Consider the following 57,259-nt stretch of genomic DNA (forward strand, 5'->3'; position numbering starts at 1 on the left):
ATTAGCGGCAAGCGGCGTCACGGCCATCGGCAAATGCGGCGTGCGGCTTGAAAGCCGGCGACAAGGCGTCGGAGGGCGGCTGGCGCCCCCTATGCACGTTGCTCCTGCCGGCCGCGCAGTCTCCTTGCGGCCCGAACTCGGCCGTTGCCACGTCCGATTCCGACAAAGCCGAAGCCGGAAACATCCGGCTTCGGCGGAGAGGGTCTTCCGACCCTCAGGCTGCCGCCTCGGCGGGAGAGGCCGGCACGGCGGCCGGCTCCAGCGCGTTGGCGATGGCGTCGTCCACCCGCTCCAGCCAGACGAACTCCAGCCGGTCGCGCACGTCCTGAGGAATATCCTCATAGTCGCGGCGGTTGCGGGCCGGCAGCATCACGCGCGTGAGCCCGGCACGCGCGGCGGCCACCACCTTCTCCTTGATGCCGCCGACCGGCAGCACCAGCCCGCGCAGCGAGATCTCGCCGGTCATCGCGGTGTCCTTGCGCACCGTCCGGCCGGACAGCAGCGAGACTAAAGCGGTGAACATGGCGACGCCGGCGCTCGGCCCGTCCTTCGGGGTCGCCCCCGCCGGCACGTGCACATGCACGTCGTTGGAGGCGAGCACCGCCGGATCGAGGCCAAACTCGGCGGCACGGCTCTTGACGAGGCTCATTGCCGCCTGGGCGCTCTCCTTCATCACGTCGCCGAGCTGGCCGGTGAGGATCAGCCCGCCACGGCCGGGGATCTTGGTCGCCTCGATGAACAGGATGTCGCCGCCCACCGGCGTCCAGGCGAGGCCGGTCGCCACGCCGGGCACGCTGACGCGCAGCGCCACCTCGTCCTCGAAGATCGCCGGCCCCAGCAGCTCGGTGAGATCCGCCGCGCCGATATGCGCCTTGGTCACGTTGCCCTCGGCGATGCCGACGGCGACGCGCCGGACGGCGCGTCCGACCTCGCGCTCGAGATTGCGCACCCCGGCCTCCCGCGTATAGGCGCGGATCATGCCGGCGAGCGCGGCGTCGTCGATCTCCACCTGCTCGGGGCTCACCCCGTTCGCCTCCAGCTGGCGGCGGACGAGATAGCGCCGGGCGATCTGCAGCTTCTCCTGATCGGTGTAGCCGGACAGGGTGATGATCTCCATGCGGTCGCGCAGCGGCCCCGGGATGGTGTCGAGCATGTTGGCGGTGGCGATGAACACCACGCGCGACAGGTCGAAGGGCAGCCCGAGATAGTTGTCGCGGAACGTGCCGTTCTGCTCGGGGTCGAGCACTTCCAGCATGGCGGCCGAAGGGTCGCCCTGGATGCCGGAGCCCATCTTGTCGATCTCGTCCAGCATCATCACGCAGTCGCGGGTGCCCGCCTTGCGGATGCCCTGGATGATGTTGCCGGGCAGCGCGCCGACATAGGTGCGCCGGTGGCCGCGAATCTCCGCCTCGTCATGCACGCCGCCGAGCGACACGCGCACGAATTTGCGGCCCATGGCGCGGGCGATCGACTGGCCGAGCGAGGTCTTGCCGACGCCGGGCGGCCCGGCGAAGCACAGGATCGGCGCCTTGCCGTTCGGCGCCAGCTTGCGCACGGCGAGATATTCGACGATGCGGCGCTTGATCTTGTCGAGGCCGAAATGGTCCTCGTCGAGGATCTTGCGCGCCTCGGCGATGTCGATCGCCTTCTCCTCCGGCAGCTTCCAGGGCAGCGCGATCAGCCAGTCGAGATAGGTGCGCACCATGCCGTATTCGGGGCCGGCGTCGGACATGCGGCGCAGCCGGCCCAGCTCCTTGCGGGCCATCTGGTCGACGTCCTCCGGCATGCCGGCCTCGGTGATCGCCTTTTCGAGTTCGGCGATCTCCTGCTGGTTGCCGTTGTCCTCGCCCAGCTGCTTCTGGATCGCCGCCATCTGCTCGCGCAGCAGCACCTCGCGCTGGCGCTCGTCTAGCGACGCCTTGGTCTGGCGGCCGATCTCCTGCGACAGGCGCAGCACCTCGATGCGCTGGGCGAGCAGCCGCACCACCCGGTCGACGCGGGTGGCGACGTCGCTGGTCTCCAGGAGCTCCTGCTTCTCGTCGGGGCCGATGTCGAGATAGGCGGCGATCATGTCGGCGAGCGGGCCGGGCTCGCTGGCGCCGCGCACCGCCGCGACCAGCTCGGTCGGGGTCTGCGGCAGCAGCTCCAGCGCCTCGATGGCCTGGCCCTGCAGGTGGACGAAACGCGCCTCCATCTGCGCGCTGTGATCCGCCGCGTCCTCGATCCGCTGCACGTGCGCGGTGATGAAGGGCTTCTCGCGCACGTAGCGGTCGATGCGGAAGCGCTGCTCGCCCTGCACGACGATATGGTGCGTGCCGTCCGGCGCGGTGACGAAGCGCAGGACGTTGGCGATGACGCCGGTGCGGTGCAGGTCGTGCGGGCCGGGCTCCTCCAGCGCAGGATCGCGCTGCATGACGATGCCGACCGGCCGGCCCTCGCGCACCGCCTGCTGGGCGGCGGCGACCGAGGCCGGACGGGTGACGGCGAGCGGCAGCACCACGCCGGGAAACAGCACGAAGCCGCGCACCGGCAACAGGATCATCGGCTGGTCGCCGGCTTCGGTGCCGGCGGTGCCGTTGGAGCCGCCGGCGTCGGCGGCGTGGACAGGTCGTGCATTCAGGAAAACGGGATGGGTCATGAACAGGTCCCCCCTCAGGCCAGCTTGCGCAGCGCGACGACGAGGCAGCCATTGACCATGCGGGGTCGGGCAACCTCATAGCGGCCGGGCGGCAGCGAGATTTGCCGCTCGAAGCGGCCTTGCGGCAATTCGAGGCGATGGATGGTGGCGGTGCGCAGCTCCGGCGGCAGCAGGCGGTCGCCGGAAAGCACCAGCGTGCCGTTGCTGATCGTCACCTGGATGCGGTCGGGATCGACGCCCGGCAACGCCGCGAAGACGATGAGCTCGTGATCGGTTTCGATGAGGTCGACGGGCGGCTCCCAGTGAACCGCCCGGTTGCGCTGTGGCGCCGGGGCCGGCTGGAACATCTGGCCCCGCAGGCGCTCGGCCCGCGACACCATCGCAAGTGCCTCGGACCACATCCACAGTCGCGGATCGGAATTTCGCATAAATGCCTCCACGCGGCTCCCTGGGGAACCGTCCCACGCGCATATGGGAAGGCGTGCCACGTCTGCCAACAGCGGCTTCATGGGCCGCGCGGCGGACGCAGGGCAAACATGCAAGCCGCGCATTCCAGGCACCGCATTCCTCGCCGCGCATCCCGGCGGGAAGGCGGCCTCCGGCGCCGGGGCGTCAGTGGCCGGTCAGGCGGTCGGCGAAGGCGGCGAGGCGGGAGGTGCGCGGCAGCCCTGCCGCCTCGCGCTGATCGGCGAGGCGGTACAGCTGGTACATGGAGTGGACGCCGAGCCAGCGCAGCGGCTCGGGCTCCCATTGCCGCACCTGCCGGTTCACCCAGGGCAGGCGGGTGAGCTCAGTGTCGCGGCCGAGCAGCAGGTCGCGCAGGGTGCGGCCGGACAGGTTCGAGCTGGAGACGCCGAGGCCGACATAGCCGCCGGCCCAGCCGATGCCGCTCTGCCGGTCGAAGCCGCAGCTGGTGCACCAGTCGCGCGGCACGCCGAGCACGCCGCACCAGGCGTGGTCGAGGCGCAGCCCCCTTGTCTGCGGCAGCAGGGTGACGAGGATCTCGTGCAGCTTGTCGATGGTCGCCTGCTGGGTTTGCCCACGCGTGTCGGTGCGGGAACCGAAGCGGTAGGGCACGCCGCGCCCGCCCATGGCGATGCGGCCCTCGCGGGTGCGCTGGGCGTAGCAATAGGCATGGGCGCCGTCGCCGAGCACTTCGTAGCCGTCCCAGCCGATCTGCTTCCACAGAGCGTCCGGCAGCGGCTCGGTGACCACGATGGCGCTGTTGAGCGGCAGCCACAGCCGCTGCTGGCCGGGCAGGCCGGCGGTGAAGCCCTCGGTGGCGCGGACGATTTTTTCCGCCCGCACGGTGCCGCGGTCGGTGGTGACCCTGCCCTTCTCGATCGAGCGCACCGTGGTCTGCTCGTAGATCGGCACGCCGAGCCGCACCACCGCCGCCGCCAACCCCTGCACCAGCTTGGCCGGCTGGACGCGGGCGACGTCGCGCAGCACGAAGGCGCCCTGCGCGTTGTGGATGGCGATGCGCGCCCGGGCCTCGCCGGCGTTCAGGAGAGCCATCCGCTCCTCCGGCACCTCCCAGCGCCGGGCCTCCTGGTAGTCCGCCTGCGCGCGCTGCCATTGCGCCGGGTTGGTGGCGACGTTGAGATTGTCGACGCGGCGGATGTCGGCGTCGATGCCCTCTTTCGCCGCCACGGCGATGACCTCGTCGACGGTGCCGAGCATCGCCCGCTGCATGTCGATCACCGCGCCGCGCGAGGAGTGCTGCGCGTATCTCTCGCGCGACCAGCCGAAGCCGCCCGACAGCCAGCCGCCATTGCGGCCCGAGGCGCCGAAGCCGGCGAATTCCTTTTCGACGAGGACGATGCGCAGCGAGGGCTCGGCCTGCTTCAGGTAATAGGCCGTCCACAGCCCGGTGTAGCCGGCGCCGACGATGCAGACATCGGCCTCGATATCGCCGGGCAGCGATGGGCGATATCCCGGCAGGCCGCCAATATCGGCATACCAGAACGAGACATTGCCATTGACGCTGACATCCATGCGAGGCTCCTGCGGGGCTGATCCGGCCGCCTGCAATGTAGAAGGGCCGGCGGCCGAGAAGTCGAGCCTTCGGAGCGGGATTCGACAGCAGAGTTTCGGCGGCGCGGGCCGTGAGGAGCGCCGTCCGCCGCTCCTGCATGGGGCACGGGGAGAGGGGGCGGTGTCGGGATCGATCCCTCGTCGAATCGGCACGGTAGGAACAGCATCGGTCAGGTCGCGCTTTGAGCTAGGCCAACGACTTGAAAAACCGCGTGGATATGCTGGCCATGCGTCGCGCCCCGGAACGGCGGTCGCCGTACGGCGCAGGACTGGTAGGCATTGGTCGGTATCGACAGGGAGTCGTTCTGACGGTCTTATGGCCGGGTGGATCAGGGTACCCGCGTTCGGTCCCGGGATCCGGGCACCTTTCGTCTGCGGCGGCCTTTGGCCGGCGGCGTGCTGGATTGGAAGATGATGAAAGCGCGGAAAAGCTGGATCCTGGTCGTCATCGCCGCCCTGGCGATTGGGGCCGCCTATTATGGCTGGCGGTTCTACGCCGGCAGTGGACTGCCCGCCGGCATCGCCAGCGGCAATGGCCGCATCGAGGCGACCGAGATCGACGTGTCGACCAAGGCGGCCGGCCGCATCAAGGAAATCCTCGTCGACGAGGGGGATTTCGTTACCGCCGGCCAGGTCCTGGCCCGCATGGACACCGTCCAGCTGCAGGCGCAGCGCCGTCAGGCGGAGGCCCAGCTGAAGCGCGCCGTGATCGGCGTCGATACCGCCAAGAGCCTGGTGGAACAGCGGGAGGCCGAGCACACCGCCGCCGCCGCCGTCATCACCCAGCGCGAGGCTGAGCTCGACGCGGCGGAGAAGCGGCTGGCGCGTTCCTCGCAGCTGGTGCTGACCAATTCGGTGTCGCAGCAGACGCTCGACGACGACCGCGCCAGCGAGCAGAGCGCCAAGGCGGCCGTCGCGGCGGCCAAGGCCCAGCTCGCCGCCGCCGAGGCGGCGATCAGCTCGGCGAAGGCCGCGGTCGTCGATGCCGAGGCGGCGGTCGATGCGGCCCGCGCGGCGATCGAGAGCATCGAGGCCGATATCGACGACGCCACGCTGACATCGCCGCGCAATGGCCGCGTGCAGTACCGCGTCGCCCAGCCGGGCGAGGTGCTGTCGGCCGGCGGGCGGGTGCTGAACCTCGTCGATCTCGAAGATGTCTACATGACCTTCTTCCTGCCGACGGCGCAGGCCGGACGGGTGGCGATCGGCACGGAGGTGCGGCTGGTGCTGGACGCGGTGCCGCAATATGTGATTCCCGCCAAGGCCACTTTCGTCGCCGATGTCGCCCAGTTCACGCCGAAGACCGTCGAGACCGAGGAGGAGCGTCAGAAGCTGATGTTCCGCGTCAAGGCGAAGATCCCGCAGGAACTGCTGCGCAAATACGTCCAGTACGTGAAGACCGGGCTGCCGGGCATGGCCTATGTCCGCGTCGACCCCAACGTCGCCTGGCCGGCCAGCCTGACCGGGAATCGCGTGCAATGACCCCGTCCGCCGTGCCGTCGGAGCAGCATCCGGCGCCGCCGGTGGTACGCCTCGCGCATGTCGGCCTCTCCTATGGTGCGACGCGCGCCCTCGACGACGTGACGCTCGACATTCCCGCCGGCAGGATGATCGGCCTGATCGGGCCGGACGGAGTCGGCAAGTCGAGCCTGCTGTCGCTGATCGCCGGCGCCCATGTGGTGCAGGGTGGGCGCGTCGAGGTGCTGGGCGGCGATATCGCCGACCAGGAGCACCGGCGCCTGACCTGCCCGCGCATCGCCTACATGCCGCAGGGGCTCGGCAAGAACCTCTACCCGACCCTGTCGGTATTCGAGAATGTCGACTTCTTCGGCCGCCTGTTCGGCCAGGACCAGGAAGAGCGGGAGCGACGGATCGCCGAGCTGCTCAAGGCGACCGGGCTCGATCCGTTCCCGGACCGTCCGGCGGGCAAGCTCTCCGGCGGCATGAAACAGAAGGTCGGCCTGTGCTGCGCGCTGATCCACGATCCCGACCTGCTGATCCTCGATGAGCCGACCACCGGCGTCGATCCGTTGTCGCGCCGGCAGTTCTGGGAGCTGATCGACACCATAAGGCGCGACCGCCCGGGCATGAGCGTGATGGTGGCCACCGCCTATATGGAGGAGGCCCAGGGCTTCGACTGGCTGGTTGCCATGGATGGCGGGCGCGTGCTGGCGACCGGCACGCCGGACGAGCTCATGCAGCGGACCGGCACGCCCAATCTCGATGCCGCCTTCATCGCCCTGCTGCCGGAAGCCAAGCGCCGCGGCCACAAGGACGTGGTGATCCCGCCGCGCGCCGATGGCGCCGACGCGGACATCGCCATCGAGGCCGAGCATCTCACCATGCGTTTCGGCGACTTCGTCGCCGTCGATAATGTCTCGTTCCGCATTCCGCGCGGGGAGATCTTCGGCTTCCTCGGCTCGAATGGCTGCGGCAAGACCACGACGATGAAGATGCTGACCGGTCTGCTGCCGGCCAGCGAGGGCATTGCGCGGCTGTTCGGCCGCGAGGTCGACCCGAACGACATCGAGGTGCGCCGGCGCGTCGGCTATATGAGCCAGGCCTTCTCGCTCTATACCGAGCTGACCGTCCGGCAGAATCTCGATTTGCATGCACGGCTGTTCCGGTTGCCGCCGGACACCATTCCGCCACGCATCGCCGAGATGGCGGAGCGGTTCGGCCTCGACAACATCATGGATGATCTGCCGGATTCGCTGCCGCTCGGCATCCGGCAGCGCCTGTCGCTCGCCGTGGCGATGATCCACGCGCCGGACATACTGATCCTCGACGAGCCGACCTCGGGCGTCGACCCGGTGGCGCGCGATGCCTTCTGGCAGATCCTGTCCGACCTGTCGCGCAAGGACAGCGTCACCATCTTCGTCTCCACCCACTTCATGAACGAGGCCGAGCTCTGCGACCGGATCTCGCTCATGCATGCGGGGCGGGTGCTGGTGAGCGACACGCCGGCCGCCATCGTCGAGAAGCGCGGGGCGCGGTCGCTGGAGGAGGCGTTCATCGCCTATCTCGAGGAGGCGATCAGCGAGCGGGCGGCCGCCGCGCCGGCCGCCACATCTGCGACTTCCGCCCCTGCGGTCGCCCCGGCCTCGGCGGCCGCCGTTCCACCCGTCGCGCTGCCGGCGGCCCCGCCCGCCGCCGTCGAAGCGCATGCCGCGCCGCGCCGCTTCGATGCGCGCCGCATGTTCGCCTATACCAAGCGCGAGGCGCTCGAACTGCGCCGCGATCCGATCCGCGCCACGCTGGCCCTGCTCGGCACGGTCATCCTGATGTTCGTCGTCGGCTACGGCATCAACATGGATGTCGACAACCTGTCCTTCGCGGTGCTCGATCGCGACGACACGACCCTGAGCCAGGACTATGTGCAGCAGATCGCCGGCTCGCGCTATTTCATCGAGAAGGCGCCGATCGTCGACTATGCCGACATGGACCGGCGCATGCGCGACGGTGAACTCGCCCTCGCCATCGAGATCCCGCCGGGTTTCGGCCGCGACGTCGCGCGCGGCAACAAGACGGTGGAGGTCGGCGCCTGGATCGACGGGGCGATGCCTTCCCGCGCGGAGACCGTGCGCGGCTATGTCCAGGGCATGCATTCGGCCTGGCTGACGCAGAAGGCGCGCGAGCTCTACGGCAATACCGCCACGGTCGGCAATTTCCAGATCGCCCTGCGCTACCGCTACAATCCCGGCGTCGAGAGCCTCGTGGCCATCGTGCCGGCCATGCTGCCGCTGCTGCTGATGATGATCCCGGCCATGCTCGCCGTGCTCAGCGTGGTGCGGGAGAAGGAACTCGGCTCGATCACCAATTTCTACGTGACCCCGGTCACCCGCTTCGAGTTCCTGGTCGGAAAGCAGCTGCCCTATGTCGGCCTCGCCATGCTGAACTTCGCGATGCTGGTGGCGTTCGCGGTGTTCATCTTCCGGGTGCCGTTCACCGGCAGCCTGCTCACCCTCAGCCTGGCGGCAGTGCTCTATGTCTTCGCCGCCACCGCGCTGGGGCTGCTGCTGTCGAGCTTCATGAACAGCCAGATCGCCGCGATCTTCGGCACGGCGCTGCTGACCCTCATTCCCGCCGTGAACTATTCCGGCATGATCGATCCGGTCTCCTCGCTCCAGGGCGCCGGCGCCTTTGTCGGCCAGATCTATCCGGCGACCTATTTCATGACCATCGCCCGCGGCACCTTCTCGAAGGGGCTGGGCTTCGCCGACCTCGCGGGATCGTTCTTCCCCCTGCTGATCGCGGGCCCGATCCTGCTCGGCCTCGGCATTGCGCTTCTCAAGAAGCAGGCGAGCTGACGATGCGCGCAGCCAACATCTTCCAGCTGGGCCTCAAGGAGCTGCGCGGGCTGGCGCGCGACCCGATGCTGCTGGTGCTGATCGTCTATTCCTTCACGGTTTCGATCTACACCGCCTCCAGCGCCACGCCCGAGACGCTGAACCGGGCGGCGATCGCCATCGTCGACGAAGACCAGTCTCCGGTTTCCTCGCGGATCATCTCCGCTTTCTATCCGCCCTATTTCACCGTTCCCAAGCTCATCACGGCCTCCGAGATGGACCGCCGGATGGATGCCGGGCTCGACACCTTCGCGCTCAACATCCCGCCGAACTTCCAGCGCGACCTGCTGGCCGGCCGTTCGCCCACCATCCAGCTGAACGTCGATGCCACGCGCGTCTCGCAGGCCTTCTCCGGCGGCGGCTATGTCCAGTCGATCGTCTCCGACGAGGTCAGCGAATTCCTCAACCGCCATCGCGGCAGCAGCGAGGTGCCGGTCGACCTCGCGCTGCGCTCCCGCTTCAACCAACAGCTCAGCAAGGGCTGGTTCGGCTCGATCACCAATGTGATCTCGTCGATCACCATGCTGTCGATCATCCTCACCGGGGCGGCGCTGATCCGTGAGCGCGAGCATGGCACCATCGAGCACCTGCTCGTCATGCCGGTCACGCCGACCGAGATCATGCTGAGCAAGATCTGGTCGATGGGGCTGGTGGTGCTGGTGGCGTCGGCCCTCTCGCTGACCTTCATCGTCCAGTGGGCGCTGAACGTGCCGATCAACGGGTCGGTGGCGCTGTTCCTCGTCGGGACCGCCCTGCAACTGTTCGCCACCACCTCGATGGGGATCTTCCTCGCCACCATGGCCGGGACCATGCCGCAATTCGGGCTGCTGCTGATGCTGGTGCTGCTGCCGCTGCAGGTGCTGTCCGGCGGCTCGACGCCGCGCGAGAGCATGCCGCAGATCATCCAGGACATCATGCTGGCGGCACCGAACACGCATTTCGTCATGCTGGCGCAGTCCATCCTGTTCCGCGGCGCCGGCCTGGAAGTGGTCTGGCCGCAATTCCTGGCGCTGATCGCGATCGGCGGCGCGCTGTTCTTCCTGGCGCTGCGGCGGTTCCGGCGCTTCCTCCGGTAGGAGCGGCTCCCTCGGTCGGCGCCGGGCCCGGCGTGCGGGCGAGCCGCGCGGAACCGAACCGTCTGCCGCGCGTTCTCGCACATGTCACTTCGTCGGCCTCGCGCGGACGGCGCCTCGTCGCGTCCCCGCTCGCGGGGCGTGCATGATCCGGGGAGGGGCGCATGGGTGATCTGGGCGGGCAATCGACCGTTTCCTCGACCTTTCTCGCCAGGGCCGCCAGGGCCGAGCCATTGCTGGCGCGTGAGGAGGAGTTCGAGCTCGCCCGGCGCTGGCGCGAGCAGCGCGACGAGCGGGCGCTGCACCGTCTGGTGCACGCGCATATGCGCCTCGCCATCGCCGTTGCCCGCCGCTTCCGCCATTACGGCCTGCCAATGTCCGATCTGGTGCAAGAAGGCCATGTCGGCCTGATGGAGGCCGCCGCCCGCTTCGAGGCGGAGCGTGACGTGCGCTTCTCCACCTATGCCACCTGGTGGATCCGTGCCGCCATCCAGGACTATGTGCTGCGCAACTGGTCGATCGTGCGCGGTGGCACCTCCTCCGGGCAGAAGGCGCTGTTCTTCAATCTGCGCCGGGTGCGTGCCCGGCTGGAGCGGACGGCGGGGTTCGAGGACGCCACGCGCGACGAGGTGCAGGCCGCGGTGGCCGTGGCGCTCGGCGTGCCCGCCGCCGAGGTGGCGCGCATGGATGCCCGGCTGACCGCGCCGGATCTCTCCCTCAACGCGCCGCTGGCCGCCGGCGAGGAGGACGGGACCGCGCGGCTCGACCAGTTGGTGGCGGAGGACCCGCTGCCCGACGAGCAGGTGGCGGAGAGCATCGACGGCGAACGCCGGCGGCGCTGGCTCTCGATGGCGCTGCACTCGCTGTCGGACCGCGAGAGGCGCATCATCCGCGCCCGGCGTCTGGCTGAGGAAGGCGAGACGCTGGAGATGCTGGGCGCCCGGCTGGGCATTTCCAAGGAACGGGTGCGGCAGATCGAGAATCGCGCGATCGAGAAGCTTCGCGCGACATTGGTTAGGGATTCCGGCCTGCCGGTGGGCGTGTTCGCCTAGGACAGCCCTGCACGAGGGATCGCCACGTCCCGCGCGGCGCTATTCCGCGACGATCTTGACCAGATCGCCATATTTCAGCTTCGCGCCCTTCTCCAGCCCGTTGAGGATGAGAAAGCGCTCCAGCGGGCGGTCCGGCACGTCCATCTTCGCCGCCAGCGTGTCCGGCGTGTCGGTCAGGCCGACCTTGACGGTGCGGATGCGCAGCGGCCTCACCTTTTCCGCCTCCTCGATGGAGACGCGGCGGAAGGTTTCCGCCGCCTCGCGGAACTGGCGGTCGAGATCCGGGGTGAGGTCGCGGGCGGCGAAGATCAGCCGGTAGACATCGCTGCCGAAGCGGATGGCGAACATGCGGAACGACCATTGCTCGCCGCGCGCCACCGCCGTGGCGGCCGGGAAGCCGTTCAGCACCAGGCTTTCCACCGAGGAGATCTCCACCCCCTCGATCCAGCCGGACGACAGATACTGCGCCAGCGACTGGTCGCCGGTGACCCGCACCGCATCGAGGCGCAGCGCCTCGGCGCCGGACGTGTCGGCGCCCAGCACCGCCTGCGAGGTGTTCTCCAGCGTGAAGCCTTCCGGCGCCGTGAAGGTGAAGCCGAGCTTGGGATGGAAGAAGCGGCGCCCGCGGATGAAGCCTTCCTTCGGGTCGTCGCCATAGACCAGCCCGTCAATGGCGGTGAGGTACTGCTTGGAATCGCGCTCGCCCGGCTTGTCCGGCGAGGCGTATTCGCGGGCATTGGCCATGACGATGGAGATGCGCTCCGGCGTCGCCGGATGGGTGGCGAGGAAGTCGGCGGTGTCGGTCGAGCTCTTGGTCATCGGGCTCGACGCCCGCAGCGTCTGCTGGCGGCCCATGGTGGTGAGGAAGCGCTCGGCTCCATAGGGATCGAAGCCGGCGCGGGCGCTGATGCCCACTCCGATGGCGTCGGCCTCCAGTTCCTGCTGCCGCGAGAAGCTCGCCAGCGACATGCGGCTCTTGGCCAGCGCCAGCGCGCCGAGATCGGGATCGTTCACCACGTCGGAGATGACGCGGCTGACCAGCACCGCCTGCTTCACCTGGTCCTCGCGGATGGCGGCATGGTTGGCGATGACATGCGCCATCTCATGCGCCAGCACCGAAGCGAGCTCGGCATCGTCGTCAGCCAGTGCCAACAGGCCGCGGGTGACATAGATCGAGCCGTTCGGTAGCGCGAAGGCGTTGATCGCCGGCGAGTTGAGGATGGTGACGCGGTATTTCTGGTCCGGCCGCTCGGAGGCGGCGACGAGGCGTGTCACCGTGTCCTGGATCATGCCCTGAAGCTTGGGGTCGTTATAGGCGCCGCCATAGGAGGCGACGAGCCGCTCGTGCTCCTTGCGCTGCGTCGGGGTCAGCGTGTCCTCGAAGGAGGGCGCGGCCGGCGTCGCCGCGACCGGCGGTGGCTCCTGCATGTTGGAGCAGGCGGAGACCACGAGGCCGGCGCCGACCAGGAGGGCGAACGCCAGCGCACGCCGCCACGCAGTGGCGGCACCGGGCCTCCGATCCTGTCGCTGCCGACGCACTTGCTGGTTCACCGCCCCCTCATCCCCGTCACGGCCCTGAGGCCTCCGCAACCTCGTCCACCTGCTCGGCCCAGCGCAGATCGATCACCGGTCCGTCGACGAGATCGACGGTACCACGCAACGTGATCTCCCGGCCGGCAAGTCCCGCCGGGGCAAGGCCGCGCGCCGCAAGCGCGGGCCGCACCGAACTGTCCACCTTCACCGTCGTGTCCTGCCGCCAGACTGGGCCGAAATTGAGATAATCAACCCGCCGCGTGCTGCCAACCGTCCGTACGCGGCCGGTAACAACGGAAAAGTGACCGGCCGCCTGCGCCAGCGCCGCCGGCGGCTCGGCCTTCAGCGGCCATTGCGCCCAGACACCGAGGCGGGCGGCGCGGGCCGGCCGTTCGGCGGCGAGCAGCCCCGGCATGCAGCCGAGATAGCCGGCCTCCGGCCGCGCCACGGCAAGGCCTTCTGCCAGCATGGCCTCCTGCACCAGCCTGCCGTCGGGCAGGCGGGCGAGGGCGGCGAGGCGGCCATAGCGGTCCGGCGTCGAATCGGCACTCGCGAGGTCGAGCCGGCGTCCGGCGACCAGCGCCTTCAGCGCCGCGCGACGTGCCGGATCGGCGGCGGTGCCGATGTCGGCGAGCGCGGCGAGGCGCAACGTGCGCCCGTCGGCAAGCGCGATGTCACCATGCCCGTCGAGGCCGCGGGCCGCGACGGTGGTGTCGAAATCCGTCGGGCACTCGCCGGCACGGGCGGAGAGCCCTGTCAGAACCAGGCAAGCCGACACCAGACACACCAAACCGCCGCCGCGACGACGAAAACGCCTGTTCATCGGCCGTTGGCTGACAGAGCCATCGGTCGGCATGTTCGGTTCGTTCGGCGACATAGGGCGTCCCGGCCACCATGGTTACCCTCTCCGAGCATAACCGAAACCGCCGACCCCGCCCAGATGAGTCGTGCGTCAGCTGCCCCGATAGGTCGAATAGCTCCAGGGGGTCATGACGAGCGGCACGTGGTAGTGGCCTTCGGGCTCGCCGATGGAAAAGCGGATCGGCACCCGGTCGAGGAAGGGGCGCTCGGGCAGCGCGAGGTCGCGTGCGGCGTAGTAGGGGCCGACATGGAAGACCAGCTCATAGGTGCCGATGCGCAGCGGCGCGCCGGCGAGCAGCGGCACATCGGTCCGTCCGTCGGTATTGGTGACGCGCTCGGCTAGCCGGGCGCGGGCGGAGGCGCCGATCTCGTAAAGCTCGACCTTCACCCCGGCGGCGGGCCCGCCCTTGTGGGTGTCGAGCACATGGGTGGACAGGCGGCCGGTGGTCGGCGGCGCGCCGGGCCCCTCGATCCGCTCGACGAGCCGCAGGCGAGTGATGTGGCCGATCTCGGCGAGCGCCGCCGCGACCTCTTCGTCCGGCGTGTTGCCGAGGCGGCTGTCGAAGGCGTCGAGCACCGCGTCCCGTGTCTGCCGGCGAGCGCAGATCACGAAGGGAAAGCCGAAGCGGGCGCGATAGGCGGCGTTGAGCACCTCGAAGCGGTCGAACTCGGCGTCGGAAAGTCGGTCGAGTCCGAGCCCCGCCTGTTCGGAGACCGATTCGGCGGTGATGGCGCCGGCCCTCGCGGCCTTGCCGGCGAGATCGGGATGGGCGGCGATGAGGGCGAGGCGCCCGGCCGCCGGGCGGGCCTCCACCGCCGCCATCAGCCCCTCATGCAGCGCGGCGAGAGTAGGAAACGGGCGGTGGGCGGCGGCGGCCTCGGCGACCCAGGGCGAATGCTCGAAGATGCCGTCGAGCGCGGCGACGAAGCCCGGCGCGTCCATGGCGTTGAGGGCGGCGAGCGTGATGGCGTCCATGGCGATCCTCAGGCGTGTGTCGGGTAGCGGAAGCGCTCGCCGGTGCGGTCGCGATCATAGACCGGCGCGCCGGCGACATAGGTGGTACGTACGGCGCGGTCGTCGCCGAGCGTCATCAGCACGAAGACCAGTTCCTCGATGCTGCGGCAATACTCGCTGCGGAAGGTGAGCAGCGGCGTCGCCTTCGGGTCGAGCACCACGATGTCGGCCTCGTAGCCGGGGGCGAGGCGGCCGAGCCGGTCGTCGAGGCAGAGCGCGCGGGCGCCGCCAAGCGTCGCGAGATAGAGGCCCTGCACGGCGTCGAGCTTGTGGCCGGTCAGCGCCGCGACCTTGTAGGCCTCGTTGAGCGATTGCAGCTGCGACAGCGAGGTGCCGCCGCCGACATCGGTGCCCAGCCCGACCTTGACCGGACGGCGGGGATCCACCGCCTCGAACAGCCGGAACAGGCCGGACCCGAGGAACAGGTTCGAGGTCGGGCAATGGGCGAGGCCGGCGCCGGCCTGGTGGCAGGTGCAGAAGTCGCCCTCATGCAGGTGCACGGCGTGGCCGAACATGGAGCGCGGCCCGACCAGCCCGGCATGAGCGTAGACGTCGAGATAGGAGGCACGCTCCGGGAACAGCTCGCGCACCCACTCGACCTCTCCGGGGTTCTCGCAGAGATGTGTCTGCAAAAACAATCCGTTAGATTTATTCAGCAGAGCGCCGGCGGCGTCGAGCTGGGCTTCGGTGCTGGTCGGGGCGAAACGGGGGGTGACGCAGTAGAGCTGCCGGCCACGCCGGTGCCAGCGGGCGATGAGCGCGGCGCTTTCGTCGAAGCCGCGCTGGGCGGTGTCGAGCAGCGGCGCCGGCGCGTTGCGGTCCATCAGCACCTTGCCGGCGATCATCCGGGTGTTGAAGCGCTCGGATTCGGCGAAGAAGGCATCTACCGAATGGGGATGCACGGTGCAGTAGACCATAGCGGTAGTGGTGCCGGCGCGCAGCAGCTCGCGCAGGAACAGGCCGGCGACGCGCTCGGCATGGGCGGCGTCGGCAAAGCTCATCTCGGTGGGGAAGGTGTAGGTGTCGAGCCATTCCAGCAGTTGCTCGCCGAAGGCGCCGATCATCTGCAGCTGCGGATAGTGCACATGGGCGTCGATGAAGCCGGGGACGATGAGGCCGGTGCGGTGATCGATGAGGCTGATGTCCGGCGAAAGGCTCGGTGCCAGCTCGGCATAGGGGCCGATGGCGGCGATGACGCCGTCCTCGATGACGATCAGCGCATCCTCGATGTGGTCGAGGCAGTCGCGCGACGGCGCGGCGAAGGGATCGCCCCTGAGGCTGAGGGCGGGGCCGCGTAGGGCGAGGCGCGTGCCGGTCATATAGTCTCCGCCGGCTCGGCCGGGATCAGGGCGTAGAGTTCGTCCGCCTTGAACGGGGTGGCGCGCAGCCGCACGCCGGTGGCGTCGAAGATGGCGTTGGCGAGCGCCGGCGCCACCGGATTGTAGGGGCTCTCGCTCATCGACTTGGCGCCGAGCGGGCCGAGAGTGTCATAGGTATCGGCAAAGAACACCTCGGTACGCGGCACATCGGCGAAAGTGGGGATGTGATAGCCGCGAAAGGTCGGGTTGGCGACGGCCCCCGCCGCGTCCACCAGCAGGTGCTCATACAGCGCCGCGCCGATCGCCTGGGCGACGCCGCCCTCTATTTGGCCGCGGCACTGCATCGGGTTGACCACCGTGCCGGCATCGGCAGCATGCAGCGAGCGCAGCAGCCGGATCTCGCCGGAGCGGCGGTGCACGGCGACCTCGAACCCCTGGACGTTGAAGGCGACCGAGCGGGGCGAGCCGTCGGCGCGCCCTTCCGCCTCCAGCGGGGCGAGATCGGCGAGCGGGATGCGCGCCGCGCCGGCGACGACATGCCCGCCCTCGACGCGGCAGTGATCGGTGACGGTGCCGGCGCGGGCGGCGGCCCGGGCGAGCAACTGCCCGAGCAGTTCCTGCGCAGCGCGCCTTGTGGCCTCGCCGGCGACCACCGTGCCGGTCGAGCCATAGGCGCCGGTATCATGAGCCACATGGTCGGTGTCGGACTGGCGGATGACGATGTCGGCGCCGGTGACGCCCAAAACGGTGGCGGCGATCTGCCCGTGCACGGTGGTGGTGCCGTTGCCGAATTCGGCGGTGCCGACCCTCAGCTCGAAGCGGCCTTCCGCGGTGAGCGCGATCCGGCTCATGCCGACATGGCCGCGCGGCGGCACGGTGTCGATCATCGACGCCGCCATGCCGCGCCCGACCAGCCAGTCCGGGCCCATATCCGGCTTCGGCGGGTCCTTCAGCGCCGCCTCGACGCTATCGAGGCACTGGTCGAGGCCGTAGGAGCCGAACTCGACATCGTGCGGGTGGTCGTCATAGGCGAGGAGCGCGTCTCCGGGCACGATGACGTTGCGCCGCCGCAGCGCGAACGGATCGATGCCGAGCCGGTGCGCCACCTCGTCCATCGCCGATTCCACCGCGAAGATGGTCTGGCTGAGGCCGTAGCCGCGAAAGGCGCCGCTCGGCGGGGTGTTGGTGTAGACGGCATAGCCATCCACCCGCTTGTTGGCGCAGCGATACAGGGTGAGGCACTCATTGGCGCCGTGGAACAGCACGCCGGGGCCGTGATTGCCATAGGCGCCGGTGTTCGACACCACCTTGAGGCCGAGCGCGGTCAGGGTGCCGTCCCGCTTCGCCCCGACCGTCACCTCGACGGTCATCGGGTGGCGGCAGGTGGAAGCGGCGAACTGCTCGGCGCGGGTATATTCCAGCTTCACCGGCCGGCCGGTCTTGAACACGGCGAGTGCCACGATGTCCTCGACCAGCATCTCCTGCTTGCCGCCGAAGCCGCCGCCGACCCGCTCGGTGACCACGCGCACCTGGTCGCGCGGCAGGCCGTACAGGCTGGCGAGCGCGTCGCGGGTGAGGAAGGGCGTCTGCGAGGAGGTGCGGATGACCAGCCGGCCCTCGGCATCGCGCCAGCCGATGGCGCCGTGGGTCTCCAGATGCGCGTGCTGGACCCGCTGGGTGGCGTAGCCTGCGGTGAAGACGAGGTCGGCGCCGGCGAGCCCGTCGGCCAGCGAGCCGATCTCGCCATGCAGCTCGGCGACGATGTTGCGGGTTGGGTTGGCGATGCGGGAGGCGGCCGGCTTGTCGTGCAGCACCGGCGCGCCGGGGGCCATCGACTCCACCGGATCGAACACGGCGGGCAACAGCTCGTACTCAACGCGGATCAGCGCGCAGGCGGCCTCGGCGACCGCCTCGCTCTCGGCGACCACGGCGGCGACGCGCTGGCCGACATGGCGGATCACCGGATCGAGCACGCTTGTGTCGTCGACATCGTCGGTGACGTGGTGGTGGCGGGCGGTGGAGAACAGCGCCGCCGGCGCGTCTTCATGGGTGAGCACCGCGATCACGCCGGGCAAGGCGCGCGCGGCGGCGGCGTCGATGGCGACGATCCGCGCATGGGCGTGCGGCGCGCGCAGGATCTTCATATGCGCGAGACCGGCGAGCTCGCCCTCCGGCGCGACATCCATGGTGTAGCGGGCGCGGCCGGTGACGACCGCCGGGCCGGCGGGGGCCGGCAGGCTGCGGCCGAAGCCGGCCCCGGCGATGTCGGCCTCGACATGGGCGATGCCGTCCACCGCGTCGGCGATGGCGCGATAGCCGGTACAACGGCACAGATTGCCCTTCAGTGCCTGCGGCAGGTCGCGACGCTGCGCCTGGTCGAGCGCGGCGGCGGTCATCACCATGCCCGCCGTGCAGAAGCCGCACTGATAGCCCTGGGCGTCGAGGAAGGCCTGCTGCATCGGGTGGAGCGCGCCGCCCTCGTCCAGCCCCTCGATGGTGGTGACGCGGGCGCCCTCGGCGCGGAAGGCGGGGTAGAGGCAGGAATGCACCGGCCGCCCGTCGACATGCACGGTGCAGGCGCCGCAATCGCCGGCGTCGCAGCCCTTCTTGACGCCGAACCAGCCGAGCTCGCGCAGCAGGGTGCGCAGGCACTGGCCGGGACGTGGCGCGGCGGCGACCTCCCGGCCGTTGACGACGAGGTTCATGGGGCGATTCATGGGGCGGCCTCCAGCAGCTCGGCGTGGATCTCCCCGGCGAACAGGCGGGTCATGTGGCGCCGCCAGTCGGGCCGTCCGTGGACGTCGTCATAATACAGCGCCTGCGGGATCGCGTCGGCGAGCCGGGCGTCGAGCGCGACGCGGTCCGGCGGCGTCGGAAAATCCAGCCGCAACGGCCGCCTTGTCGCCGCCGTCACCGTCAGCTGGAAGCTGCCGTCGCGGCCGAGCGTGCCGATCAGCAGCACGCCGGAGCGGCCGAGCGGGGTCAGCGAGGCCCGGCGGAAGGCGACGCGCCGGGCGAGCGCCGCCGCCGGCACTTCGAGGCCGCGCAGGCACTCGCCGGGCGCGAGCGCGGTGTCGCGCGGGCCGCGCACCAGCTCCGGCACCGACAGAAGCCGCTCGCCGCCCCCGGCGGTCCAGACGAGGCAGCGCGCATCGAGCGCGGTGGCGAGCGAGATCATCGGCCCCGCCGGCAGGCCGAGGCAGATATTGCCGCCCACCGTCGCCATGTTCCACACCTTGAACGAGGCGAGGAAGGCGCGGCAGCACTCGCCGATCAGCGGCGCCGCCGTCCAGCCGGCCGGCGCCTCGAAGGCGTAGAGCTCGGCGATGGTGCAGGTGGCGGCGATGTCGAGCCCGCCGGGGCCGGCCACCAGCGGCGTCCAGTCGAGCCCCGGCAGGTCGATCAGCCGGGTGAGCCCCGGCTGCGGTTCGGAAAACAGGAAGGTGCCGCCGCCGAGGAAGGCGTCGCCGGCCCGGGGCTGGCCGATCTCGCCGCGCCGGCGCGGGCGCTGCACATCGGTGACGGTGTTGATGTCCATGACGCCGCTGCCTCAGCCGCGGGCTATGGTGCACTCGATCTGGCCGTGCGGCTCGTCGGTGGGGATGAACACCTGCCCGTCGAAGGCGCGGTCGAACGGCGACAGATCGATGGGCAGATAGTGCTTGTTGGGGCAGGCGATGCTGATCTCGGCGATCTCCGGCACCGCCGCCAGCATCGCCTCGCCCATGAGGTAGAGCGTGTTCTGCACGCCCGGGCTGTAGGTAGTGGCGAATACCTTCAGCGCCTCGGCGAGCGCGGTGGCGTTTGCCTGAGCATAGGAGGCCGGTGCCGCGGACCAGCGCCAGCTGGCCTCCATCGCGGTGGCGAACAGGCGGTCGGCGGTCGGCTTCAGCGTGGTCGCCTCGTCGAACCAGTAGTCCTCCCAGCCGGAGGCGGTGGTCTTCAGGAAGGTGAAGCCGGCAACGCCGGAGGCGAGGGTCGCGCCGTCGCGGGAGGCGGTGAGCTTCACGAAGGGACGGCCATTGCCGTCGAGCACGAAGGAATGGTCGTGCGGGGCGCCGTCGACGGCGATGCGCGCCCATTTGGTCTCGCTGGCGGTGATCTCCACCGTGTCGACATGGTCGTAGCGGTCGAGGAAGTACTGGGCGAGCACCCGGCAATAGTCCTCGTTGTCGAGGCCGACATTGTCGCGGGCGACGATGTTGACGATGTTCTTGATCGAATCGGTGGCGATGACGCTGCGGTTGTCGCCCTCGGTATAGGCGGCCTCGAACGCGCCGGTGAGCATGCACTGGACCGTCAGCTCGCGCACCTCGTGGCGGGGCGTGTCGCGCTGGACGCGCATGATGCGCACGCGGCCCTTGCCGTAGCTGTTGCGGATCAGCGGCATGTCGGTCTCCCTTGCTTCGGCCCCGGCACGGGCGAAGCAATGCTCATGCCGGTACCGTGCGGTCTCCTGCGTCGCGACGCACTGGGAGGCAGCTTTGGCGATTGCGGGCGCGCCCGCAATGCGCAAACGCAAAATGCCGCAGGCGGGTGGTCATTATGTGGGCGGTCGTTTCCGCCGCCCGCATGTGACGTCGCGAAGGATCAGGGTGCCTTCAGCGGATAGGTCGTGCCGGTGAGCCGGTGGAACACGGCGGCGATCACCACCAGGCTGACCGAGCCGATCAGCACCGGCATCACCAGGAAGCCCCAGCTCGGGTCGGCGGCGAACACCAGCAGCGGGTCGGCGCCGGCCGGCGGGTGGGTGACGCGCAGCAGCGCCATCAGCGTGATGGCGAGGCCGACGGCGAGCGCCGCCGCCCACCACGTGCCCGGCAGCACCATGTGCAGGGCAATGGCGACCGCGCTCGACAGCACATGGCCGCCGACCACGTTCATCGGCTGCGACAGCGGGCTGCCCGGCACCGAGAACAGCAGTACGCAGCTGGCGCCGAACGGCGCCATGAGCAGCGGCACGCCGGCATGCAGGCTGAAGGCGCCGGTGACGCCGATGGCGGCGAGGCCACCGAGGCCGGCCAGCATGGCGATGTGCGGCCGGTGCGGCGGCTGATGGCGGACGAAGAAATGACGCATGATGTCTGCCCCGGTGGGGCTCCTGACGTAGGAGGCGCCCGGCCGCTCGGAGCCGGCGGGCTGCCCGGAAGGATCGGTGCGTGCGATCTCGCGGGGGATCGGCGTTGGCGGCGCGTCCCGTTCTGCGGCGGGGGCCGTCTCGCCTGTTGTCTGCGCCGATCGGTACAGGCGCGGCCCGGCTACCGTCAAGCCCGGGGCGATGACAGGCGCAACCAAGATCGGGTGGCGCGTGCCGGCGGAAAGGCGCAGAGGGGAGGCTGCCCGACATTCCGGGGCCATCCGGCCCCTCCGAGGAGACATGCCGCCATGAACGCAGAACACCCGGCTTCCGCCCCCGTCGCGGCCCTCCGCGCGCCGTTCCGGCTCGACGGACGGGTGGCGCTCGTCACCGGCTCGGCGCGCGGGCTCGGCTTCGAGATGGCGAAGGCGCTGGCGCTGGCCGGGGCGCGAGTGGCGATCAACGGGCGTGATACCGGCCGGCTCGCCGCCGCGGCGCAGGCGCTGACCGCGTCGACCGGCGGCGAGGTGGAGGCGCTGGCCTTCGACGTCGCCGACCGCGCGGCGGCCTCGGCGGCGATGGAAGGGCTGCATGCGCGCCACGGCCGGCTGGACATCCTCGTCAACAATGTCGGCGCCCGCGACCGGCGCGCCCTGAAGGACTTCACGGCGGAGGACGCCGAGCGGCTGCTCGCCACCGACCTGCTGGCGCCGATGCTGCTGGCGCGGCAGGCGGCCGGCTACATGGTGGCGCAGGGGCATGGGCGGCTGATCACCGTCACCTCCATCGCCGGGCAGGTCGCCAACCGCAACGACCCGGTCTACACCGCCGCCAAGGCCGGGCTGGCCGGCCTGATGCGGGCGATGGCGGTCGATTATGCCCGCGACGGCGTGACCAGCAACGCCATCGCCCCCGGCATGTTCGCCACCGAGACCAATCAGGGGCTGGTGGACGACGCCGCCTTCTCCGCCTTCGTCGACGTGCGGGTGCCGCTGGGCCGCTGGGGGCGGCCGCACGAGATCGGCGCGGCGGCGGTGTTCCTCGCCTCCGACGAGGCCTCCTTCGTCAACGGCCACGTGCTGGTGGTCGATGGCGGGCAGACCGTGCGCATGTAGGACATGCGTCGCCCGCTCTCGACGTCGCGCCCCGGCCGCTCCATACAGCGCCGGCCCGGATGGCGAGAGAGGAAACGACATGCCCGGATTCAGCGATCAGCTTCGCGACGACAACATCGAGAACTGGAACGCCGCGACACATCATCGTTTCGTCGACGAGATCTTTCGCGGCGCGGTGACTGATGACGCGATGCGCCGCTATCTCGTGCAGGACTACCAGTTCATCGACCGTTTCGTCGCGCTGATCGGTGCCGCCATCGCCACCGCCGACCGCTTCACGTCGCGGGTGCGCTTCTCGCAATTCGCCGCGATGATCACCAGCGATGAGAACACCTATTTCCTGCGCGCCTTCGACCGGCTCGGCGTGCCGGCGGAAGAGCGCGACGCGCCGGCGCTGACCGCGCCGACCCGCGCCTTCCGCGACTTGATGGCGGAAGCGGCGCGCGAGCGCAGCTATGCCGGCTGTCTCGCCGTGCTCTGCGTCGCCGAATGGCTGTATCTCGACTGGGCGGACCGGCCCGACGCGCCGCTGCCGGACGACTTCGTCCATGCCGAGTGGATCACCCTGCACAACAATGATGGTTTCCGTGCCTTCGTGAGCTGGCTGCGCACCGAGCTTGATCGCGCCGGAGCGGCGGCGAACGAAGAAAGCCGGGCCCGCGCCGCCGATCTATTCCGTCGCGCCGTCGCCTGCGAACGCGAGTTCTTCGATCACGTCTACGACAGCGGCACGTGAACGACACCCGACAATAGAATCATCTCAGGCTCGGTTGTGTTCGACGAAAAGAACAATTTTGTTCCAGAAACGCCGCAACGGTTTCGGAATTCGCGAAAGCCAGCGCGTGCAATAGTTCGGCGGCCTCACTGCATCGCTTTGAAGCAGAATTTACCACCGAACGGAGCGGTCACCATCAGGGGTGCTCAAGCCGCGGATCAACTAGCGCGAGTGACGTTAGGCGAGCCGGATGCCGCCAGTCCCGGGGGATCTATTTCACGATGAGAAAGATTTTTCACGGTTTTGCTTGTTGACGTTTCTTGCAGAGGTGTTACATCGAATCAAAGCTATTATGGAGAAATACGATGTCTGGCACTGAAGATTCGTCGGTGGATTATCTCGGTCTCACGGCGGATGTGGTTGCCGCTTTCGTCGGCAACAATTCCGTCCCGGCGTCGGAGTTGCCTGACCTGATCGCGAAGGTGCACACCGCACTGCTTCGCCTCAACACCCCGGCCCCCGTCGTCGTCGAAGAAGTGCTGAAGCCCGCCATTCCGGTGAAGAAGTCGGTGACCCCGGAGTTCATCGTCTGCTTGGAGGACGGGCTGAAGTTCAAGTCGCTGAAGCGGCACCTGCGCACGAAGTACAACATGACCCCGGAAGAGTATCGGGCGAAGTGGGGCCTGCCGAACGACTACCCGATGGTCGCCCCGAGCTATGCCGAGGCGCGCTCCAACCTCGCCAAGAAGATGGGCCTCGGCCAGCAGCGCAAGAAGCCGGCGCCGGTGGCGCCCGCCAAGCCGCGCGGCCGCGCCAAGAAGGTGGCCGCCTGAGCGAACCGCCCGGGCGGTTCGATCGCCTGGATGCCGCCTATTCGCGGCGAGACGATATGAGTTCAGCGGCCGGGCGATTGCCCGGCCGTTGCTTTTTTGGCGGTCGCCACGAAGGTTTGGCACCGGCTCGCACGGGATTGATTGTACCGGCATAGTTTTGCCGGCTCGTTGGCGCGGCGTTGCTTGCGCGGGTGTTACGTACGCGGATGTTTCTTGCGCGGGTGTTGCTTGCGCCGAGGATACTCGCGCGGGATCAGATACTCGCGCGGGATCAGTCGTGCCGGATCATCGGCGCGGGGCGACATGTTCCGGCCGGAAGCCGAGGCCGATCAGGCGGCCGGCGAGATGGGCGAGCACCGGCCAGCGGGCGATCGCCTTGAGGAAGCCCGGCGGCCCGCTGCGGTTGGCGCTCTTCGGCTTGTTCGGATTGCGCCGCATCATCAGCTGGATCTTCTGCGTCGCCCAGGTGGGAAAACGCCGCCGCGCCTCCACCGCCGCGAGATCGGCATCGGCCAGCCGCCCGGCCTTCAGCGGCGCCGCGAGGCGGTTGGCCGCCGCCACCGCGTCCTGGATGGCGAGGTTTACTCCGACGCCGCCGATCGGCGACATGGCATGCGCTGCATCGCCGATGCAGATCAATCCCGGACGCCACCAGCGCGTCAGCCGGTCGATGCGCACGCTGAGCAGGTGGATGTCGTCCCAGGAGGCGATCTCGCCGGCTCGTTCGGCCGGCAGCGGCGAAATGGCGGCGACGGCGGCGCGGAACGCGTCGAGCCCCTGCGCCTTCACGTCAGTGAAGCTGCCTTTGCGTACCACATAGCCGCATTGCCAGTAATCGCCGCGGTCGATGAGCACGAAACCTTGCCGCGGGCCGGCATGCGCCATCGCCGGCACGGGATCGTCGGGCCGACGTGACAGCCGGAACCACAGGACATCGCTCGGGCTGCCGAATTGCGTCACCTCGAGCCCGGCGAGCCCGCGCACCCGCGAGCCGCGCCCGTCGGCGCCGACGGTGAGCGCGGCGCGGATCGCGCGCTCGCCCTCGGGCGTGCGGATGACGAGGCCGTTCACCCGGCCGGCCTCCTCGACGAGGCCAGTCACCTCGGCGTTCATGACGAGCCGGAAGCCGGGATGGCGGCTCGCCTCGCGGGCGAGGAAGGCCAGGAAATCCCATTGCGGCATGAAGGCGATGAAGCGCGAGCGCACCGGCAGCCGCGAAAAATCGGCGAGGGTGACGTCGGCGCCGGCGATCTCGGCATGCAGGGTCGGCGCCCGGGTGTGCGGCAGCTCCAGCAGCGCCTCGGCGAGGCCGAGCTCGTGCATCACCTCCAGCGTCGAGGGGTGGATGGTGTCGCCGCGAAAATCGCGCAGGAAATCGCCGTGCTTTTCCACCAGCGTCACCGCGAGCCCGGCGCGGGCCAGCAGCAGCGCCAGCATCAGGCCGGCCGGGCCGGCCCCGGCGATGACGCAGTCGGTGTCGGGGTCGTTGCGGTGGGGCGCGGGCATGGCGACGGCTCTCTGGCGGGCGGCAGGGCGAGATGGGCGGGGATGCCGCCGCGCGGTCGCGGCGCGAAGGCCGCTTATGCATTGGCAGGGGCGGCGCTCATGTCTACACATATGCATCAGGGCCGCGCGCGGGCAAGGCACGTGGGCGAGCACGCGGGGCAAGGTGCCGGGACGCGCGGCGTCTGGAGGAGTGGTTCGGGAGTGGCTGCCGGAGTGAGCGTTTCCGCCAAGGCCGTGGCGCCGGCCGAGCCGACCACGCTGCACCAGCGCATCCGCGCCGATCTAGAGGGCAAGATCCTCTCCGGCGAATGGAAGCCCGGGCATCGCATTCCCTTCGAGCACGAGCTGATGGCGCATTATGGCTGCGCCCGCATGACGGTTAACAAGGTGATTGCCGGGCTGGTGGCGGCCGGCCTGATCGAGCGGCGCCGGCGGGCGGGCTCCTTCGTCATCGAGCCGCGCATCCAGTCGGCGGTGCTGGAGATTCCCGACCTCGCCAACGAGATCGCCGCGCGCGGCGAGACCTATGGCTACCGCCTGCTGTCGCGGCGGGTGCGCGGCGCCGGCGGCACCGATCCGGCCGAGAGCGGCATGACGGCCGGCGAGGGGGTGGTGGAACTGCGCTGCCTGCATCTCGCCAATGGCCGGCCGCTGGCGGTGGAGGACCGGCTGATCGCGCTCGCCGTGGTGCCGGAGGCGGCGGAGGTGGATTTCTCGCACACCGCGCCGGGCTCCTGGCTGCTCGGCCATGTGCCGTGGACGGCGGCCGAGCACCGCATCTCGGCGCTGGGCGCCGGCACGCGCGAGGCGCGCGAGCTCGACGTCGCCAAGGGCACGCCGTGCCTGTGCCTGGAGCGACGCACCTTCCGCGCCGAGCAGACCATCACCTATGCGCGCCAGCTGTTCCGCGGCGACGCCTACAACCTCGTCGCCAATTTCTCGCCCAAGGGGTGAGGGGCGGGTGCCGCTCAGGCGCTCGCCGGCCGGAACCGGACCAGGAAGAATTCTGCGGGACCGTCGGGGAAGAGCGTCGCTTCCCCGTCGAGAAAGGCGGCATCGTCGCGGCCGAGCACCGTGCGCGTGTCGCCGGCGGCGAGGGCGAGGCCGTCGCTGCGGCTGATCACCAGCGTTACCGCGCCGTCCGGCGCTATTTTCACCGTCTCTGAGGTGGCGAAGCGGGTGAGGAGGTGGGCGAAGACGCCGCGCCGGCTCATCACGTTGAGGTCGCGCACCGGGCCGCCGAGCAGCCGCGCGGACACGGCGATGTCGGCGGGAAAGGCCAGAGGCGGGCCGGCGCGGGTGACGAGGGCCTCGCCGGTTCCCTCGCCTGTCGCCTCGTTCATGCCCTCAATGGCGAGGCCGACCCCTTCGCCGTCGAGGATCGCCAGCGTGCGGTCGATGCCGTCGAAGCGGGAGAACGGCCCGTCCTCCGCGACATCGGCCATGCTGACGCGCCAGTCGAAATCGCCGAGCCCGGCGCCCGGCGGGAACACCGCGATCTCGGTGGTCGAGCCGGCGCCGTTCTTCCAGCGCATCACCCGGTGATCGGCGGCGCGCAACACCCGGATCATCGGCGACCCCATGGCGGGCTCAGCCGAGGATGCCGGGCAGGTCGAGCTGGTGCTCGCGGGCGCAGTCGATGGCGATCTGGTAGCCGGCATCGGCATGGCGCATCACGCCGGTGGCCGGGTCGTTCCACAGCACGCGGGCGAGGCGGGCATCGGCGTCCGCCGTGCCGTCGCAGCAGATCACCATGCCGGCATGCTGCGAGAAGCCCATGCCGACGCCGCCGCCATGGTGCAGCGACACCCAGGTGGCGCCGGAGGCGGTGTTGAGCAGGGCGTTGAGCAGCGGCCAGTCGGAGACGGCGTCGGTGCCGTCCTGCATCGCCTCGGTCTCGCGGTTGGGCGAGGCGACCGAGCCACTGTCGAGATGGTCGCGGCCGATGACGATGGGGGCCTTCAGTTCGCCCTTGCGCACCATCTCGTTGAAGGCGAGGCCGAGCCGGTGGCGGTCGCCGAGGCCGACCCAGCAGATGCGCGCCGGCAGGCCCTGGAACTGGATGCGCTCGCGCGCCATGTCCAGCCAGTTGTGCAGGTGGGCATTGTCGGGGATCAGCTCCTTCACCTTGGCGTCGGTCTTGTAGATGTCCTCCGGGTCGCCCGAGAGCGCCGCCCAGCGGAATGGGCCGATGCCGCGGCAGAACAGCGGGCGGATATAGGCCGGCACGAAGCCGGGGAAGTCGAAGGCGTTGGCGACGCCCTCTTCCAGCGCCATCTGGCGGATGTTGTTGCCGTAGTCGACGGTCGGGATGCCGGCATGGCAGAAGTCGAGCATCGCCTTCACATGCACCGCCATCGAGGCCTTGGCGGCCTTGGCGACGCCCTTGGGGTCGGCCTGCTTGCCGTCCTCCCACTGCTCCAGCGTCCAGCCGATCGGCAAATAGCCGTTGACCGGATCGTGGGCGGAGGTCTGGTCGGTGACGATGTCCGGCTTGATGCCGCGCTTCACCAGTTCGGGGAGGATCTCGGCGGCGTTGCCGAGCAGGCCGACCGAGAGCGGCTTGCCCTCGGCGCAGGAGCGCTCGATCATCACCAGCGCCTCGTCGAGGCTGGTGGTCGAGGTGTCGAGATAGCCGGTGCGCAGGCGGAAATCGATGGAGGAGGGGCGGCACTCGACGGCGAGGCAGCTCGCCCCGGCCATGGTGGCGGCCAGCGGCTGGGCGCCGCCCATGCCGCCGAGGCCGCCGGTGAGGATCCACTTGCCCTTCAGCGAGCCGCCGAAATGCTGGCAGCCCATCTCGACGAAGGTCTCGTAGGTGCCCTGCACGATGCCCTGGGCGCCGATATAGATCCAGGAGCCGGCCGTCATCTGGCCGTACATCATGAGCCCCTTCTTATCGAGCTCGTTGAAGTGCTCCCAGGTGGCCCAGCGCGGCACCAGGTTGGAATTGGCGATCAGCACCCGCGGCGCGTCCTTGTGGGTGCGGAACACCCCGACCGGCTTGCCGGACTGCACCAAAAGCGTCTGGTCGGCGTCGAGCTTGCGCAGGCTCGCGACGATGCGGTCGAAGCTCTCCCAGTCGCGCGCCGCCCGGCCGATGCCGCCATAGACCACCAGCTCGCCGGGCTTCTCGGCGACGTCGGGGTCGAGATTGTTCATCAGCATGCGCAGCGGCGCCTCGGTGAGCCAGCTTTTCGCCGTGAGCTCGGTACCGCGGGCGGCGCGGACGGTGCGGGAATTGTCGATGCGGGTCATGGAGAGCTCCTCAGGCGTGCGAGCGTGCGAAGGCAAGGCACGCCTCGAAGATGGCGACGAGCGCGGAACGGACGGGGGCAGCGTAGGCGGGATCATAGGGCGCCGGCCAGTTGTCCGGGCCGACGGGGCCGGCCGGGTCCGGCATGTAGGTGCGGCAGGCGAGCTCCATCTGCACCGCATGCACGCCGCGTTCCGGCGCGCCGTAGTGGCGGGTGATGTAGCCGCCCTTGAAGCGGCCATTGCTGACGCGCGAGAAGGCGGTGGCGTCGCAGATCGCCTCGACGGCGGTCTGCAGCGCCGGCGCACAGCTGGCGCCGGAATTGGTGCCGATGTTGAAGTTCGGCAGCGTGCCCTCGAACAGGCGCGGGATCACCGAGCGGATCGAGTGGCAGTCATACAGCACCACCGTGCCGTGGACGGCGCGGGCATGCTCGATCTCCGCCGACAGGGCGGCGTGATAGGGATCGAAATACGCCGCGCGGCGGGCGGCGACGTCCGGGCCCTTGCCGGGCTGGTAGAGCGGCTCGCCGTCGAAACTGGTGGTCGGGCACAGCTCGGTGGTCGCCTGCCCCGGATAGAGCGAGACGCCGGAGGGATCGCGGTTGACGTCGATGGCGGTGCGGGAGATCGCGGTGCGCACCACGCTGGCGCCCATGCCGGCGGCGAAGTCGTAGAGCTGCTCGATCCACCAGTCGCAATCCTTGCGCGCCAGCCAGGGCGAGACGAGGTCGCCGGCGATCGCGTCGGGGAGGTCGGTGCCGGTGTGCGGCAGCGAGACGACGAGCGGGGCGGTGCCGCGAATGACGGTGAGGAAGTCGGGGTGGGTCATGCCGCTCACTCCCCGCTGATGGCCGGCAGCAGGCCGGCGGCCAGCGCGGCGATGGCGCCGGAGCGGATGAGCGCGTTCGCCACCTCCATGTCGGGGGCGAAATAGCGGTCGTCGTCGAGATGCGGCACCTCGGCGCGCAGGGTGGCGCGCACCGTCTCGAGCACCGGCGAGGAGGCGAGCGGCTGATGGAAGTCGCAGCCCTGCGCGCCGGCCAGCAATTCGATGCCGATCACCGCCACCGCGTTCTCCACCATGCCCAGCAGGCGGCGGGCGCCGTGCGCGGCCATGGAGACGTGATCTTCCTGGTTCGCCGAGGTGGGGATGGAATCGACGCTGGCCGGATAGGCCTTCTGTTTGTTCTCCGAGACCAGGGCGGCCGCCGTCACCTGCGGGATCATGAAGCCGGAGTTGAGGCCGGGCTTGGGGGTGAGGAAGGCCGGCATGCCCGACAGCGCCGGATCGACCAGCATGGCGATGCGCCGTTCGGCCAGCGAGCCGATCTCGCACACGGCGAGGGCGATCATGTCGGCGGCGAAGGCCACCGGCTCGGCGTGGAAATTGCCGCCGGACAGGGCGACGCCGTCCTCGGCGAAGATCAGCGGGTTGTCGGAGACGCCGTTGGCCTCGGTCTCCAGCGTGGTGGCCGCCTGTCTGAGCACGTCGAGCGCCGCGCCCATCACCTGCGGCTGGCAGCGCAGGCAATAGGGGTCCTGCACCCGCTCGTCGCCGACGAGATGCGAGGCGCGGATCGCCGAGCCGGCCATCAGGCGGCGCAGCGCGTCGGCGGTCTCGATCTGGCCCTTATGCCGGCGCAGCGCGTGGATGCGCGGATCGAAGGGCGCGTCGGAACCGCGCGCCGCATCGGTGGAGAGCGCGCCGGTGACCAGCGCCGAGCGGTAGAGGTTCTCCGCCTCGAACAGCCCGGCCAGCGCGTTGGCGGTGGAGAACTGCGTGCCGTTGAGCAGAGCGAGGCCTTCCTTCGGCCCGAGATCGACCGGCTTCAGGCCGGCATCGGCCAGCGCGACAGCGGCCGGCAGGCGGGTGCCGTCGACGAAGATCTCGCCGACGCCGATCAGCGTGGTGGTCATGTGCGACAGCGGGGCGAGGTCGCCGGAGGCGCCGACCGAGCCCTGGCAGGGCACCACCGGGGTGAGTCCCTTCGCCAGCATGGCTTCCAGCAGCGCCAGCGTCTTCGGCTGGATGCCCGACGCGCCCTGCGCGAGGCTGGCGAGCTTCAGCGCCATCATCAGCCGCGCGACGGGGATCGGCATCGGCTCGCCGACGCCGGCGGCGTGCGACAGCACGATGTTGCGCTGGAGCGTGGCGAGGTCGGCATCGCCGATGCGTACCGTGGCGAGCTTTCCGAAGCCGGTATTGATGCCGTAGACGGGTTCGCCCTTGGCCAGGATGTCGGCGACCGCCTTGGCGGAGCGTTCCACCGCCGGCAGGCAGGCGGCATCGAGCCGGGCGCTGGCGCCGCGATAGATGGCGCGCCACTCCGCGAGGGGGACGGCGCCGGGCTTCAGGACGATCTCGCTCATTTCCCCCTCCACACCCGCGCATGAAGCGGGTTGAAACCCATGCGGTAGACCAGCTCGGCCGGGCGCTCGATGTCCCAGATCGCGAGGTCGCACTGTTTGCCGGCCGCGAGCGTGCCGATGCTGTCGAGCCGGCCCAGCGCGCGGGCGGCCTCGCGCGTCACCCCGGCGAGGCACTCGTCCACCGTCAGGCGGAACAGCGTCGCTCCCATGTTCATGGTGAGCAAGAGCGAGGTGAGCGGCGAGGTGCCGGGATTGCAGTCGGTGGCCAGCGCGATCTTTGTGCCGTGCGCGCGGAAGAGATCGACCGGCGGCAGCTTCGTCTCGCGGATGAAGTAGAAGGCGCCGGGCAGCAGCACCGCCACCGTGCCGGCCTTCGCCATGGCGCTCGCGCCGTCGGCGTCGGTGTGCTCGAGATGGTCGGCGGAGAGCGCGCCGAACTCGGCCGCCAGCTTCGCGCCGTGCAGGTTGGAGAGCTGGTCGGCATGCAGCTTCACCGGCAGGCCGAGCTCGCGGGCGGCAACGAACAGGCGGGCGACCTCGTCCGGCGAGAAGGCGATGCCCTCGCAGAAGGCGTCGACGGCGTCGGCGAGCTTCTCGGCGGCGATGCGCGGCAGCAGGGCGATGACCTGATCGATATAGGTGGCCTTGTCGCCCTTGGCCTCCGGCGGCAGCGCGTGGGCGCCGAGATAGGTCGTGGCGACCGAGACCGGGCGGGCCTGCCCGAGGGCGCGGGCGGCCCGGAGGCTCTTCAGCTCGGCCTCGTCGGACAGGCCATAGCCGGACTTCACCTCGACGGTGGTGACGCCCTCGGCGATCAGCGCGTCGAGCCGGCGCAGCGCTGCGGCGACGAGATCGGCCTCGCTGGCGGCCCGTGTGGCCTTCATGGTGGAGACGATGCCGCCGCCGGCGCGGGCGATCTCCTCATAGGAGGCACCGGCGAGCCGCAGCTCGAATTCATGCGCGCGATCGCCGCCGAAGACGAGATGGGTGTGGCAGTCGATCAGTCCCGGCGTGATCCAGCGGCCCTCGACGTCGATGGTCTCCGCCGCCTCGAAGGCGGGCGCCTCGGCGGCCGGGCCGGCATAGAGAATGCGGCCGTCCGCCGCCGCGATCAGGCCGTCCTCGACGATGCCGAGCCCCGGCCGGGCCTCGTCGAGGGTGGCGAGGCGGGCACCGCGCCAGATACGCTCGCATCTCATGTCCGGAGGCCTCGCTAAGTCGTGGGCGTCGTCGTCGGGCAAAGTCGTTGGCAAGGGCGTCAATATGTATATACATAAATTGGACAAGGGCGGCTTGTCCATATCGAATCTGCGAAAGGCGACGCGATGACGGTGTTGTGGTGCGGCAGTGTGCTGCTTCCCGCGGGTTGGGCAAGCGATGTGCGTCTCACTCTGGCCGGCGGTCGCATCGCCGGGATCGCCGTCGGCGTGGCGCCGGAGCGCGGCGACGAGCGGCACGCGGTGGTGATTCCCGGCCTGCCGAACCTGCACAGCCACGCTTTCCAGCGGGCGATGGCCGGGCTCACCGAGGTACGCGGCCCGGAGGGCGACAGTTTCTGGACCTGGCGCGACCAGATGTACCGCGCCGTCGACCGGCTCGATCCCGAGGATGTCGAGGCCATCGCCGCGCTCGCCTATGTCGAGATGCTGGAGGCCGGCTTCACCCGCGTCGGCGAGTTCCACTACCTGCACCACGACCGCGACGGCACGCCCTATGCCGATGTCGGCGAACTCTCGCACCGCATCGCCGCCGCGGCGGGCGCGACCGGCATCGCGCTCACCTTGCTGCCGGTGTTCTACGCCCATGGCGGCTTCGGCGGGCAGGCGCCGGGCCACGGCCAGCGGCGCTTCCTCAACGATGTCGAACGCTTCGGCCGGCTGATGGAGAGCGCGGCGCGGGCGCTGGCGCCGCTGCCCGATGCGGTGCTCGGCCTCGCGCCGCACAGCCTGCGCGCCGCGACGGCGCAGGAGATCGCCGCCATCCTGCCGCTGACCGCCGGGCCGATCCACATCCATGTCGCCGAGCAGGTGAAGGAGGTGGAGGACTGCCTCGCCTTCTCCGGCACCCGGCCGGTCGACTATCTCTACGACCACGCGCCGGTGGATGAGCGCTGGTGCCTGATCCACGCCACCCACATGACCGAGGCGGAGACCGTGCGGCTGGCGGCGAGCGGCGCGGTGGCTGGGCTGTGCCCGATCACCGAGGCCAATCTCGGCGACGGCATCTTCCCTGGACGGCGCTTCGCGGAAGCAGGCGGCCGCTATGGCGTCGGCTCGGATTCCAATGTGCGGATCGACGCGGCGGAAGAGCTGCGGCTGCTGGAATATTCCCAGCGGCTCAGCGAGCGGGCGCGGAATGTGATGGCGCTCGAGCCGGGCGCCTCCACCGGGCGGCGGCTGTTCGACGCGGCGCTGGCGGGCGGCGCGCAGGCGCTGGGTGCCGAGGCGGGCATCGCGCTCGGCCGGCCGGCCGACCTCGTCAGCTTTGACGCCGGCACGCCGTCGCTGCATGGCAAGCGGGGCGACGCGCTCCTCGACGGCTTCATCTTCGCCGGCGGCGCGCCGGTCGATGCGGTGTGGCGCAACGGCGCCAAGCTGGTCGAGGGCGGGCGCCACCAGGCGCGGGCGACGGTTGAGGCCGGCTACCGGCGGGTGCTCGACAAGCTGGCGGGCTGAGCCCGCCGCTTCCGGGGTCGCCCCAATCTTGTATTTGGTATACATCAAATCGGAGTGGAGGACGCTCCGATGCGCAACGACGAACAGGCGGCAATGTCCGCCGCCCCGAATCAGGCTGGCGCCGCGAATCTTGCCGGCGCCACGCGCGACTACCGGATCAGCGCCCGTCGCAAGGAGAGTGAGATCATCACCTCCTTCGAGCTGACGCCGCTCGACGGCGCCGCCCCGCCGCCGCATGTCGCCGGGCAGTATCTGACGCTATTCGCCGACATTCCCGGCCTCGGCGAGGCGAAGCGCAACTACACCATCTCTACCGCGCCGAATGGCGATCATCTGCGCGTCTCGGTGAAGCGCGAGCCGCACGGCCAGGTGTCGCGCTGGCTGCACGACACCGCGCAGATCGGCACGCGGCTGGCGATCGCTCCGCCGGCTGGTACCTTCGTGCTGCCGGCGACCCGCGAGCGACCGATCGTGATGGTGAGCGGCGGCGTCGGCCTGACGCCGATGATCGCCATGCTGGAGGCGTTGGCGGCGGAGAAGGCCGATGTGCCCGTGCATTTCGTCCACTGCGCCCGCGACGGCGCGGTGCATGCCTTCGGCGGGCATGTGAAGGAGCTGGTGGCGGCGTTGCCCAACGCCCGCGCCACGATCTTCTACAGCCGACCCCGGCCTCAGGACCGGCAGGTCACGGATTTCGACGTCGCCGGCCGGGTGACGCTCGACTGGCTGAAGGCTGAGACGCCGCTCGGCACGGCGGACCTTTATGTCTGCGGCCCGCTCGACTTCCTGCGCGCGCTGGTGCCGGCGCTGGCCGGCGCCGGTGTCGAGGCCGGACGGCTGCATTACGAATTCTTCGGGCCGGTCGAGGACCTGTTCGACGAGGCGGGCGGCGCGACAGCGGCGGTGCCGGCGACCGGAGGGACGGCGATGGACTATCAGGCGACCGCCGCGGGCGGCTTCACCCGCGAGGAGATCGGCGACGGCCTGCTCGACAGTGCCGCCGACGCGGTGGTGGCGAGCGACCGCGACGGGCGGATCGTGGTGTGGAACGCCGGTGCCGCGCGCATCTTCGGCTTCTCGGAGGCCGAGGCGCTCGGCCAGTCGCTCGACATCATCATCCCCGAGCCGTTCCGCGCCCGCCACTGGGAGGGTTATGCCGAGACCGTCGCCAGCGGCAAGAGCCGCTACGGCGCCGGCGACCTGCTCGCCGTGCCCGGCCTTACCAGGGACGGACGGCGCATCTCGCTCGAATTCACCATCGTGCTGCTCAAGGATGCGGCAGGGGAGGTGCGTGGCATGGCCTCGGTGCTGCGCGACGTCACCCGCCGCTTCGAGGAGACGCGGGCGCTGAAGAAAGAGCTGGCGGCGCTGAAGGGCGGCTGACGGCCGCACCTGCCGGTTGCGGCCCGAGGCTTGCTTCGCAGGGCGGGATGTCCCACTGCGTGGTCCCGATGTTCCGTTGCCGTTCGCCGTCGAGTTCGATGATGACACCTTGCCATGCCGGCTGATCCGGGACTGAAGATCGTCATCGTCGACGAGAGTCCGCTGCGCGCCGCCGTGCTCGACGAGGGGCTGCGCGAGGCGGGCTACGTCAACGTGATCTGCCTGCCCGAGCGGCACAATTTGCTGGCGCGGCTGCACGCCATCGACCCCGACGTGATCATCATCGACCTGGAGACCCCCTCGCGCGACGTGGTGGAGCAGATGTTCCAGGTGAGCCGCGAGGTGAAGCGGCCGGTGGCGATGTTCGTCGACCAGTCGGATTCTTCGACCATCGAGGCGGCGATCGACGCCGGCGTCTCCGCCTATATCGTCGACGGGCTGAAGAAGGAGCGGGTGAAGCCGATCCTCGACATGACCATCAGCCGCTTCCGCGCCTTCGCCAGGCTGCGCGAGGAGCTGGAGCAGACCAAGACCCAGCTCGAGGAACGCAAGACCATCGACCGCGCCAAGGGCATCCTGATGCGGCTGAAGGATCTCGACGAGGCCACCGCCTATGCGCTGATGCGGCGCACCGCGATGAACGAGAAGAAGCGGCTCGTCGACATCGCCCAGTCCATCATCACCGCGGCGGACCTGCTGAAATGAGACGGCAATCATGAGACGGCTCGCCATCGGCTTCATCCCGCTCACCGACGCCGCGACGCTGATCGCCTGTGCCGAGCGCGGCTTCGCCACCGCCGAGGGGCTGGAGATCGACCTGCACCGCGAGGTGTCCTGGGCCAATATACGCGACCGGCTGAATGTCGGCCTGCTCGACGGCGCGCACATGCTGGCGCCACTCGCCATTGCCTCCTCGCTCGGCCTCGGCCATGTGCGGGTGCCGCTGGTCGCCGCCTTCGCGCTGAACCTGAATGGCGGCGCCATCACCGTGGCGCCGGAGCTGCACGCCGCCCTGGCGGCGACCGGCGAGGACCTGGCGACCGGCGCCGGCACGGCGCGCGCGCTCGGTGAGGTGGTGCGGCAGCGGGCGGCGGCGGGGGGCGAGCAGCTCACCTTCTCCTCGGTCTACAGCTTCTCCACCCACACCTATGCGCTGCGCCACCTGATGGAGGCCGGCGGCCTCGATCCCGACCGCGACGTGCGCCTCGTGGTGGTGCCGCCCTCCTACACGGTGGAGAATCTGCGCTCGGGGCTGATCCACGGCTTCTGCGTCGGCTCGCCGTGGAACAGCGTGGCGGTGGAGGCCGGGGTCGGGCGCATCGCGCTGCTCGGCACCGAATTGTTCGCCCGCGCGCCGGAAAAGGTGCTCGGCGTGCACGCACGCTTCGCCAATGCCGAGCCGGACGTGCTGCGCCGGCTGATCCGCGCGCTGGAGGCGGCGGCGCGCTGGTGCGAGGCGGGCGAGAACCGCGCCGACCTCGTGCGCCTGCTGGCCGAGCCGCGCTTCCTCGGCGTGAGGGCCGACATCATCGAGCGCACGCTGACCGGCCGGCCGGATGTCGGCCCCGGCGGTGCCGCGCGCAGCGATCCGGATTTCCTGGTGCTGCATCGCGGCGGCGCGACACGGCCGGATCCGCGCCACGCGCTGTGGATCTACGCGCAGATGGTGCGGGCCGGCCAGGCCGGCTACGCGGTGGACGCCGCGCGCGAGGCGCAGGCGGTCTATCGGCCCGATCTCTACGACGCCGCGCTGGGGATCACCGCCCGGCCGCCGGCCGAGGATGGCGACCCGGTCGGCACGCGTTTCGGCGAGCCGTTCGACCCGGAGGATGTCGAGGCCTATCTGGCGCGGCTTGGCAGGAACTGAGCCGCTGCGGCGGATTCTTAGCCGGATGCGCGAAATATCCGCATGCAATGAGGTGTTTTGCTCACTATTTGAGCGTGTGCAATAAGGTATAGAAATACCTTTCTGTAAATATTCTTGTCTAGTAAGTCATTGATTCTGTTTGCAATTATTCGCCTTTAGTCATGCTTTTGCAGAATTGGCACGATTTATGTATGTTTAATCTCACCGTTCGATCAACGACGATCACGGTTTCCCGATTTCCGCCCAGCGATGGGTTGCAGCAAAGCCGCTGCCTGCAAGACGGATCTTCTCCGTCGCTGCCGTGGCTTGCCTGTGTTTCATCGCCGCGCTCGGAAATGGGCGCGGCTCTCAAAAAATCGACTTCCGAGAGGCACGTTCATGACCGACCGCATTGTGGCCGACCGTCCGAAATCCGTCCTCGCCTCCGCCGGCACCGGCGTTTCCCGCCGCTCCTTCCTCAAATCCAGCGCCGCCACCTTTGGGGCAGCCGCGCTCATGGAGAGCGTGCGGCTGGCCTTCCCCGGCGGCGTGCCCTTCGCCCATGCCGCTGCGCCTGAGACCACCAAGGCGGTGCTCGGCTATATCGCGCTCACCGATGCCGCGCCGCTGATCATCGCCAAGGAAAAGGGGCTGTTCGCCAAATACGGCATGCCCGATGTCGAGGTGGCGAAGCAGGCCTCCTGGGGCGCCACCCGCGACAATCTCGTGCTCGGCGGCGAGGCCAACGGCATTGACGGCGCGCACATCCTCACCCCGATGCCGTATCTTATCTCCACCGGCAAGGTGACGCAGAACAACGTGCCGACGCCGATGTACATCCTGGCGCGGCTCAATCTCGACAGCCAGGGCATCTCGGTCGCGCAGGAATATGCCGGGCTCAAGGTGACCGCCGACGCCGCGCCGCTGAAGGAGGCCTTCGCCGCCAAGAAGGCGGCCGGCAAGGACGTGAAGGTCGCCATGACCTTCCCGGGCGGCACGCACGATCTGTGGATCCGCTACTGGCTGGCCTCCGCAGGCATCGACCCCGACAAGGACGTCTCCACCATCGTGGTGCCGCCGCCGCAGATGGTGGCGAACATGAAGGTCGGCAACATGGACGCCTTCTGCGTCGGCGAGCCGTGGAACGAGCAGCTGGTCAACCAGGGCATCGGCTTCACCGCCTGCACCACCGGCGAGATCTGGAAGCACCACCCGGAAAAGGCGCTCGGCATGCGCGCCGCCTGGGTCGACAAGAACCCCGGCGCCGCGCAGGCGATCCTGATGGCGGTGATGGAAGCCCAGCAATGGTGCGACGCCATGGCCAACAAGGACGAGATGGCGCAGATCCTCGGCCGTCGGCAGTGGTTCAACGTGCCGCCCAAGGACGTGCTCGGCCGGCTGAAGGGCGACATCAATTACGGCGACGGCCGCGTCGCCAACGGCACCGACCTCTACATGAAGTTCTGGCAGGACCACGCCTCCTACCCGTTCAAGAGCCATGACGCCTGGTTCGTCACCGAGGACATTCGCTGGGGCAAGTTCGAGCCGTCGACCGACGTCAAGGCGCTGGTCGACAAGGTGAACCGCGAGGACATCTGGCGCGCGGCGGCCAAGCAGCTCGGCGTCGCCGCCGCCGATATCCCGGCCTCGGCCTCGCGCGGCAAGGAGACGTTCTTCGACGGCAAGGTGTTCGATCCCGACAACCCGTCGGCCTATCTCGCCAGCCTCGGCATCAAGCGCATCGCCTGAGCCTTCGCCGGTTCCGGCGGCGGCGCCGCCAGACCCATCCGATGCCTCGACCTTCTCGATCCGGGAGCCTCGCATGTCCATTACCGCATTGAAGAGCGAGGCCGTGGTCTCGCCGTCCACACCTAAGGGCGCGAGCGCCCCGGCCAAAGGCGCGGAGATCGTGCGGCTGGCACCGTCCCGCCCGACGCCGCGCACCAATCGTTTCGCCGGCTATGCGCATCGTGTGTCGGTGGCGGTCGTGCCGCCTTTGGTGGTGCTGCTGGCCCTGCTCGGCATCTGGGAGCTGCTGTGCTCCGGCTCCGGCGCCACGCTGCCGCCGCCCTCCACCATCTGGCAGGAATCCTACGACCTGATCGTCAACCCGTTCTTCGTCAACGGGTCGCAGGACATCGGCCTCGGCTGGCGGGTGCTGGTCTCGCTGCAGCGCGTCGCCATCGGCTTCGGCCTCGCGGCGGTGGCGGGCATCCTGCTCGGCGTGATCGTCGGCCAGTCGGTCTGGGCGATGCGCGGGCTCGATCCGATCTTCCAGGTGCTGCGCACCGTGCCGCCGCTCGCCTGGCTGCCGATCGCGCTGGCGGCGTTCCGCGACTCGAATCCCTCGGCGATCTTCGTGATCTTCATCACCGCCATCTGGCCGGTGATCATCAACACCGCGGTCGGCGTGCGCAACATCCCGCAGGACTACCGCAACGTCGCGAAAGTCTTGCGGCTCAACCCGCTGGAATTCTTCGTGAAGATCATGCTGCCCTCGGCGGCGCCCTACATCTTCACCGGCCTTCGGATCGGCGTCGGCCTGTCCTGGCTCGCCATCGTGGCGGCGGAGATGCTCACCGGCGGCGTCGGCATCGGCTTCTTCATCTGGGACGCGTGGAACTCCTCGCGCCTGTCCGACATCATCGTGGCGCTGGTCTATATCGGCGTGGTCGGGTTCATCCTCGACCGCCTCGTCGCCGGCATCGGCGCCTTCGTCACTCGCGGCACCGCCGCAGCCTGAAGGAGGGGAAGCCGATGACCGCCTATCTCAAGCTCGATCACATCGACAAGTCCTTCGCCCGCGGCGGCGCCGTCACCGAGGTACTGAAGGAAGTCTCGCTCGACATCGCCAAGGGCGAGTACATCTCGATCATCGGCCATTCCGGCTGCGGCAAGTCGACCCTGCTCAACATCGTCGCCGGCCTCACCCAGGCCAGCGCCGGCGGGGTGATCCTCGAGGGCCGGCAGGTGGATTCGCCCGGCCCGGACCGGGCGGTGGTGTTCCAGAACCATTCGCTGCTGCCCTGGCTGTCGGTCTACGACAATGTGCGCCTCGCGGTGGACAAGGTGTTCTCCGGCACCAAGAGCCGGGCCGAACGCAACGACTGGACGCTGCACAATCTCGACCTCGTGCAGATGGCGCATGCCCGGGATCGCCGTCCCTCGGAAATCTCCGGCGGCATGAAGCAGCGCGTCGGCATCGCCCGCGCGCTGGCCATGGAGCCGAAGGTGCTGCTGCTCGACGAGCCCTTCGGCGCGCTCGACGCGCTGACCCGGGCGCATCTGCAGGATTCGGTGATGCAGATCCACGCCGCGCTCGGCAACACGGTGATCATGATCACCCACGACGTCGACGAGGCGGTGCTGCTCTCCGACCGCATCGTGATGATGACCAACGGCCCCTCCGCCCGCATCGGCGAGGTGCTCGACGTGCGGCTGCCACGCCCGCGCCGGCGGCTGGAGCTGGTCACAGACCCGGCCTATCTCGTCTGCCGCGAGGCGGTGCTGAAGTTCCTCTACGAACGCCACCGCTTCGTCGAAGCCGCGTGAGGAGGCGAGCATGACCCCCGATCGCATCGCGCTGCTGCGCGACAGCTTCGCCAAGGTGCGCCCGATCTCGGAAGCGGCCGCCGGGCTGTTCTATGGCCGGCTGTTCGAGATCGCCCCCGAGGTGCGTCCGCTGTTCAAGGGCGACATGACCGAGCAGGGCCGCAAGCTGATGGCCACCCTCGGCGTGGTGGTCAACGGCATGCACGACCTGCCGGCGCTGCTGCCGGCGGTGCAGCGGCTCGGCGCCCGGCATGCCGGCATGGGCGTGCAGCCTGAGCATTTCGCGCCGGTCGGCGCGGCGCTGCTCTGGACGCTGGAGCAGGGCCTCGGCGCGGATTTCACCCCGCCGGTGCGCGAGGCCTGGACCGAGGCCTATGGGCTGCTGTCCGGGGTGATGATCGAGGCGCTGGAGCAGGCGCCGGCCGAGGAAGGCCCGTTCGGCCGCATCGTCGGGGTGGCCGCGCCATGAGCACGAGCCCGCTTCGCGAAAAGGTGGTGGTGGTCGGCAATGGCATGGCGGCGGCGAAGTTCTGCGAGGAACTCACCGCGCTGGCGCCGGAGCGCTTCGCCCTCACCGTGATCGGCGCCGAGCCGCACCTCGCCTATAACCGGGTGCTGCTCTCCTCGCTGCTGGCCGGCGAGGTGGGCGCCGACGATTTGGTGCTGAAGGACGCCGGCTGGTGGGCCGCGCGCGGCATCGAGCTGAAGCTCGGCACCCCGGTCGCGGCGGTCGCCACCGCCGCGCGGCAGGTGCGCCTCGCCGACGGATCGGCGCTGCCCTATGGCCGGCTGGTCCTGGCGACCGGCTCCAGCGCTATCCGCCTGCCGCTGCCGGGCATGGACCTGCCGGGCGTGCTGACCTTTCGCGACATGGCCGATGTCGGCGCGCTGCTCGCCGCCGCCCGGCCGGGGCTGCGCGCCATCGTCATCGGCGGCGGGCTGCTCGGGCTGGAGGCCGCCACCGGCCTCGCCGGTGCCGGGGCGGAGACCGCCATTATCCATCTCGCCGACCGGCTGATGGAGCGCCAGCTCGACGCCCGCGCCGGCGCGCTGCTGCGCCAGGCCGTGGAGGCACGCGGCATCACCGTGCATCTCGACGCCTCGACGCAGGCGATCGAGGGCGCCGGACGGGTCGAGGGGCTGCGCCTCGCCGACGGGCGGCTGCTGCCGGCCGATCTGGTGGTGGTCGCCTGCGGCGTGCGTCCCAATGCTGAACTCGCCCGCGCCGCCGGCATCCGCTGCAATCGCGGCATCCTGGTCGATGACGGCCTCGCCACCGAGGCGGCCGACATCTTCGCCCTCGGCGAATGCGCCGAGCATCGCGGCCAGGTCTACGGCCTCGTCGAGCCGGCCTATGAGCAGGCGCGGGTGCTGGCCCGCCGCCTCGCCGGCGCGGGTGGGGCCTATGCCGGCAGCGTGCTCGCCACCAATCTCAAGGTCTCCGGCGTGCATGTGTTCTCCGCCGGCGACTTCCTCGGCGCCGAGGGCACGCAGGAAATGGTGCTCGCCGATCCCGGCCTCGGCCTCTATCGCCGGCTGGTGCTGCGCAGCGACGGGCGCGCGACCCGCCTCGTCGGCGCGGTGCTGTTCGGCGATACCGCCGACGGCCTGTTCTATCTCGACCTGATGCGGTCCGGCCGCGACATCGGCCCCGAGCGCGCCGCGCTCGCCTTCGGGCGCGCCTATGTGGCGCCGGACCTTTCCACGCAATCCCTGCCGGAGGCCGCGTGATGGGCACCGATTTCGTTCCCGAACAGAAGCGCTATCTCGAAGGTTTCGTCGCCGGCCTCGCCGCGACCCGCGCCGCCGGCAGCATCGCCGCCGCGCCGGCGAGTGCCAGGGCTGCGCCGGCCGAGCCGACCGGGCCGGACGCCAGCGCCCATCGCGCCATGGCCCGCGTCGAGGCCGAGGGCCGCAAGCTGGTCAATGAGGAGAAGGCCAAGCGCGAAGAGCTCGGCCTCGACAGCTATGGCCGCATGAAGCAGCACGCCCGCGACGCCGCCTTTCCCAAGGGCGTCGACGTGTTCCGCTGGAAGTTCCATGGCCTGTTCTACGTCGCGCCGACGCAGGACAGCTATATGTGCCGGCTGCGCATCCCGAACGGCATCCTGAAATACTGGCAGTTCGCCGGCGTGGCCGATCTCGCCGACCGGCATGGTGGCGGCTATTCGCACGTCACCACCCGCGCCAACCTGCAGATCCGCGAGATCCCCGCCACCGACGGGCCGGCGGTGCTGGAGGGGCTGATCGGCCTCGGGCTCACCGCGCGCGGCTCCGGCGCGGACAACATCCGCAACGTCACCGGCGGCCCGACCGCCGGCATCGACCCGCAGGAGCTGGTCGACACCCGCCCCTACGCGCTCGACTGGCACTACCACATCCTCGCCGACCGCTCGCTCTACGGCCTGCCGCGCAAGTTCAACGTCGCCTTCGACGGCGGTGGGCGCATCGGCGCGCTGGAGGACACCAACGACATCGGCTTCCAGGCGGTGGAGGTGGCTGAAGGCCACGGCATCGAGCCGGGCGTGTGGTTCCGCGTTGTGCTCGGCGGCATCACCGGCCATATGGACTTCGCCCGCGACACCGGCGTGGTGGTGAAGCCGGATCAGGCCAGCGACGTCGCCGACGCCATGGTGCGGGTGTTCATCGACCATGGCGACCGCACCGACCGCAAGAAGGCGCGGCTGAAATACGTGCTCGACTCCTTCGGCTTCGAGAAGTTCCTGGCGCTCACCGAGGAGAAGCTCGGCTGGAAGCTGCCGCGCGTGCCGGCCTCCGCCGTCGCGCTGCGCCCCGAGCCCGACCGGCTCGCCCATATCGGCGTGCACCCCCAGAAGCAGGCCGGCCTCAACTGGGTCGGCGTTGTCCTGCCCACGGGCAAGATGACCGTCGAGCAGATGCACGGCCTCGCCCGGCTCGCCCGCGACCTCGGCGATGGCGAGATCCGGCTCACCGTCTGGCAGAACCTGATCCTCTCCGGCGTGCCGGACGACAAGGTGGCGCTGGTCGAGGCGGCGGTCGAGGCGCTCGGCCTGTCCATCCGCGCCACCGCGATCCGCGCCGGGCTGGTCGCCTGTACCGGCTCGATCGGCTGCCGCTTCGCCAATGCCGACACCAAGGGCGCGGCCGAGGCGATCGCCCGCCATTGCGAGGAGCGGGTCACTCTCGATCTGCCGGTCAACATCCACGTCACCGGCTGCCCGCATAGCTGCGCCCAGCACTATATCGGCGACATCGGCCTCGTCGGCGCCCGCGTGCCGGTGAACGAGGACGGCGACACGGTGGATGGCTTCCACCTGGTGGTCGGCGGAGGCTTCGGCTCCGACGCTGCCATCGCCCGCGAGCTCTATCGCGACGTGAAGGCGACCGAGGCGCCGGTGGTGGTGGAAAACCTTTTGCGCGCCTGGCTCGCCCACCGCGCCGATGCCGCCGAGACGCTCGCCCGTTTCACCCGCCGCCATGAGCCGGACGCCCTCAGGGCGCTGGTCGAGGAGGAGACGCGCTGATGAACGCCGCCACCCCGCTCTCCGCCGTTCCGATGGCCGTGCCCGCCATGCCGGTGCCGCCGGCGATCGCCTTCTTCCCGGAGACCGCGCCGTTCAGCGAGGAGCAGCGCGCCTGGCTCAACGGCTTCTTCGCGGCGGTGCTGTCGCCGCAGGGGCTCGCCAGCGGGGTGGCCGCGTCGCCGGCCGAGGGCGCCGCGCCGATGCCCGCCGCCGAGGCGGACGATGGCGCCCCCTGGCACGACGCTTCCATGCCGCTCGACGAGCGCATGAAGCTCGCCGAGGGCCGCCCGCTGCCCCGCCGCATGATGGCGGCGATGGCGCAGCAGGATTGCGGCCAGTGCGGCTATCTCTGCGAGAGCTACGGCGCCGCCCTCGCCGCCGGCAAGGAGACCAAGCTCAATCTCTGCGCCCCCGGCGGCAAGGAGACGATGCGCATGCTGAAGAGCCTCGCCGCCGAGATGGGCGAGGCGCCGGCCGCCGCCCCGGCCGAGGCGGCGCCTACGGCTCCGGTGGGTGCGCCGGGCTCCTCGCGCGACAACCCCGCACGGGTCAGCTTTCTGTCCCGCAAGCGCCTGAACAAGGGCTCTTCGGAGAAGGAGACCTGGCATGTCGAGTTCGATCTCGCGGCGGCCGGGCTGGACTACACGGTCGGCGACAGCTTCGGCATCTTCCCGGTCAATGACGGCGATCTGGTGGACGCCATCCTCGACGCCATCGGCGCCAGCCGCGAGGAGATGATCGGCGACAAGCTCGCCCGCGACGTGCTCAGCGAGGAGGTGTCGCTCGGCGCCGCGCCGGACGGGCTGTTCCAGCTGCTCACCTATCATTCCGGCGGCGAGATGCGCCGCAAGGCTCGCGCGCTCGCCGCCGGCGAGGACCCGGACGGCGACGCCGCCTCGCTCGACGTGCTGGCGGCGCTGGAGAAATTCGGCCGCCCGCGCCTCGCCCCCGAGGTGCTGGCGGAGGCGCTGGAACCCTTGCAGCCGCGCCTCTACTCGATCTCCTCCAGCCCCGCGGCGACGCCGGGCAAGCTGTCGCTTACCGTCGACGCGGTGCGCTACCGCGTCAGTGCCCGCACGAGGCTCGGCGTCGGCTCGACCTTCCTCGCCGCGCGGGTGCCCGAGGGCGGCGAACTGCGCGCCTATGTGCAGAAGGCGCACGGCTTCGCCCTGCCGGCGGATCCGGCGGTGCCGGTGATCATGGTCGGGCCGGGCACCGGCATCGCGCCGTTCCGCGCCTTCCTGTGGGAGCGCATGGCGGTGAAGGCGCCGGGCCGCAACTGGCTGTTCTTCGGCCACCAGCGCAGCGACTGCGACTTCTTCTACGAGGACGAGCTCACCGGCATGAAGGCCAATGGCCATCTGTCCCGCCTGACGCTGGCCTGGTCGCGCGACGGGTCGGAGAAGGTCTATGTGCAGGACCGCATGCGGCAGGTCGGCGAGGAACTCTATCGCTGGCTGGAGGAGGGCGCGCATTTCTATATCTGCGGCGACGCCAAGCGCATGGCGCGGGATGTCGAGCACGCGCTGGTCGACGTGGTCGCCGCGCATGGCGGCAAATCCACCGACGCGGCGCTCGCCTATGTCGCGGCGCTGAAGAAGGCCGGCCGCTACCAGGCGGACGTCTACTGATGAACGCGCCGGTGCCCCTCGCTCTCACCGAAGCGGCCGTGAAGCCGGCGGTACGGACCACCTGCCCCTATTGCGGCGTGGGCTGCGGCGTGCTGGCAAGCCCGGACGGGGCGGGTGGCGCGGCGGTGGCCGGCGACCCCGAGCATCCGGCCAATCGCGGCCGGCTGTGCTCCAAGGGCTCGGCGCTCGGCGAGACGCTGGGCCTGTCGACCCGACTGCTCACCCCGATGCTGCGCGTCGACGGTGCGCTGGAGGTCGCCAGCTGGGACGCCGCGCTCGGCGCCGTCGCCGACGCCTTCCGCCGCACCATCGAGGCGCACGGGCCGGACGCCGTGGCGATCTACCTGTCGGGCCAGCTGCTGACCGAGGATTATTACGCAGCTAACAAACTTGCCAAGGGCTTCCTCGGCACCGCCAATGTCGACACCAATTCGCGGCTCTGCATGGCGTCCTCGGTGGCCGGCCACAAGCGCGCCTTCGGTTCCGATACCGTGCCGGGCGTCTATGCCGATCTCGACGAGGCCGATCTCGTGGTGCTCACCGGCTCCAACGCCGCCTGGTGCCATCCGGTGCTGTTCCGCCGGCTGGAGGCGGCGCGGGCGCAGCGCGGGACCAAGCTCGTCGTCATCGATCCCCGCCGCACCGCCACCGCCGAGGAGGCCGATCTGTTCCTGCCGGTTGCGCCCGGCATGGACAGCGTGCTGTTTGCCGGGCTGCTGGTGCATCTCGCTGATGCCGGGGCGCTCGCCGACGCCTATGTCGCCGCCCACACCTCCGGCTTCGAGACGGCGCTCGCCGGCGCGCGGGCGCTGGCGCCGGACCTCGCCACGGTGGCGGCCAGGACCGGCGTGCCGGCGGCCGATGTGGCGCGCTTCTACGCGCTGTTCGCCGCGACCGAGCGGGTGGTGACCTGCTATTCGCAGGGGGTGAACCAGTCGGCGCAGGGCACCGACAAGGTCGGCGCCATCATCAATTGCCACCTCGCCACCGGGCGCATCGGCCGGACGGGCATGGGGCCGTTCTCGCTCACCGGCCAGCCCAACGCCATGGGCGGGCGCGAGGTCGGTGGCCTCGCCAACCAGCTGGCCGCGCATATGGGCTTCTCGCCCGCCGAGGTCGACCGCGTCCGCCGCTTCTGGGGCGCGCCGAACATGGCGACCCGCGAGGGGTTGAAGGCCGTCGACATGATGGCGGCGGTGGCGGACGGGCGCATCAAGGCGCTGTGGGTGCTCGGCACCAATCCGGCGGTGAGCCTGCCGCGCGCCGACGGGGTGCGCGCCGCTCTGTCCCGGCTCGATTTCCTCGCCATCTCCGACAATGTGCGGGCCAACGACACGCTGGCCTGCCGCCCGCATGTGCTGCTGCCCGCTCTCGCCTGGGGTGAGAAGGACGGCACGGTGACCAATTCCGAGCGCCGCATCTCGCGCCAGCGCGCCTTCCTCGATCCGCCCGGCGAGGCCCAGCCGGACTGGTGGGCGCTGGCGCAGCTGGGGCGGCGGCTGGGCCATGGGGAAGCCTTCAGCTGGCGCTCCGCCGCCGAGGTGTTCCGCGAGCACGCGGCGCTGTCCACCTTCGAGAACGAGGGCGGCCGCGATTTCGACATTGGCGGCCTCGCCGGGCTCGACGACGAGGCGTTCGACCGGATGGCGCCGCAGCAATGGCCGGTAGTTGGGCCGGTGCGCGCGCCGGGCGAGGGCGGCGAGAAGCGTTTTTTCGCCGAGGGCGGTTTCTTCACCCCCGACCGGCGCGCCCGCTTCATCGTCCCGGCGGATCCGGCGCCGGCGGCGGGCACCGACGCCGCCTACCCGCTGCGGCTCAACACCGGCCGCATCCGCGACCAGTGGCACACCATGACCCGCACCGGCCTGTCGCCGCGCCTCGGCGGGCATCTGCCGGCGCCGTTCGTCGAAATGCATCCCGAGGACGCCCGCGCGCTCGACATCGCCGCCGGCGATCTGGTGCGGCTCACCTCGCCGCACGGCACGGCGGTGCTGGAGGCGCGACCCGGCGAGGGACCGCGGCGCGGCGAGCTGTTCACGCCGATCCACTGGTCCGGCAGCACCGCCGCCGCGGCGCGGGTCAACGCGCTGGTCGAGGGCGCAACCGATCCGTTTTCCGGCCAGCCGGAATCCAAGGCGACGCCGGTGCGGGCGGAAAAGCTGGTTCTGCCCTATCGCGGCTTCCTGCTCGCGCGGGAAGCGCTGTCCCCACCCGACGCCGTCTGGTGGGCACGGGTGGCGCTGGAAGGCGGCGAGGGCTGGCTGATCGCCGACGAGGCCGGGCCGCTCGCTTGGCGGACGCGGATGGCGGCGCGGTTCGGCGCCCTCGAGCGCTCGGAATTCCTCGATGCCGAGGGCGGCATCTACCGTGCCGCCGCCTATGACGCCGAGGGCCGGCTGGCGGCGCTGTTGTCGGTCGGCCCGGCGGAGCGCGCCCCGGACTGGGCGGCGGTGAAGGAGCTTCTGACCGCCGGCGGGCTCGATGCCGCCGGGCGCCGGGCGGCGCTGGCCGGCCGGCGGGCGGGAGCCGCTTCCAGCTGCGGGGCGCTGGTGTGTTCGTGCTTCGGGGTGCCGGCGGATCCGATCCGCGCGCTGATCGAGGCCGAGCCGGCGGCCGACGTCGCCCGCATCGGCGCGGTGCTGAAGGCCGGCACCAATTGCGGTTCCTGCGTGCCGGAGCTTAAGCGCCTTCTCGCCGGCGCCGCGCTCCTGGCCTGAGCGGCTGGAGCCTGTTCTCTCCGATCAGGTGATTCCACCCGATCGGCAAGGGCTCTAGGGTCTTGTTCGGACGCGTTTTCTTCACGCGAACCGGATTCCACTTCGCTAGAAAACGCTCTAGTCGCCGAAGATCGACCAGCCCATGCGCTTGGTCAGCGTCTCCAGCGCGATGCGGCCGAGATGCGAGTTGCCGACCGAATCCAGCCCCGGCGACCACACGGCGATCGAGGCCAGTCCCGGCGCGATGGCGAGGATGCCGCCGCCCACCCCGCTCTTGCCCGGCAGGCCGACGCGATAGGCGAATTCGCCGGAGCCGTCATAATGGCCGCAGGTGAGCATGATGGCGTTGATGCGCCGCGCCCGCTCCGGGCTCACCACCGAATGGCCGGTGGTCGGGTTCTTGCCGCGCCAGGCGAGGAACCGCCCGGCCATGGCGAGCTGACGGCAGCTCATGGCGATCGAGCAGTGGTGGAAATAGACGCCGAGCGTGTAGTCCACCGGGTTTTGCAGCACGCCGAACGACTTCATGTAGTTGGCGAGCGCGGCGTTGCGGAAGCCGGTGCGCCGCTCGGAGGCGGCGACCTTCTCGTCGATGGTGATCGAGGTGTCGTCGGCGATGAAATGCATGAAGCGCAGGATCTCGCCCAGCGCCTCGCGCGGCTCGTGGCCGGCGAGGATCTGGTCGGTCACCGCGATGGCGCCGGCATTGATGAACGGGTTGCGCGGGACGCCGCCCTCATATTCCAACTGCACGATGGAGTTGAAGGCGCTGCCGGACGGCTCGCGCCCGACATGGCGCCACAGCCGGTCGCCGATCTTGCCGAGCGCCAAGGTGAGGGTGAACACCTTCGACACGCTCTGGATGGAGAACGGCACGTCGGCGTCGCCGCCCACCGCCACCTCGCCCTCGGCGTCGATCACCGCCATGCCGAACTGGTTGGGATCGACGCCGGCGAGTTCGGGAATATAGGTGGCCACCTCGCCGCGGTCGGGACGCGTGCGCATCTCCTCGGCGATGTCGGCGACGACGGTCTTCAGGTCGGGCAAAGCAAGCTTCCTCGGCGGGAGAACGGTCAGGCGGCCTTGAGTTCGGCCACGGGCGCCAGGAAGGCTTGCGCGTTTCGTGCCACTTCGTCCGCCGCCATCCCCGGCGCGTAGAGCGCCGAGCCGAGGCCGAAGCCGCGCGCCCCGGCCTGCCAATAGGGCTTCAGCCGTTCCGGCGTCACCCCGCCCACCGGCATCAGCACGGTGGAGGCCGGGATGACGGCGCGCCAGGCCTTCACCACCGGCGGCGGCAGCATCTCGGCCGGGAACATCTTCAGCGCGTCGGCGCCGGCCTTCAGCGCGGCGAAGGCCTCGGTCGGCGTGGTCACGCCGGGCACGCAGCTCATGCCGAGCGCCCTGGCGCGGGCGATCACCGCCGGGTCGCTGTGCGGCATCAGCACCAGCTCGCCGCCAGCCGCCTTCACCCGGTCGGCATCGGCGGGATCGAGCACGGTGCCGGCGCCGATCAGCATGTCGGGGAAGCGGCGGGCGAGGATCTCGATGCTCTTCATCGGCTCGGGCGAATTGAGCGGTACTTCGATGATGCGGAAGCCGGCCTCGACCAGCGCCGCGCCGATGTCGGCGGCCTCCTGCGGCTGCACGCCGCGCAGGATGGCGATGAGCGGGAATTCGGCGAGCCGGGCGAGCACGGTCATGGAGCGGTACCTCTGGAACGTTCACCGGCAAGGCATGCCGGCGGGGGCGTTCTGTCAAGCCCGAAACGCCGGAAGCGGGAACGCTTCGCCGCCCGCGTCGTTGGCTTGGGGACGGCGGGGGCGAACGGACGCGAAGGAGAGGGCCATGCCCCGTGGCGACAAGTCGGCCTACACCGACAAGCAGAAGCGCAAGGCCGAGCATATCGAGGAAGGCTATGAGGAGCGCGGCGTGTCCCATGAGGAAGCCGAGCGCCGCGCCTGGGCGACGGTGAATAAGGACGACGGCGGCGGCAAGAAGTCCGGCTCCGGCCGCGGCAAGGACACCGGCCATCCCGCCGCGCATCGCGGCGGCGACATCGGCGGTCACGCCTCGGCCGCGCGGCCGAAGGCCGGGCGCTCCGCCGCGGCGCGCAAGGCCGCCGCCACCCGCAAGCGCAACGCCGAACACAACACCCCGCACCACGCCGGCTGAGCCGGCTCCATCTCCGACAGGACAGGAGGACCCGATGAAGGTAAGCGACCTGATGACCCGCGACGTGCAGGTGATCGCCCCGGACGAGACGCTGGAACAGGCGGCGCGCGCCATGGCGCTGCTCGATGCCGGCATCCTGCCGGTGGGCGATGCCGGCCGCCTCGTCGGCATGATCAGCGACCGCGACATCGCCGTGCGCGGCGTCGCCCTCGGCAAGGGGCCGGCGACGCGGGTGCGCGAGATCATGAGCGGCGAGGTGAAATACTGCTTCGAGGACCAGGAGATCGACGAGATCGGCCGCAACATGGCCGAGCAGCAGGTGCGCCGCCTGCCGGTGGTGAACCGCACCAAGCAACTGGTCGGCATCCTGTCGCTCGGCGACATCGCGGTGGCCGGCCGCGAGGCCATCGCCGGCGACGCGCTTGGCGGCATTTCCCGTCCCGGCGGCGCGCATACCCAGGCGATGTAGGCGCCGCGTTCGTACCGACCGGAGGCACCGCCGGGGACTGCTGCTCCGGCGGTGCCTGCGTGGATGGTCCGCTCAGCGAACGCGGATGCGCTCGGAATAGTCGGGCGCGTCGCCGGCCGCCTGCCCGAGCGGGGTGATGAGTGCGCGGCGCTCGACCTCGGCGAGCGGCAGGTCGGTTTCGATCAGCTCCTGCTCGTAGAGATAGCCCGGCAGATAGCCGGACAACAGGATGCGCCAGTCGAAGCCGACGCCGGGCTCGATCACCCGGGCCAGGCGGAAGATCACCGTGGTGCAGTTGGTGGTGATGGTCTGGTAGAAGCGCGGCTCGCGCGCCAGCTCGTTGCCGAGCGTGGTGAAGGACAGGAACAGCGCCCGCCGCAGCTCCGGCGTCAGGTCGATCGGGAAGAGCGACACCGTCTCGCGCCGCTCATTGGTGCGCAGGCGGACGATGTCGCGCTCGTCGGCGGCGATCAGCACCAGTTCGAACTGCTTGAAGAAGCCGCCGATCTCGGAGAACGCCTCGCCCTTCTCGCGGCGGATCTCGGCGGAGAACACCACGCGCTGCCCGTCGGCGAAGGAGAAGCCGACCAGCGTGTGGGCGATGGCCGGGTTGCTCCACACCGAGGAAAACAGGTCGACGCCGGTAATCTGGTCGAGCCGGTAGCGCCGGTCCTCCCAATGCTCGATCGCGTCGTTCTCCGAGGTCCAGCGGAAATCGCGCACATTGTGCAGCGTGACCTCGTCGCCATTGATGGTGGCGGTGACGCCATGCTCGACATCGGGCGCCCAGACTCGGTCGTTCGAGGGCAGGATGCCCGTCCACCACCAGGCGAACGCCGCGGCCGCGGCCAGCGCCACCAGCCAGCCGCTGCCCACCTTGCCGGTGACGGCGAGGACGAGTGCCGCCAGCACCGCCGCCGCCAGCGCGACATAGGCGATGAGGCGCATCGGGCCCTGCGTCTGGTACCACAGGCCGAGTGCGCCGACCGGCGTCGCCAGCAGCAGCGCCAGCACCAGGAGCGCGCGGAGGATCGACGGAAGGAGGGACCAGCTGATGTCGGGCACGGGAAGTTCCACGAGTGAACGCGAAACCTGCACGCCGCGGCGCCGCTTGTCGCGCGGCGTCCGTCGCCGTCCACATCTATCGCGGCGGCGGCAATCGGCGGGCGACCCTGACGCGGGCGCCGGACCGCCCTATAGTAAGGGGCGAGTTTCGCGCCGGGCTTCGCGCCAAGCTTCGTGCCGAGTTTCGTGCCGAGTTTCGTGCCATGTGTGGCCCAGGGGGATGTGCCTATGTCGTTCCTGACCGACTTCACCGTTGCCCGACGCCGGTTGCTGATGCCGTTCCTTCTGCTCGCTTTGTCGGTCGGCCTCGCCGGCTGCGGGGTGAACAACATCCCGACCAATGAGGAGAAGGCCAAGGCGGCCTGGAGCGAGGTGCTCAGCCAGTACCAGCGGCGCGCCGAGCTGATCCCCAATCTCGTCGAGACGGTGAAGGGCTATGCCCAGCAGGAAAAGGACGTGCTCACCCAGGTGACGCAGGCCCGCGCCAACGCCACCTCGATCAAGGTGGACGCCTCCACCATCACCGATCCCGAGACGTTCAAGAAATTCCAGGACGCGCAGGCCCAGCTCTCCGGCGCGCTCGGCCGGCTGATCGCGGTGTCGGAGGCCTATCCCGACCTCAAGTCGAACCAGAACTTCCTCGCCTTGCAGGCGCAGATCGAGGGCACCGAGAACCGCATCGCCGTGGCGCGGCGCGACTATATCGAGGCGGTGCGGGTCTACAATACCGAGCTGCGGACCTTCCCCGGCGTGCTCTGGGCCTCGACGCTCTATCGTTCGAGCAAGCCGATGGAGACCTTCACCATCTCCGAGGAGCAGATGAAGGTGCCGCAGGTGAAGTTCAACTGACCATCACCTCCGGGACCGGTCGCCATGCTGCGCCGCGCCGCCTTCCTCGTCGTCCTCGCGCTCACGCTGGCCACCGCCGTGGCGGCGCGGGCGGAGCTCACCTTTCCGCCGCTCTCCGGGCGGGTGGTCGACGCCGCCGGCATCCTGTCGCCGCAGGCGCGCGCGGCGCTGGAGGCCAAGCTCGCCGCGCAGGAGGCGAAGACCACCGACCAGTTCGTGGTGGCGACTGTGCCCTCGCTGCAGGGCACCTCGGTGGAGGACTACGCCAACCGGCTGTTCCGCGCCTGGAAGCTCGGCCAGACGGACAAGGACAATGGCGCCCTGCTCATGGTGGCGCCCGCCGAGCGGCGGGTGCGCATCGAGGTCGGCTACGGCCTTGAAGGGGTGCTGCCGGACGCGGTGGCCTCCACCATCATCCAGACCGCCATCCTGCCGGAATTCCGTGCCGGCAATTTCCCGGCCGGCATCGAGAAGGGCACCGACGCGGTGATCGAGATCCTCAATCTCGATCCCGCCGAGGCCGAGGCGCGGGCGCGCAAGGCGGCGGAGCCGGCGATGACGCCGGACGACTGGGTGCCGCTGATCATCTTCGCGGTGATGATCGGCTTCTGGATCTTCGTGGTCTACCGGCAGGTGCGCGGCGGCTATCTCGGCCGGCGCGGGGCCGGCGGCGCGGCGCTGCCGGGCGGGATTTCCGGCTGGGAATGGTCGCGCGGCCGCTCGCGCGGCGGCTGGTCCGGCGGCGGGGGCGGCTGGTCCAGCGGGCGCGGCGGCGGCGGTTTTTCCGGCGGCGGCGGCTCGTCGGGTGGCGGCGGCGCTTCGGGGAGCTGGTGATGGATAAAGGCGCGTCCGACCACGTCCTGACCGCCGACCAGCATGTGGCGCTCGCCGAGGCGGTGCGCCGCGCCGAGGCCGACACCAGCGGCGAGGTGCGGCTGATGGTGGTGACGCATCCGCTGGTGCGCCATCCCTTCTACGCTCTGATGTGGGCGGCGCTGCTGGCACTGGTGCTGCCCTGGCCGCTCGCCTTCCTCACCCCCCTCGACGTGCCGGCGCTGCTCGGCGCGCAGGCCGCCGCCTTCGCGCTCGCCGGCGCGCTGCTGCTCGCCACTCCGCTCGGCCGCGCGCTGGTGCCCCGCGCCGCGGTGGAGGAGGCGGCCCGCGCCGCCGCGCTCGACCATTTCCTGGCGCTCGGCATGCACGGCACGCGCGGGCGCACCGGCGTGCTCATCCTGGTGGCGCCGGACGATCGCATCGTCGAGGTGGTGGCCGACGAGGCCATCCACGCCCGCGTCGGTGCGGGGGCGTGGCAGGAGGTGTGCGCCGCCGTGCTGGAGGGCGCGCGCGACGGGCGTCTCGCCGAGGGTCTGGAGGCCGGCGTCGACGTCGTCGGCCGGATTCTCAAGGCGCATCTGCCGGCCGCTGACAGCGGTCCCAACGAATTGCCGGATCGCGTGCTGGTGATTTGAGCCTGCCTCCATTCCGGGCACGTCGCGCCGCAGCATGGCGGAAGCGCGCGTAACGTAAGGCGGAGGCCCCGCCGAACGGTGCCTCCTTATTGCATTGCACCGGTTCGAAACTCGAAATCTTTCGTTTTCGACCGAGTTGCGCGCAATTTCAGTTTCATATAGCGTCCATATGAACATAAGAACGAAATCGCTCGTCAATGTCAGGGCGGTTCACCGGGAGGCTGTGAGTGACCACGCGCGCACTCGATTCGATCTATGACCTCGCCGTCATCGGCGGCGGCGTGAACGGTTGCGGCATCGCCCGCGATGCGGCGGGGCGCGGGGCCTCGGTCGTGCTGTTCGAACAGGGCGACTTCGCCGGTGCCACCTCCTCCGCCTCGACCAAGCTGATCCATGGCGGGCTGCGTTATCTCGAGCATTACGAGTTCCGCCTGGTGCGCGAGGCGCTGATGGAGCGCGAGGTGCTGTGGGCGATGGCGCCGCACATCATCCGCCCGCTGCGCTTCGTGCTGCCGCATCATGACGGGCTGCGCCCGGCCTGGCTGCTGCGCCTCGGCCTGTTCCTCTACGACCATCTCGGCGGCCGCAAGAAGCTGCCGGCGACCCGCACGCTCGATCTCACCCGCGACGCGGCCGGCAAGCCGCTGCGCGACGGCTACACGCGCGGCTTCGAATATTCCGACTGCTGGGTCGAGGATTCCCGCCTCGTGGTGCTGAACGCCCTCGACGCCGCCGAGCGTGGCGCCGACATCCGCCCGGGCTGCCGGGTGGTCTCGGCCGAGCGCGGCGCCGATCACTGGCGCATCGAGGTGGAAGAGGGCGGCGTGCGCGAGACGATCCGCGCCCGCGTGCTGGTGAACGCCGCCGGTCCCTGGGTGCACGAGGTGCTGGCCAAGGTGGTGCGGGTCAATTCGCCGGCTAATGTCCGTCTCGTGCAGGGCAGCCACATCGTGGTGCCCAGGCTCTACGAGCACGACCGCGCCTACATCTTCCAGAACGCCGACGGCCGCATCATCTTCGCCATCCCCTATGAGCAGGACTTCACGCTGATCGGCACCACCGACCGCGACTACAAGGGCGCGCCGCATCAGGTGAAGGCGAGCCCGGAGGAGATCGCCTATCTCTGCGCGGCGGCCAGCGAGTATTTCAAGGCGCCGGTGACCCCGGAGCAGGTGGTCTGGACCTATTCCGGCGTGCGCCCGCTCTATGACGACGGCGCCTCCAAGGCGCAGGAAGCCACCCGCGACTATGTGCTGGAGCTGGAGAACGGCGAGGGCAAGCCGCCGCTGCTCTCGGTGTTCGGCGGCAAGATCACCACCTATCGCCGGCTCGCCGAGCACGCCATCGAGAAGCTGAGCCCCCATCTGGCCGCGCTCGCCAAGCCGTCCTGGACCCGCGGCGCGCCGCTGCCGGGCGGCGATTTCGCGGTGGACGACCAGCCGCGCGTCGTCGCCCAGATCCAGCGGGCGCATCCGTGGATCGAGGAGGCGCTGGCCCGCCGGCTGGTGCGGGCCTACGGCACGCGGGCGCTGCGCCTGCTCGACGGGCTGCGCAGCCGCGCCGATCTCGGCCGGGTGTTCGGCGCCGATCTCACCGAAGCGGAGGTACGCTATCTGATGCGGGAGGAATGGGCGCGCACGGCCGCCGACGTCCTGTGGCGCCGCTCCAAGCTCGGCCTGCGGCTGAGCCCGGCCGAGGTCGAGGCGCTCGACGCCTTCATGGCCGAGGAATTGCGGCCGGCGGCCCGGAGGGCGGCGCAATGACCCTCGAATTGCAGAATGTCCGCCGCGAGGTGCACGGCGCCGTCCATATCGACGACGTCTCGCTCAAGCTGGAGCGCGGCAGCCTCAATGTGCTGCTCGGCGCGACGCTGGCCGGCAAGACCACCTTGATGCGGCTGATGGCCGGCCTCGACGCGCCGACCTCCGGCCGGGTGATCGCCAATGGGCAGGATGTCACCGGTCTGTCGGTGAAGAAGCGCTCGGTGGCGATGGTCTACCAGCAGTTCATCAACTACCCCGCGCTGACCGTCTACGAGAACATCGCCTCGCCGCTGCGGGTGCAGGGCCTGCCCAAGGCGGAGATCGAGAGCCGCGTCACCTCCGCCGCCAGGCTCCTGAAGCTGGAGCCCTATCTCCAGCGCACCCCGCTCGCTCTGTCGGGCGGCCAGCAGCAGCGCACCGCCATTGCCCGGGCGCTGGTCAAGCGCGCCGATCTGGTGCTGCTCGACGAGCCGCTGGCCAATCTCGATTACAAGCTGCGCGAGGAACTGCGCGAGGAGCTGCCGCGCATCTTCGCCTCTACCGGCGCGGTGTTCGTCTACGCCACCACCGAGCCGACCGAGGCGCTGCTGCTCGGCGGCAGCACGGCGACGCTGATGCAGGGCGCGGTGACCCAGTTCGGCCCGACCGCCGAGGTGTATCGCCGCCCCGCCGATCTCGCCACCGCGCGGGTATTCTCCGATCCGCCGCTCAACACGCTGCGCGTCACCAAGGCGGGCGGCACGGTGCGGCTGGCGAACGGCGCCACCGTCGCCGCCATCGGCGCCTTCGCCGGGGTGCCGGACGGCAGCTACACCGTCGGCGTCCGGGCGCATCACCTCGCGGTCGAGGACCGCACCTATGGCGAGCCGCGCGACGGCGGCCTCATCCGCCTCGCCGCCAGCATCGCCGTCACCGAAGTGACCGGCTCGGAGAGCTTCCTGCACATGGATGTCGTCGGCGAGGCCGGCGGCCGCGAGCGTCTCACCGCGCTGGTGCCCGGCGTGCGGCGGCTGGAGCCGGAAGCCGCGGTCGAAGTGGTGATCGATCCCCGCCACATTCTCCTGTTCGACGCGAGCGGCCGCAGTACCGGCACCGCGCTCGACGCGGCCGCCTGAGGGAGGGCGCGATGGCCAGCATCACACTCGATCATCTCGCCCATGCCTACCGGCCCGATCCGCAGGGTCCGCAGGACTATGCGCTGAAGGAGATCAACCACGTCTGGCGCCAGGGCGGCGCCTATGCGCTGCTCGGGCCCTCGGGCTGCGGCAAGACCACGCTGCTCAACATCATCTCCGGCCTCGTCACCCCCACCCAGGGGCGCATACTGTTCGATGGCCGCGACGTGACGAACCTTCCCACCGAGGCGCGCAACATCGCCCAGGTGTTCCAGTTCCCGGTGGTCTACGACACC

48 protein-coding genes (1 of these 48 only partly in view) are annotated in these 57,259 nt (G+C 70.1%); 28 read left to right on the plus strand and 20 right to left on the minus strand.

From position 1 onward, the window contains the following. Positions 1 to 214 precede the first annotated feature (214 nt). The 3 genes from lon to KHC28_RS10950 all read right to left on the minus strand — a co-directional run bounded on the left by lon (position 215) and on the right by KHC28_RS10950 (position 4,636). Positions 215 to 2,638 (minus strand): endopeptidase La, encoded by a 2,424-nt coding sequence (lon, locus tag KHC28_RS10940; protein WP_214008396.1) that lies wholly within the window; start codon positions 2,636 to 2,638, stop codon positions 215 to 217. Positions 2,639 to 2,652: 14 nt separating this feature from the next. Next, positions 2,653 to 3,066: an Hsp20/alpha crystallin family protein gene (locus KHC28_RS10945; RefSeq protein ID WP_214008397.1), complete on the minus strand. Its 414-nt coding sequence runs from the start codon at positions 3,064 to 3,066 to the stop codon at positions 2,653 to 2,655. 184 nt (positions 3,067 to 3,250) lie between these two features. Beyond that, positions 3,251 to 4,636, minus strand: a complete 1,386-nt coding sequence (locus KHC28_RS10950) for an NAD(P)/FAD-dependent oxidoreductase (RefSeq protein ID WP_214008398.1) — start codon at positions 4,634 to 4,636, stop codon at positions 3,251 to 3,253. 453 nt (positions 4,637 to 5,089) lie between these two features. Between KHC28_RS10950 and KHC28_RS10955 the strand changes: the two genes are divergently transcribed. The 4 genes from KHC28_RS10955 to KHC28_RS10970 all read left to right on the plus strand — a co-directional run bounded on the left by KHC28_RS10955 (position 5,090) and on the right by KHC28_RS10970 (position 11,149). Then, the gene (locus KHC28_RS10955; RefSeq protein ID WP_376772694.1) at positions 5,090 to 6,157 is read left to right on the plus strand and encodes an HlyD family secretion protein; all 1,068 of its coding nucleotides are present in this window, start codon (positions 5,090 to 5,092) and stop codon (positions 6,155 to 6,157) included. Further along, on the plus strand, positions 6,154 to 8,985 hold the full coding sequence (gene rbbA / locus KHC28_RS10960; RefSeq protein ID WP_214008400.1) for a ribosome-associated ATPase/putative transporter RbbA: 2,832 nt from the start codon (positions 6,154 to 6,156) through the stop codon (positions 8,983 to 8,985). The genes KHC28_RS10955 and rbbA overlap by 4 nt, the downstream gene beginning before the upstream one ends. 2 nt (positions 8,986 to 8,987) lie before the next feature. Further along, positions 8,988 to 10,100, plus strand: coding sequence for an ABC transporter permease (locus KHC28_RS10965; protein ID WP_214008401.1), 1,113 nt, complete (start codon positions 8,988 to 8,990; stop codon positions 10,098 to 10,100). A gap of 161 nt (positions 10,101 to 10,261) precedes the next feature. Further along, the gene (locus KHC28_RS10970) at positions 10,262 to 11,149 is read left to right on the plus strand and encodes an RNA polymerase factor sigma-32 (protein ID WP_214008402.1); all 888 of its coding nucleotides are present in this window, start codon (positions 10,262 to 10,264) and stop codon (positions 11,147 to 11,149) included. Positions 11,150 to 11,188: 39 nt separating this feature from the next. Here KHC28_RS10970 and KHC28_RS10975 read toward each other — a convergent pair whose 3' ends face one another. The 8 genes from KHC28_RS10975 to KHC28_RS11010 form a co-directional block, all read right to left on the minus strand. Further along, positions 11,189 to 12,700: a M48 family metalloprotease gene (locus KHC28_RS10975; protein ID WP_376772669.1), complete on the minus strand. Its 1,512-nt coding sequence runs from the start codon at positions 12,698 to 12,700 to the stop codon at positions 11,189 to 11,191. Between the two features lie 16 nt (positions 12,701 to 12,716). Beyond that, positions 12,717 to 13,460: a thermonuclease family protein gene (locus KHC28_RS10980; protein ID WP_312893162.1), complete on the minus strand. Its 744-nt coding sequence runs from the start codon at positions 13,458 to 13,460 to the stop codon at positions 12,717 to 12,719. A gap of 174 nt (positions 13,461 to 13,634) precedes the next feature. Then, the gene (gene uraD / locus KHC28_RS10985) at positions 13,635 to 14,519 is read right to left on the minus strand and encodes a 2-oxo-4-hydroxy-4-carboxy-5-ureidoimidazoline decarboxylase (protein WP_214008403.1); all 885 of its coding nucleotides are present in this window, start codon (positions 14,517 to 14,519) and stop codon (positions 13,635 to 13,637) included. 8 nt (positions 14,520 to 14,527) lie between these two features. Then, complete coding sequence (gene guaD, locus KHC28_RS10990; protein WP_214008404.1) at positions 14,528 to 15,877, minus strand: guanine deaminase; 1,350 nt, start codon at positions 15,875 to 15,877, stop codon at positions 14,528 to 14,530. Continuing rightward, positions 15,874 to 18,582, minus strand: coding sequence for a molybdopterin-dependent oxidoreductase (locus KHC28_RS10995; protein WP_214009008.1), 2,709 nt, complete (start codon positions 18,580 to 18,582; stop codon positions 15,874 to 15,876). Before KHC28_RS10995 ends, guaD begins: the two co-directional genes overlap by 4 nt. A gap of 8 nt (positions 18,583 to 18,590) precedes the next feature. Then, positions 18,591 to 19,415 (minus strand): FAD binding domain-containing protein, encoded by an 825-nt coding sequence (locus KHC28_RS11000; protein ID WP_214008405.1) that lies wholly within the window; start codon positions 19,413 to 19,415, stop codon positions 18,591 to 18,593. A gap of 12 nt (positions 19,416 to 19,427) precedes the next feature. Then, the gene (gene pucL / locus KHC28_RS11005; protein ID WP_214008406.1) at positions 19,428 to 20,267 is read right to left on the minus strand and encodes a factor-independent urate hydroxylase; all 840 of its coding nucleotides are present in this window, start codon (positions 20,265 to 20,267) and stop codon (positions 19,428 to 19,430) included. Between the two features lie 200 nt (positions 20,268 to 20,467). Further along, entirely contained in the window at positions 20,468 to 20,956 is a 489-nt protein-coding gene (locus KHC28_RS11010) for an HPP family protein (RefSeq protein ID WP_214008407.1), read from the minus strand. Between the two features lie 306 nt (positions 20,957 to 21,262). On the opposite strand from KHC28_RS11010, the gene KHC28_RS11015 reads away from it, so the two are divergent. The 3 genes from KHC28_RS11015 (at position 21,263) to KHC28_RS11025 (ending at position 23,617) form a co-directional block, all read left to right on the plus strand. After that, positions 21,263 to 22,069, plus strand: a complete 807-nt coding sequence (locus tag KHC28_RS11015; protein ID WP_214008408.1) for an SDR family oxidoreductase — start codon at positions 21,263 to 21,265, stop codon at positions 22,067 to 22,069. A gap of 79 nt (positions 22,070 to 22,148) precedes the next feature. Next, positions 22,149 to 22,805, plus strand: coding sequence for a TenA family protein (locus KHC28_RS11020; RefSeq protein WP_214008409.1), 657 nt, complete (start codon positions 22,149 to 22,151; stop codon positions 22,803 to 22,805). 344 nt (positions 22,806 to 23,149) lie between these two features. Next, positions 23,150 to 23,617, plus strand: coding sequence for a Ros/MucR family transcriptional regulator (locus tag KHC28_RS11025; RefSeq protein WP_214008410.1), 468 nt, complete (start codon positions 23,150 to 23,152; stop codon positions 23,615 to 23,617). 285 nt (positions 23,618 to 23,902) lie between these two features. Here KHC28_RS11025 and KHC28_RS11030 read toward each other — a convergent pair whose 3' ends face one another. Next, complete coding sequence (locus KHC28_RS11030) at positions 23,903 to 25,123, minus strand: FAD-dependent oxidoreductase (protein ID WP_214008411.1); 1,221 nt, start codon at positions 25,121 to 25,123, stop codon at positions 23,903 to 23,905. A gap of 213 nt (positions 25,124 to 25,336) precedes the next feature. On the opposite strand from KHC28_RS11030, the gene hutC reads away from it, so the two are divergent. Then, entirely contained in the window at positions 25,337 to 26,077 is a 741-nt protein-coding gene (hutC, locus tag KHC28_RS11035) for a histidine utilization transcriptional repressor HutC (protein ID WP_312893163.1), read from the plus strand. 14 nt (positions 26,078 to 26,091) lie between these two features. Here hutC and KHC28_RS11040 read toward each other — a convergent pair whose 3' ends face one another. The 5 genes from KHC28_RS11040 to hutI are packed head-to-tail and all read right to left on the minus strand — an operon-like array spanning position 26,092 to position 31,950. Then, on the minus strand, positions 26,092 to 26,691 hold the full coding sequence (locus KHC28_RS11040) for a HutD/Ves family protein (protein ID WP_214009010.1): 600 nt from the start codon (positions 26,689 to 26,691) through the stop codon (positions 26,092 to 26,094). A gap of 22 nt (positions 26,692 to 26,713) precedes the next feature. After that, entirely contained in the window at positions 26,714 to 28,381 is a 1,668-nt protein-coding gene (hutU, locus tag KHC28_RS11045; RefSeq protein WP_214008412.1) for a urocanate hydratase, read from the minus strand. Between the two features lie 10 nt (positions 28,382 to 28,391). Beyond that, on the minus strand, positions 28,392 to 29,210 hold the full coding sequence (hutG, locus tag KHC28_RS11050) for an N-formylglutamate deformylase (RefSeq protein WP_214008413.1): 819 nt from the start codon (positions 29,208 to 29,210) through the stop codon (positions 28,392 to 28,394). Positions 29,211 to 29,215: 5 nt separating this feature from the next. After that, on the minus strand, positions 29,216 to 30,751 hold the full coding sequence (gene hutH / locus KHC28_RS11055) for a histidine ammonia-lyase (RefSeq protein WP_214008414.1): 1,536 nt from the start codon (positions 30,749 to 30,751) through the stop codon (positions 29,216 to 29,218). After that, complete coding sequence (hutI, locus tag KHC28_RS11060) at positions 30,748 to 31,950, minus strand: imidazolonepropionase (RefSeq protein ID WP_214008415.1); 1,203 nt, start codon at positions 31,948 to 31,950, stop codon at positions 30,748 to 30,750. The genes hutH and hutI overlap by 4 nt, the downstream gene beginning before the upstream one ends. Positions 31,951 to 32,076: 126 nt before the next feature. On the opposite strand from hutI, the gene KHC28_RS11065 reads away from it, so the two are divergent. The 12 genes from KHC28_RS11065 (at position 32,077) to KHC28_RS11120 (ending at position 48,061) form a co-directional block, all read left to right on the plus strand. Then, positions 32,077 to 33,426 carry a formimidoylglutamate deiminase gene (locus KHC28_RS11065; RefSeq protein WP_214008416.1) on the plus strand — a complete coding sequence of 450 codons (1,350 nt, stop codon included), beginning with the start codon at positions 32,077 to 32,079 and terminating at the stop codon, positions 33,424 to 33,426. Positions 33,427 to 33,495: 69 nt separating this feature from the next. Next, positions 33,496 to 34,809, plus strand: a complete 1,314-nt coding sequence (locus KHC28_RS27865; RefSeq protein ID WP_214008417.1) for a PAS domain S-box protein — start codon at positions 33,496 to 33,498, stop codon at positions 34,807 to 34,809. Between the two features lie 114 nt (positions 34,810 to 34,923). Beyond that, positions 34,924 to 35,514, plus strand: a complete 591-nt coding sequence (locus KHC28_RS11075; protein ID WP_214008418.1) for an ANTAR domain-containing response regulator — start codon at positions 34,924 to 34,926, stop codon at positions 35,512 to 35,514. A 10-nt stretch (positions 35,515 to 35,524) separates the two neighbouring features. Then, entirely contained in the window at positions 35,525 to 36,676 is a 1,152-nt protein-coding gene (locus tag KHC28_RS11080) for a CmpA/NrtA family ABC transporter substrate-binding protein (protein ID WP_214008419.1), read from the plus strand. A gap of 378 nt (positions 36,677 to 37,054) precedes the next feature. Next, complete coding sequence (locus KHC28_RS11085; protein WP_214008420.1) at positions 37,055 to 38,404, plus strand: CmpA/NrtA family ABC transporter substrate-binding protein; 1,350 nt, start codon at positions 37,055 to 37,057, stop codon at positions 38,402 to 38,404. 73 nt (positions 38,405 to 38,477) lie between these two features. Next, entirely contained in the window at positions 38,478 to 39,398 is a 921-nt protein-coding gene (gene ntrB / locus KHC28_RS11090) for a nitrate ABC transporter permease (RefSeq protein WP_214008421.1), read from the plus strand. 14 nt (positions 39,399 to 39,412) lie between these two features. After that, positions 39,413 to 40,207, plus strand: coding sequence for an ABC transporter ATP-binding protein (locus KHC28_RS11095; RefSeq protein WP_214008422.1), 795 nt, complete (start codon positions 39,413 to 39,415; stop codon positions 40,205 to 40,207). A gap of 10 nt (positions 40,208 to 40,217) precedes the next feature. Continuing rightward, positions 40,218 to 40,676 carry a globin family protein gene (locus KHC28_RS11100; protein ID WP_214008423.1) on the plus strand — a complete coding sequence of 153 codons (459 nt, stop codon included), beginning with the start codon at positions 40,218 to 40,220 and terminating at the stop codon, positions 40,674 to 40,676. Further along, positions 40,673 to 41,938: an NAD(P)/FAD-dependent oxidoreductase gene (locus KHC28_RS11105; protein WP_214008424.1), complete on the plus strand. Its 1,266-nt coding sequence runs from the start codon at positions 40,673 to 40,675 to the stop codon at positions 41,936 to 41,938. Before KHC28_RS11100 ends, KHC28_RS11105 begins: the two co-directional genes overlap by 4 nt. Next, entirely contained in the window at positions 41,938 to 43,713 is a 1,776-nt protein-coding gene (locus tag KHC28_RS11110) for a NirA family protein (RefSeq protein ID WP_214008425.1), read from the plus strand. The genes KHC28_RS11105 and KHC28_RS11110 overlap by 1 nt, the downstream gene beginning before the upstream one ends. After that, positions 43,713 to 45,344 (plus strand): sulfite reductase subunit alpha, encoded by a 1,632-nt coding sequence (locus KHC28_RS11115; protein WP_376772671.1) that lies wholly within the window; start codon positions 43,713 to 43,715, stop codon positions 45,342 to 45,344. Before KHC28_RS11110 ends, KHC28_RS11115 begins: the two co-directional genes overlap by 1 nt. After that, positions 45,344 to 48,061, plus strand: coding sequence for a nitrate reductase (locus KHC28_RS11120; protein ID WP_214008426.1), 2,718 nt, complete (start codon positions 45,344 to 45,346; stop codon positions 48,059 to 48,061). Before KHC28_RS11115 ends, KHC28_RS11120 begins: the two co-directional genes overlap by 1 nt. 117 nt (positions 48,062 to 48,178) lie before the next feature. Here KHC28_RS11120 and KHC28_RS11125 read toward each other — a convergent pair whose 3' ends face one another. Together KHC28_RS11125 and KHC28_RS11130 are read right to left on the minus strand one after the other, a co-directional pair. After that, on the minus strand, positions 48,179 to 49,108 hold the full coding sequence (locus KHC28_RS11125; RefSeq protein WP_214008427.1) for a glutaminase: 930 nt from the start codon (positions 49,106 to 49,108) through the stop codon (positions 48,179 to 48,181). Positions 49,109 to 49,134: 26 nt separating this feature from the next. Continuing rightward, positions 49,135 to 49,761: a 2-dehydro-3-deoxy-6-phosphogalactonate aldolase gene (locus KHC28_RS11130; RefSeq protein ID WP_214008428.1), complete on the minus strand. Its 627-nt coding sequence runs from the start codon at positions 49,759 to 49,761 to the stop codon at positions 49,135 to 49,137. Positions 49,762 to 49,906: 145 nt separating this feature from the next. Between KHC28_RS11130 and KHC28_RS11135 the strand changes: the two genes are divergently transcribed. Continuing rightward, on the plus strand, positions 49,907 to 50,233 hold the full coding sequence (locus KHC28_RS11135) for a plasmid stabilization protein (protein WP_214008429.1): 327 nt from the start codon (positions 49,907 to 49,909) through the stop codon (positions 50,231 to 50,233). Between the two features lie 34 nt (positions 50,234 to 50,267). Further along, on the plus strand, positions 50,268 to 50,702 hold the full coding sequence (locus KHC28_RS11140) for a CBS domain-containing protein (RefSeq protein ID WP_214008430.1): 435 nt from the start codon (positions 50,268 to 50,270) through the stop codon (positions 50,700 to 50,702). A gap of 72 nt (positions 50,703 to 50,774) precedes the next feature. Here KHC28_RS11140 and KHC28_RS11145 read toward each other — a convergent pair whose 3' ends face one another. Next, entirely contained in the window at positions 50,775 to 51,767 is a 993-nt protein-coding gene (locus tag KHC28_RS11145; RefSeq protein WP_312893164.1) for an Lnb N-terminal periplasmic domain-containing protein, read from the minus strand. Positions 51,768 to 52,040: 273 nt separating this feature from the next. On the opposite strand from KHC28_RS11145, the gene KHC28_RS11150 reads away from it, so the two are divergent. The 6 genes from KHC28_RS11150 to KHC28_RS11175 all read left to right on the plus strand — a co-directional run. Continuing rightward, positions 52,041 to 52,616: a LemA family protein gene (locus KHC28_RS11150; protein WP_214009013.1), complete on the plus strand. Its 576-nt coding sequence runs from the start codon at positions 52,041 to 52,043 to the stop codon at positions 52,614 to 52,616. 24 nt (positions 52,617 to 52,640) lie between these two features. After that, positions 52,641 to 53,450, plus strand: coding sequence for a TPM domain-containing protein (locus KHC28_RS11155; protein WP_214008431.1), 810 nt, complete (start codon positions 52,641 to 52,643; stop codon positions 53,448 to 53,450). Continuing rightward, positions 53,450 to 54,085: a TPM domain-containing protein gene (locus KHC28_RS11160; protein ID WP_214008432.1), complete on the plus strand. Its 636-nt coding sequence runs from the start codon at positions 53,450 to 53,452 to the stop codon at positions 54,083 to 54,085. The genes KHC28_RS11155 and KHC28_RS11160 overlap by 1 nt, the downstream gene beginning before the upstream one ends. A 227-nt stretch (positions 54,086 to 54,312) precedes the next feature. After that, positions 54,313 to 55,848, plus strand: coding sequence for a glycerol-3-phosphate dehydrogenase (gene glpD, locus KHC28_RS11165; protein ID WP_214008433.1), 1,536 nt, complete (start codon positions 54,313 to 54,315; stop codon positions 55,846 to 55,848). Further along, a complete protein-coding gene (locus tag KHC28_RS11170) occupies positions 55,845 to 56,963 on the plus strand; it encodes an ABC transporter ATP-binding protein (RefSeq protein WP_214008434.1) in 1,119 nt (372 codons plus the stop codon). The genes glpD and KHC28_RS11170 overlap by 4 nt, the downstream gene beginning before the upstream one ends. An 11-nt stretch (positions 56,964 to 56,974) precedes the next feature. Then, positions 56,975 to 57,259: the 5' portion of an ABC transporter ATP-binding protein gene (locus KHC28_RS11175; protein ID WP_214008435.1), read on the plus strand. The gene runs 807 nt beyond the window's last position; 285 of the gene's 1,092 nt are visible here — the first part of the coding sequence; the start codon lies at positions 56,975 to 56,977; its stop codon lies beyond the right edge, outside the window.

This window comes from Ancylobacter sonchi (genome assembly GCF_018390695.1).
GTDB lineage: Bacteria > Pseudomonadota > Alphaproteobacteria > Rhizobiales > Xanthobacteraceae > Ancylobacter > Ancylobacter sonchi.

What these genes read in the sequence shown, in the direction of transcription:
- lon (WP_214008396.1), bottom strand. Translation starts at nt 2,638, where the DNA reads ATGACCCATCCCGTTTTCCTGAATGCACGACCTGTCCACGCCGCCGAC.
- hutH (WP_214008414.1), bottom strand. Translation starts at nt 30,751, where the DNA reads ATGAGCGAGATCGTCCTGAAGCCCGGCGCCGTCCCCCTCGCGGAGTGG.
- KHC28_RS11170 (WP_214008434.1), top strand. Translation starts at nt 55,845, where the DNA reads ATGACCCTCGAATTGCAGAATGTCCGCCGCGAGGTGCACGGCGCCGTC.
- hutG (WP_214008413.1), bottom strand. Translation starts at nt 29,210, where the DNA reads ATGACCCACCCCGACTTCCTCACCGTCATTCGCGGCACCGCCCCGCTC.
- KHC28_RS11105 (WP_214008424.1), top strand. Translation starts at nt 40,673, where the DNA reads ATGAGCACGAGCCCGCTTCGCGAAAAGGTGGTGGTGGTCGGCAATGGC.
- KHC28_RS10945 (WP_214008397.1), bottom strand. Translation starts at nt 3,066, where the DNA reads ATGCGAAATTCCGATCCGCGACTGTGGATGTGGTCCGAGGCACTTGCG.
- KHC28_RS11095 (WP_214008422.1), top strand. Translation starts at nt 39,413, where the DNA reads ATGACCGCCTATCTCAAGCTCGATCACATCGACAAGTCCTTCGCCCGC.
- KHC28_RS11110 (WP_214008425.1), top strand. Translation starts at nt 41,938, where the DNA reads ATGGGCACCGATTTCGTTCCCGAACAGAAGCGCTATCTCGAAGGTTTC.
- guaD (WP_214008404.1), bottom strand. Translation starts at nt 15,877, where the DNA reads ATGACCGGCACGCGCCTCGCCCTACGCGGCCCCGCCCTCAGCCTCAGG.
- KHC28_RS10995 (WP_214009008.1), bottom strand. Translation starts at nt 18,582, where the DNA reads ATGAACCTCGTCGTCAACGGCCGGGAGGTCGCCGCCGCGCCACGTCCC.
- KHC28_RS10950 (WP_214008398.1), bottom strand. Translation starts at nt 4,636, where the DNA reads ATGGATGTCAGCGTCAATGGCAATGTCTCGTTCTGGTATGCCGATATT.
- KHC28_RS11085 (WP_214008420.1), top strand. Translation starts at nt 37,055, where the DNA reads ATGACCGACCGCATTGTGGCCGACCGTCCGAAATCCGTCCTCGCCTCC.
- hutU (WP_214008412.1), bottom strand. Translation starts at nt 28,381, where the DNA reads ATGACCCGCATCGACAATTCCCGCACCGTCCGCGCCGCCCGCGGTACC.
- KHC28_RS11135 (WP_214008429.1), top strand. Translation starts at nt 49,907, where the DNA reads ATGCCCCGTGGCGACAAGTCGGCCTACACCGACAAGCAGAAGCGCAAG.
- KHC28_RS10955 (WP_376772694.1), top strand. Translation starts at nt 5,090, where the DNA reads ATGAAAGCGCGGAAAAGCTGGATCCTGGTCGTCATCGCCGCCCTGGCG.
- KHC28_RS11155 (WP_214008431.1), top strand. Translation starts at nt 52,641, where the DNA reads ATGCTGCGCCGCGCCGCCTTCCTCGTCGTCCTCGCGCTCACGCTGGCC.
- KHC28_RS11015 (WP_214008408.1), top strand. Translation starts at nt 21,263, where the DNA reads ATGAACGCAGAACACCCGGCTTCCGCCCCCGTCGCGGCCCTCCGCGCG.
- KHC28_RS11025 (WP_214008410.1), top strand. Translation starts at nt 23,150, where the DNA reads ATGTCTGGCACTGAAGATTCGTCGGTGGATTATCTCGGTCTCACGGCG.
- KHC28_RS11000 (WP_214008405.1), bottom strand. Translation starts at nt 19,415, where the DNA reads ATGGACATCAACACCGTCACCGATGTGCAGCGCCCGCGCCGGCGCGGC.
- KHC28_RS11030 (WP_214008411.1), bottom strand. Translation starts at nt 25,123, where the DNA reads ATGCCCGCGCCCCACCGCAACGACCCCGACACCGACTGCGTCATCGCC.
- KHC28_RS11160 (WP_214008432.1), top strand. Translation starts at nt 53,450, where the DNA reads ATGGATAAAGGCGCGTCCGACCACGTCCTGACCGCCGACCAGCATGTG.
- KHC28_RS10965 (WP_214008401.1), top strand. Translation starts at nt 8,988, where the DNA reads ATGCGCGCAGCCAACATCTTCCAGCTGGGCCTCAAGGAGCTGCGCGGG.
- KHC28_RS11130 (WP_214008428.1), bottom strand. Translation starts at nt 49,761, where the DNA reads ATGACCGTGCTCGCCCGGCTCGCCGAATTCCCGCTCATCGCCATCCTG.
- KHC28_RS27865 (WP_214008417.1), top strand. Translation starts at nt 33,496, where the DNA reads ATGCGCAACGACGAACAGGCGGCAATGTCCGCCGCCCCGAATCAGGCT.
- KHC28_RS11150 (WP_214009013.1), top strand. Translation starts at nt 52,041, where the DNA reads ATGCCGTTCCTTCTGCTCGCTTTGTCGGTCGGCCTCGCCGGCTGCGGG.
- uraD (WP_214008403.1), bottom strand. Translation starts at nt 14,519, where the DNA reads ATGGACGCCATCACGCTCGCCGCCCTCAACGCCATGGACGCGCCGGGC.
- pucL (WP_214008406.1), bottom strand. Translation starts at nt 20,267, where the DNA reads ATGCCGCTGATCCGCAACAGCTACGGCAAGGGCCGCGTGCGCATCATG.
- hutI (WP_214008415.1), bottom strand. Translation starts at nt 31,950, where the DNA reads ATGAGATGCGAGCGTATCTGGCGCGGTGCCCGCCTCGCCACCCTCGAC.
- KHC28_RS11075 (WP_214008418.1), top strand. Translation starts at nt 34,924, where the DNA reads ATGCCGGCTGATCCGGGACTGAAGATCGTCATCGTCGACGAGAGTCCG.
- ntrB (WP_214008421.1), top strand. Translation starts at nt 38,478, where the DNA reads ATGTCCATTACCGCATTGAAGAGCGAGGCCGTGGTCTCGCCGTCCACA.
- KHC28_RS11080 (WP_214008419.1), top strand. Translation starts at nt 35,525, where the DNA reads ATGAGACGGCTCGCCATCGGCTTCATCCCGCTCACCGACGCCGCGACG.
- KHC28_RS11010 (WP_214008407.1), bottom strand. Translation starts at nt 20,956, where the DNA reads ATGCGTCATTTCTTCGTCCGCCATCAGCCGCCGCACCGGCCGCACATC.
- rbbA (WP_214008400.1), top strand. Translation starts at nt 6,154, where the DNA reads ATGACCCCGTCCGCCGTGCCGTCGGAGCAGCATCCGGCGCCGCCGGTG.
- KHC28_RS11065 (WP_214008416.1), top strand. Translation starts at nt 32,077, where the DNA reads ATGACGGTGTTGTGGTGCGGCAGTGTGCTGCTTCCCGCGGGTTGGGCA.
- KHC28_RS11120 (WP_214008426.1), top strand. Translation starts at nt 45,344, where the DNA reads ATGAACGCGCCGGTGCCCCTCGCTCTCACCGAAGCGGCCGTGAAGCCG.
- KHC28_RS11100 (WP_214008423.1), top strand. Translation starts at nt 40,218, where the DNA reads ATGACCCCCGATCGCATCGCGCTGCTGCGCGACAGCTTCGCCAAGGTG.
- KHC28_RS10970 (WP_214008402.1), top strand. Translation starts at nt 10,262, where the DNA reads ATGGGTGATCTGGGCGGGCAATCGACCGTTTCCTCGACCTTTCTCGCC.
- KHC28_RS11020 (WP_214008409.1), top strand. Translation starts at nt 22,149, where the DNA reads ATGCCCGGATTCAGCGATCAGCTTCGCGACGACAACATCGAGAACTGG.
- KHC28_RS11115 (WP_376772671.1), top strand. Translation starts at nt 43,713, where the DNA reads ATGAACGCCGCCACCCCGCTCTCCGCCGTTCCGATGGCCGTGCCCGCC.
- KHC28_RS11140 (WP_214008430.1), top strand. Translation starts at nt 50,268, where the DNA reads ATGAAGGTAAGCGACCTGATGACCCGCGACGTGCAGGTGATCGCCCCG.